The sequence below is a fragment of the Arthrobacter sp. GMC3 genome, assembly GCF_002929305.1.
In the GTDB taxonomy this organism is placed as follows: Bacteria; Actinomycetota; Actinomycetes; order Actinomycetales; family Micrococcaceae; genus Specibacter.
Genome location: NZ_PJIO01000006.1, coordinates 54,792 through 112,462, shown reverse-complemented (window position 1 = coordinate 112,462; position 57,671 = coordinate 54,792). Strand labels below are relative to the sequence as shown.

Below are 57,671 nucleotides of genomic sequence, written 5' to 3'. Positions count from 1 at the left end.
GGTTGAACTGGTGGGGGAGGCTCTGCAACTGCGGCCGCCTGGGCGTTTCGCCATCATGGCGGCAATCGCGGCCGTCCATGACGAGAGCCAGCAGTGGTCCGACACCGACTGGCAGGAAATACTTGGCCTCTACGAGTTACTCCTTGAGAAGTGGCCCTCTCCCATCGTGAAACTCAACTGGGCCATCGCCCTCGGGTTTGCCGTTGGCTACGTGGAGGGTCTGGCTGAATTGGACGCCCTTGGCGCCGAGCCACAACTGGCCCGCTACCCGTATCTTGCCGCAGCTCGTGCCGATTTTCTGGCCCACCTGGGCCGCCTCGACGAGGCCCGGCTTGCTTTCGAGGAGGCGCTCATCCTCACAGACAACCACACCGAACGCACCTTTCTTCGGAGGCGTTTGAGTGGGCTGCAGGCTTGATGATGAGCGCCCGACAGTCACGAACCCTATTTTCCTACGTGTGCAGCAGGACCTTGCGGAGAAGTGACTTGACCGTTTCTGCTTCCTCCGGGGTGAGTGCACCCAGCTGCGCGCGTTCCGTTTCGCCGACGGCAGCCCGCGCGTCCGAGTAGACCCGGCGCCCCTTGGCTGTTGCCAGGAGAATCCTTTGCCGCCGATCCATGATTCCTGGTTTCCGCTCCACGAGTTGAGCTGATTCGAGCTCATCGATTAGTGCCACGATCTGACTGGGGTCAAGAGTTAGTAGGGCCGCCATTTCCCGCTGCGTCGGGTGGCGATCCCAGCAGGCTAGGGCCAGCACGGAGAATGATCTCTCCTTGAGCCCAAACTCCGCCAGCGTCACATTGGTCAGTTGAGACCCTGTGGCGTGAAGTTTGGCCAGCAAGAAGCCCAGATCATTGCCGATCGGAAGTTCCGCCAAGTCCGACGAATCATCATCCACGGCAAGAACGGGAACCAACGTTTGCTCGTTCGTCACGGTTGCCTTCCTTGGTCAAAGTTCTGGTGCCCGCCGTCGTAGGCAGGGGGCTACAAATGTCGTTGAATATCACAATCATCGTATCCGACATCGGTTGATCCAAGTCAACATATTCAATGTAGAAAAATATCATTGACATTTTCAACTAATTAGACTTTTATGGAATCAATCACACTACAAGTCACAAGGGAGCATCATGGGTTTGCAGGGAAAAGTCGCAATCGTCACGGGCAGCGGAGCTGGACTGGGCCTGGCCTACGCCAAGGAGCTCGCCCGCCAGGGTGCCGCCGTCATCATCAATGACGTCAACGAAGCCGCAGCCAATGTTGCGGTTGCCCAGATCCAGGCCGAGGGTGGCAAGGCGGCCGCTGTGGTTGCCCCAGTCGGTTCCTCCGAGGCGGCCCGCGCCTTGGTGGCCGGCGCGGTGGAGAATTTTGGTGGACTGGACATCCTGGTGACCAACGCCGGAATCCTGCGCGATAAGAGCCTGCTGAAGATGACCGACGACGACTTTGATGCGGTCATCAATGTCCACCTGCGAGGAACTTTCACCTGTGTGCGGGAGGCCTTTGGCTACTTCAAGGAGCACGGCGTCGCCGGACGCATTATCGCCATTGGCTCACCCACCGGCCAGCGAGGCAATTTCGGCCAGACTAACTACGCCGCCGCGAAGGCAGGCATCGTGGGGATGGTGCGCACCTGGGCACTGGAAATGAAGCGCGCAGGGGTCACCGTCAACGCCGTCATCCCGGTCGCCGCCACGGCCATGACCAAAACCGTCCCCTATTTCGCCAAGGCCGTCGAGGCAGAGGAGCGCGGCGAGGCCATGCCCTCCTTCTTCCGCCACGACTTGGGCTTTGGCACGGCCGACGACGTTGCCCCCCTCATTGCCTACCTCGCCTCCGATGAGGCAGCAGACATCAACGGCCAGGCCATCGGCGCGGGTGGAGATCGCCTGCAGCTGTGGACGCACCCCGACGCCGCGGCCACCGAATACCGAGAGGGCGGCTGGAAGTACGCCGATCTGAGCGAAGGATTCCACCAGGCATTCGCAGGCAAGTTGCAGTCCGTGGGTGAAGAGTTCCCCGCGCTGCCGGCCGAGCTGGCGCCGGCAACGGCAGGGGAGTAGCAGCCATGCCTACCCCGTCCGCCGCCTACGAGCTGGGCGTCAAGGCAAGCGCTGTCGTCGCCGTCGACATGCATGTGCACATCGAAATCGACGACGACGGCCACCACTCCCTTCCCGAGGCGCTGACCGAGGCGTCCAAAAAGTACTTCAAGTCCGAGGATCGCAGCCCGACCATTGACGCCGTCGCCGAGCTCTACCGCGAACTGAAGATGGCAGCCGTCGTCTTCACCGTGGACGCACGCACGGCATTGGGACACGACCCCAACAACATCGAACAGTTGATCGCCGGCGCCGCCCGGAACAACGATGTGCTGATTCCCTTTGGCAGCGTGGATCCGCGCACCGGAGCCGAAGCTATCACGCGTGCCAAGTATCTGGCCGGGGACCTTGGGGCACGCGGATTCAAGTTCCACCCGTCCCTGCAGGGCTTTGACCCCTCGAGCGAGGCGTTTTACCCCCTTTGGGAAACCCTGCAGGACCTTGGGCTACCGGCGATCTTCCACACGGGACAGAACGGCATGGGGGCGGGCCTGCCGGGCGGCTTTGGCATCAAGCTCGGCTACTCCAATCCGATGCTGCTCGACGCAGTGGCCGCCGACTTCCCGGAACTGCAAATCATCATGGCCCACCCCTCCGTGCCCTGGCAGGATGAAGCGAACTCCATCGCCACACACAAGGCCAACGTGTTCATCGACCTCTCCGGCTGGTCCCCGAAGTACTTCCCGGAGTCCCTTGTCAAGGCCAGCAACTCCGTGTTGCAAGACAAGGTCCTGCTCGGCACCGACTATCCGCTGATCACTCCCGCCAAGTGGCTGGGTGCCTTTGCCGAGCTGCCGCTCAAGGATGAGGTCCGCCCGAAGATCCTCAAAGACAATGCCGTTCGCCTGCTTGGATTGGCGGGCTGATGTGACTGCGTCTGCATCGGAGCGACTCTATAGCGTCTGTGACTACTACGACGCCGAGTCCCTCCTCACCGCGGCCGAACGGGGTGTGCTCTCACGCCTGAGGTCGTTTTTGGACACCGAAGCGAAGCCGTTGCTTGCCGAGTACTGGGAGCGCGGTGCGTTCCCCGAACAGTTGACTCAGCCGCTGATCGAGCTGGACATCATGGAACCGGCGGAACTGTGCGCCGAGGGACCGGCACGAGGACTCTTCAACGGGTTCCGGATCTTTGAACTGGCCCGCACGGACGCCTCACTGGCTACCTTCTACACCGCCCAGGCCGGGTTGTTCCGCACAGCCATCAGGATCGGGGCCAGTGCCGAACAGCAGGCCCTGTGGATGCCCAAGGTGGTTGATTTCTCCCTCAAGGGTGTCTTCTCACTGACCGAGCCAGATCATGGTTCAGACATAGCCGGTGGCCTAGCTACGACCGCCGAAAGGGTGGGGGATCAGTGGATCCTCAACGGTGCCAAGCGATGGATCGGCGGGGCTGAGAGCGCGGATGTTCTGGCCGTTTTTGCCAGAGACATTGCCGACAACCAGGTCAAGGCTTTTCTGGTTGACCGGCAAGCGCCCGGCGTCACGCTGAGCAAGATTGGCGGCAAGACCTCACTGCGGATGATGCAAAACGCCGACATCGAGTTGAGGGAGGTACGCGTCCCGGAAGCGATGCGCCTGCATGGCGTCAACTCCTTTAAGGACGTGGCGACCATGCTTAAGGCCATGCGTTCGGATGTTGCCTGGATTGCCACAGGGGTCCAGGCCGGAGCATTCGAGGCCGCCCTTGCCTACGTCCGCGGCCGCGATCAGTTTGGCCGGTCCTTGGGATCGTTCCAACTGGTGCAGGAGAAACTGGCCCGCATGCTGGGCAACCTCACGGCGTCGTTGTCCTTGGTGATTCGGCTGACCGAGCAGCAGTCCAAAGGCGTCTACCGCGACGAGGACTCTGCCCTGGCCAAGATGTGGATCAGCTTGCACATGCGCGAAACCGTTGCCCTGGCCCGGGAAGTGGCCGGCGGCAACGGCATCACCCTGACCTGTGATGTGGGCCGTTTCCACGCCGACGCCGAGGCTATCTACTCCTACGAAGGCACCCACGAGATCAACGCCCTCATCGTGGGCCGCGCACTCACGGGTCGCAGCGCCTTCACACACTAATTTTTCCTTTTTTCCTACAACACCAACCACGGAGGCAACCATGCCCAATCTCGTCGTCGATTTCGATAAAGTACTGACCCTTGCCGGAACGGATCTTGGCTATTCCGAGTACCGCGAAATCACCCAGGAACAAGTGAACTTGTTCGCCGATGCCACCTCCGATCACCAGTGGATCCATGTTGACCCGGAACGCGCCAAAGACGGCCCCTTCGGTGCGCCCATCGCCCACGGCTTCCTCACCTTGTCCCTGCTCATCCCCTTGTGGAGCGAGCTGTTTGACGTCGAAGGCGCCTCCGCCAAGGTCAACTACGGCCTTGACCGTGTCCGCTTCACCTCCCCGGTCAAGGTCGGTTCCCGCGTGCGCCTGCAGGCAACCATCGCCGAAGTGAGCGAGGTCAAGGGCGGCGTGCAGATCAAGGTCGCCAACACCATCGAAATTGAAGGTCAGGAGCGGCCGGCCGTTGTTGCCGAGTTCCTGGCCCGCTTCTACAGCTAACAATCGGGGCCGGCAAAGACGCCGGCGTCTCCACAGAACTCACCACAGAGAACAAGGACGTTCCATGAGCACACCCGTCACCACGAACACTGGCGATCCAACAGCCCTCCGGCGAAAAGAGGCACGCACCGTCGTCGCCTCCAGCTATTTGGGCAGCACTATCGAGTACTACGATTTTCTGCTCTACGCCACGGCCGCAGCGGTGGTGTTCCCCAAGGTCTTCTTTACAGGCATGGACGACTGGGTGGGTGTGGTGGCCTCCTACGGCACCTTCGCTGCCGGTTACCTTGCCCGGCCGCTGGGCGGAATCATCTTTGGTCACTTCGGTGACAGGATTGGGCGCAAGAAAATGCTCATCGTCTCCATGATGATGATGGGAGTGGCTTCCACATTGATTGGCCTTGTGCCCGGCAGCTCCGTCATTGGGCCCTGGGGCGCGGTGCTTTTGATCCTTCTGCGTGTGGTGCAGGGTATCGCCGTTGGTGGCGAATGGGGCGGTGCTGCGCTGATGGCACTTGAACATTCCGACGCTAAGCGCCGCGGCTTTGCCGCCTCCTTCGTGAACGCCGGGGCACCCACCGGAGCAGTCTTGGGTACCTTGGCCATGGGTGTTGTCTCATCTCTGCCCAACGATCAGTTCCTTTCATGGGGCTGGAGGATCCCGTTCCTGATCTCCTTTGTGCTGCTGATTGTGGGCATGTTCGTGCGGCTGAAGGTTACCGAGAGTCCCATCTTCGCTGCCGCCGTGGCCCAAGAAGAAGCCGAAGGTAAGAAGCCGAGGATTCCGCTGATCCAGGTGCTGAAGAAGCCGCGCCCGCTGATTTTCATCATGCTGGCAGGTGCCGCCGGGTTCGCCCTTCAGGTAGTCATGGCGACCTTTGCCGTCACGTACGCGGTGTCACTGGGTGCGCCCCGGCAGGGTGTGCTTTATGCCTTTGCCGGCGCCTCTACTATCGGGATCGCCTTTGTCCTGATCGGTGGGCGTCTCTCGGACAAGCTGGGCCGCAAGCCTGTCATGGTTGCCGGTCTGGTGCTGTTCATCATCTACCTGGTACCGATGTTTGCCATGCTTTCCTCCAACAATGTGTGGCTCATCTTCGTGGCATTCACGGGCGGGCTCATCTTGCACTCGTTCTTGTTCGGCCCCATGGCGGCCTTCGTGACGGAGCAGTTTGGCACCACCTCGCGCTACACCGGCGCCTCTCTGGGCTACCAGCTGGCTACCCTCCTGGGCGCTGGCTTTACACCAACCATTGTGGCGGCATTGTTCAAGAGTTCCGGCCACGACATCGGGTCGGTCATCTGGTACCTTGGTGGCCTGTCGATCGTCTCCATTGTCTTCATCCTCTTGACCCGTGAACCCAAAAACAATGATTTGACTGCGCTCTAATAGAGCGAGGTTTTGGGGGTCGACCCCGGAAAGGTTTTGACTATGTTGAACAATGGAGTCGGGTCATGGCTGCAACGCCGCCGAATGAAATCGGGGACGTCCACGGCCGTCATTGCTGATACTCAGAGGCTTAGCTACGACGAGTTGGGGCAGGATTCCGATCGTCTGGCGAACGGACTGCGTGGACGTGGGATCGGCCAGGGCGACACCGTTGCCTATCTAGGGGAGAACGACCCGGCCTTTTTGAGTACGTTCTTTGCCTGCGGACTGCTCGGGGCCATCTTCGTCCCACTCAACACTCGCCTGGCGGCACCGGAAATTCGCTACCAGCTCCAAGACAGTGGGGCTAAGGTCCTCATCCATGCCGGGGCACTGAACTCGCTCGCCGTGGCTGCCGTGTCCGGGGCCACCGCCGTCGAACACCGGATTGTGGTCCAGGACGGTTCGCCCGCGGCGACGCCCGCAGGGTCGGAAACAGTGGAGTGCTTCGCCGACGTGCTCGCCGCGGCGTCGCCCGAGCACTCCGACGTTGCTGTTGGCTTGGAGGACGGTGCCATGATCCTGTACACCTCAGGCACCACGGGCCGGCCCAAAGGCGCCCTGCTCACGCACGGCAACCTGACCTGGAACGCCATCAACGTCATCACCGACACGGACCTGAACAGGCACGATGTAGCGCTGATCATTTCGCCCATGTTCCATGTTGCGTCACTGGACATGGGCGTGCTGCCCATGCTGCTCAAGGGAGCAACAGTGGTGTTGGAGCACCGCTTCGAGCCGGGACGGGCGCTGGGGCTCATCGAGGAACTGAAGGTGACATCCCTGAACGGCGTCCCCACCACGTTCCAGATGCTGTGCGAACACCCGAGCTGGGAATCGAGCGACATCTCCTCCCTCGACAAGCTGACCTGCGGTGGGTCGGCTGTGCCGATGCGCGTGTTGGAGGCCTATGAAAAGCGTGGCTTGAATTTCTCCAGCGGCTACGGCATGACCGAAACGGCGCCTGGTGCAACCATGCTGCCTTCGTGGCGGTCCCGCGACAAGGCCGGCTCATCCGGCGTCGCCCACTTCTTTACAAGCGTCCGGATAGCTTCACCCGAGGGGGAGCCGCTGCTGCCGGGCGAGGTGGGAGAAATTCAGGTGTCAGGGCCCAACGTGATTAGCCAGTATTGGAATCTGCCGGACGCCAGCGCAGCCGCGTTTGAGACCGGCGGCTGGTTCAAATCGGGGGACCTGGGGTCCTTAGATGAACAGGGCTTCCTGTTTGTCTCCGACCGCTTGAAGGACATGATCATTTCCGGCGGCGAGAACATCTACCCGGCGGAAGTGGAACAGCTGATAGCCGAACTGGAGCAGGTCGCCGGGGCGGCAGTCATTGGGGTCCCGGATGCGAAATGGGGTGAAGTTCCGCTGGCCATCGTGACCCTCCACCCCGGGGCTGAACTAACAGAAGCGCAGCTTCGGGAACACTTGGACGGCCGGCTGGCCCGGTACAAGATCCCCAAGCAGGTGGTTTTTGTTGGCGAGATGCCCCGTACGGCGAGCGGAAAAATTCGCAAGACTGACTTACGCTTGCAATTCCCGAACTAAGGGATCCGCCCGGCAAGGGGCCGCCGGTGCTTCGATTGAGCAATGGGAGAATTGCAACCATGGACAAGACACCAGTGACCCGATCCGTGACCGGACGTGCCTTCGCGGTGTTGGACACCTTCAGCACCAAGAACCGTCGCCAGTCGCTGTCCGCCATTGCGCGGCGGGCCGGGCTGCCCCTGACCACCACGCACCGGCTCGTCCGCGATTTGGAAGAGCAGTCCGCCCTGGTCAGGGGGCCGACGGCGACTACGAGATCGGGCGGAAGATCTGGGCACTGGGCATGCTCGCCTCCGTGCACGCCGAGCTGCGAGAAGTGGCACTGCCGTACATGGAGGACGTCTTCGGGCTCGGCAACGATGCCGTGCAGCTCGGTGTACTTGACGGGCTGCGTTGCCTCATTGTCGATCGCATCGCCGGCTCGCGAACGATTTCGGTGCTCAGCAAACCTGGCACCCGGCTGCCCCTGCATGCCACCGGCGTCGGCAAGGTGCTGCTGGCCTATGGCGGTGCGGAACTGCAGGAGGCGACGCTCACCACCTTGGATCGCTACACCGAACAGACCATCACCGACACGGCGACACTTGCCGAACAGCTCCGCAAGATTAAGTCGCACGGCTTTGCCATCACCTACGGGGAGTTGGTCGATGGATCGGTTTCCGTGGCCGTGCCCGTGCGTGGCAAGGCGGGACAGGTCATTGCCGCATTCGGGGTCGTCCTGACCAGTACCACGACCGAACCCCAGCGGATGGTCCCCGTGTTGCAGGTGACGGCCGCCGCACTCTCCAAGAAGCTGCTTGACTCAGGGCTTGGTGTGGCCTCGCGGCTGCACTGAACGCACGGCCGCCGCTTCCCGGCCGGTTTCAGGGTTGTCTTCCGGTATCCGGAAATGGCTTTGATGCGCCGGCGCCCGATGGAGTTCTCTTGAAGCAACGCGCACTGCGCGAGAATTCAAAGGAGAATCATGGCGCGAGTAGTAACAGGCACCCCCCGCACCGAGCTGGACATTGTCGACGGCTTGGCCGGCTTGGGTGTCGCCACAGTTCACGAGGCACAGGGCCGGATCGGCTTGCTTGATCGGCGCCTGCGCCCCATTTTCCCCGCGAAGATTGCCGGCAACGCCCTCACCTGCGAGGTCTCGCCCGGTGACAATTGGATGATCCACGTGGCAGTTGAACAAGCCAAGCCTGGGGACATCCTCGTTGTCACCCCGACGAGTCCCTGCGACGACGGCTTCCTCGGCGACCTGTTGGCCGAGAGCCTGATGGCCCACGGCGTGCGCGGCCTGGTGATCGATGCCGGGGTGCGCGACGTCGCGACCCTCACCGAAATGGGCTTCCCCGTCTGGTCGAAGAGCATCTTTGCCCAAGGCACGGTCAAGGGGACGCCCACCAACGTGCAGACCCCCATCGTGATCGCGAACCAGCATGTCCGGCCGGGCGACGTGGTGATTGCCGACGTCGACGGCGTGGTGGTGGTGCGCCGTGAAGACGCGGCCGCAGTCCTCGTCAAGGGCCTGGAACGCGAAGCCAACGAGACGGCGAAACGCGCGCGCCTGGCTGCCGGCGAGTTGGGCCTGGACATTTACAACATGCGAGAAGCCCTGGCTGCCAAGGGCTTGGTTTACGAGGAGTACAAGGAATGAGCAGCAGCCAGGCCTCCGTGCCGTGCACCGTGATGCGTGGCGGCACGTCCAAGGGGCTCTACTTCCTCGCGGATGAGCTGCCCGCCGAACGGGCGGTACGCGATAAGTTCCTGCTCGCGGCCATGGGTTCACCGGACCCGCGGGAGATCGACGGCATGGGCGGCGGGCACCCGCTGACCTCCAAGGTCGCCGTGGTCAGCGCCTCGCAGCGCCCCGGAATCGACGTCGACTACCTGTTCCTGCAGGTCTGGCCCGACCGTGCGGAGGTGAGCGATTCACAAAACTGTGGAAATATCCTCGCCGGTGTCGCCCCCTTCGCCATCGAGAAGGGCCTGGTGGCGGCGCACGACGGCGTCACGGCCGTGGCAATCTACATGGTCAACACCAACTCGAAGGCGACGGTCGAGGTCCTGACGCCCGGCGGCTTGGTCGAGTATGCCGGCGATGCCCGGATTGACGGCGTGCCAGGCACCCATGCCCCGATCATCATCAACTTTGAGGATGTTGCCGGCTCAAGCTGTGGGGCGTTGCTGCCCACGGGCAACGTCGTCGATGTCGTCAACGGGGTTCGCGTGACCTGCATCGACAACGGTATGCCCGTGGTGTGCCTGGATGCGGCCGACTTTGGCGTCACCGGCTACGAATCCCCAGCCGAGCTCGAGGCCAACACGGAGCTGAAGGCCCGCGTCGAGGAGATCCGCCTGCAAGCGGGCACCTTGATGAACTTGGGCGACGTCACCACTAAGACGGTCCCCAAGATGAGCCTGCTTGCCCCCGCCCGCAACGGTGGACTTCTCAGCACCCGCACCTTCATCCCGCACCGTGTCCATGAGTCGATTGGCGTTCTCGGTGCCGTCTCGGTGGCGACCGCCTGCACGCTCGAGGGCAGCGTGGCGGCCCAGATCGCCGGAGTCCACGGGGCAGGGGAGAACCTCGAAGTCGCGGTGGAACACCCCAGCGGCTTCTTCACCGTACAGATGGAAATGGACAACTCCTCCGGAGCGCCGGTGGTACTCAAATCCGCACTTCTTCGTACCGCTCGACTCTTGATGAGCGGCTCCGTCTACGTCCCCCGATCCGCTTGGGAGAGCAAATGATCATCGATTGCCATGGCCACTACACCACCGCCCCTGAGCTTCACAATCAGTGGCGCATCGACCAGCTGGCTGCGTTCAACGCAGGAGAGCCAACGCCCGCCTACCCGGAGATCACGGACTCGATCATCCGCCAAAGCATTGAGGCCAACCAGCTCAAGCTGATCACCGAACGCGGCACCGATCTGACCATCTTCTCGCCCCGCGCATCGGCCATGGGCCACCATGAAGGCGATCAGCGCATCAGCCTCGAGTGGAGCATCGCCTGCAACAACCTGATCAAACGTGTGGTTGAGCTGTTCCCGGAGACGTTCGTGGGAGTTTGCCAGCTACCCCAGTCGCCCGGCGCCGACCTGGGCGAATCCATCAAGGAACTTCAGCGGGCCGTCACCGAACTCGGATTCATTGGCGCCAACCTCAATCCCGACCCCAGCGGCGGCAAGTGGGAGACGGTTCCGCTCACGGACAAGTTCTGGTACCCGCTCTACGAGAAGCTCGTGGAACTGGACGTGCCCGCCATGGTCCACGTCTCGGCGTCGTGCAACCCGAACTTCCACGCCACCGGGGCGCACTACATGAACGCGGACACCACCGCGTTCATGCAGCTGCTCCAGGGCGACCTCTTCAAGGATTTCCCCACACTGCGCCTGATTATCCCGCATGGCGGTGGGGCGGTTCCGTACCATTGGGGCCGCTACCGTGGCTTGGCGGATATGCTCAAGCAGCCAAGCCTGGACACCCACCTGATGAACAATGTGTTCTTCGACAGCTGCGTCTATCACCAGCCCGGCATTGACTTGCTGGTGGACGTGATCGCGAACAAGAACATCCTGTTCGGTTCGGAGATGATCGGAGCCGTGCGCGGGATCGATCCGCAGACCGGGCAGTACTTCGATGACACGAAACGCTACATCGATGCCGCCGACGTAACGGCTGCGGAACGCGAAGGAATCTTCGCCGGGAACGCCCGCCGGGTTTTCCCGCGGCTCGATGAGAAACTACGGGAGCAAGGGCTATGACAGTTCAGAATTTCGTGAAGGATGCCGACTGGTTGGACTGGCGGGCAAACCCCACCAAGCCCGCCTTCAAGGTGCCGGCGGGCGCAGTCGACGCACACTGCCACGTATTCGGCCCCGGCGAGATCTTTCCGTTCGCGCCGGAACGCAAATACACCCCGTGCGATGCCAGCCGCGAGCAACTCTTCGCCCTCCGCGATTACCTGGGCATCGAAAAGAGCGTGGTGGTCCAGGCCACCTGCCACGGCGCCGACAATTCGGCCCTGCTCGACGTTTTGGCGCACTCGGGTGACACGGCCCGCGGCGTGGTGACGGTGAAGCCGGACGTCACCGAGTATGAGCTGGCCCGCATGCACGAGCTGGGCGTTCGCGGTGTGCGCTTCAACTACGTAAAACGCCTGGTGGACCCCCAACCCGACGACTACTATCGGGCCATCATCGAGAAAATCCGGCCGTTGGGCTGGCATGTGGTGCTCTACTTCGAGCCGGCCGACTTGCGGGAAAAGTGGGACTTCTTCACCTCATTGAGCATCCCCATCGCCATCGACCATATGGGTCGCCCCGACGTCGGCAAGCCGCTGGGCAACGCCGACTTTGCGCTATTGCAGCGTTTCATGCGGGAAAACCCCACCGTGTGGTGCAAGGTCAGCTGCCCTGACCGCCTGAGCATCAGCGGGGCACCCCTCTACGCCGACGTGGTCCCGTTCGCCCGGGCGATCGTTGAAGAGTTCTCCGACCGGGTGCTCTGGGGAACGGATTGGCCGCACCCCAACATGAAGAAGGAGATGCCCGATGACGGCGTCCTCGTGGACTACGTACCCTCCATTGCAACGAGCACAACCCTGCAACAGAAATTGCTTGTGAACAATCCCAACAACCTCTATTGGAGCTGATCATGAAACCGGACTTTGAACAGTTTGACGACATTCCAGGCACCACCATCTTCACCATCCAGCAGGCGCAAAAGGGTTTCGCGCTCAATCAGTTCTGCATGAGCCTGCGCACCGAAGCGAACCGCAAGCGCTTCCTCGGCGATGAGGCCGCGTACCTCGATGAATGGGACATGACACCGGAGCAGAAGCAGGCCGTGCTGACGCGCAATTTCCAGCAGATGCTGGACACCGGCGGCAACGTCTATTTCCTCTCCAAAATTTTTGCTTCCGACGGCCTGTCCTACGTGCAGGCCGTGAGCACCATGACCGACATGAACTTGGCCCAGTATCAGGAAATGATGCTGGCCGGTGGCCGCAACATTGAGGGCTGGCGCTCAAAGAAGGAACGAGGCGAAGCATAATGGCACGCATCAGCGCCGGAGTGGCAACATCCCACATACCCGCCGTGGGCGCGGCCATCGACATGGGCCGCACCAACGAAGACTATTGGAAACCCATGTTCGACGGGTATGAGTTCTCCAAGAACTGGATGAAAGAGAACGCCCCCGACGTGGCGATCATCGTCTACAACGACCACGCCTCCTACTTCGGCATGGAAATCATGCCGACGTTCGCCATGGGCGTGGCCGAGTCCTACGGGATCTGCGATGAGGGGTACGGGCCCCGTCCCATCCCCGATGTCCAGGGCTGCCCCGAGCTTGCCACCCATCTGGCCGCCTCACTCATCCTGGACGATTTCGACATGACTGTACTGAACGTCCTCGAGGTGGACCATGGCCTGACAGTCCCGCTCTCGCTCATGTATGGTTCCCCCGAGAAATGGCCCAGCAAGGTCATCCCCCTTGCCGTGAACGTGGTCATGTACCCGCAGCCCTCCGGTGAGCGCTGCCTCGCCATCGGCAAGGCCATCCGCCGCGCCGTCGAGGCCTTCGATGAGGACCTTGACGTGCAAGTCTGGGGGACAGGCGGCATGAGCCACCAGATCCAGGGCGCCCGCGCCGGCCTGATCAACCTACCGTGGGACAAGCAGTTCATGGATGACCTCATCAACGAACCCGAGGTCCTTCAGTACAAGCCCCACCTCGAGTACATGCGCGAGGCCGGCTCCGAAGGAGTGGAGCTGATCATGTGGCTGATCATGCGCGGCGCACTGGGGGATAAAGTCGACGAGGTTTACCGTTTCAACCATGTGCCGGCGTCGAACACGTCAGTAGGCCACCTCATCCTCACCCCCCCAGGAGACTTCATGACCGTCAATCTCGCCGTCGTCGGCCTCGGTGCCTTCGGCCACAAACACCTGGACGCCATCGCAGCGATTGCCGACGCGAAAATCCAGTACGTTGCCCACAGCCGCATGGAAGTGGCCCAGGAGGTTGCGGCCAAGTACGGTGCCAAGGCGGCATTCACCGACTACGCCGAACTTCTGGCCCAAGAAGACCTCGACGGCGTCATCCTCGCCACCCCGACCCACATGCATCACGCGCAAACCTTGCAGGCTCTACGCGCCGGCAAGCATGTCATGGTGGAGATCCCCATGGGGGACTCGCTGGCTGGTGTGCAGGAGATTGTCGATGTGCAGCAGGAGACGGGGCTGATCGCGATGGCCGGGCACACCCGCCGGTTCAACCCCTCACACCAGTACGTGCATGACAAGATCACGGCAGGCGAGTTCGCCATTTCGCAGATGGATGTGCAGACCTACTTCTTCCGCCGCACCAACACGAATGCGCTGGGTGCGCCCCGCTCCTGGACCGACCACCTGCTGTGGCACCACGCCGCCCACACGGTGGATTTGTTCCAGTACCAGACCGGGGAAAAGGTTGTGCAGGCCCATGCCATTCAGGGCCCTAAGCATCCCGAGCTTGGCATCGCGATGGACATGTCCATTCAGCTCAAGACCGAAAACGGCAAGATCTGCACGCTGTCACTGTCGTTCAACAACGATGGCCCGTTCGGCAGCTTCTTCCGCTATATCGGCGATACCGGCACCTACATTGCCCGCTACGACGACCTGTTCACCGGGGCTGAGGAGCAGATCGACGTCTCGCAGGTGGCCGTATCCATGAACGGGATCGAGCTTCAGGACCGTGAATTCATTGCCGCGATCAGAGAAGGACGTGAGCCGAACTCCAGCGTGGCCCAGGTCCTGCCGTGTTACATCGTGCTCGACGCACTGGCCAGCCAGCTGGACTACTAAGAACGCCGCCCCTGCGGGAGCTTGCTGAACGGGATCTTCTTCCCGTGCATCAGGCTCCCGTAGGTGAAATCGATGGGGGCGGTCATGGTGCTTTCATAGTCGGTGTCCCGCAGCGCCTCGGCAACTTCGAGCAATTCCATTTGACGACGCTTGAAGTTTTGGGCGGAATCAAGGAGAAGGCTCTTGGCTGTTTCGGCTGAACTGGCGTTGAACTGCTCCAGGACCTCGTCGAACGCCCAATCCTGCAAACCCAGGCTTTGCGCTGCCCACAGGCTGTCGATGATCGCGGCGGCCATCGACTTGTGCAAAAGGCTGCGCACGATTTCGCGGGCGGCGGCCTCACCTGGAACGTCGGAGACGTAGTCCAGGGCTAGTCCGGACGGCTCGAGGAGCCCCATCAGTTTGCCGGCTCCTGACCCGGAGGCGGCCAGGGAGAGCTCCTGCGCCGCCCCGGGTACGGGCGCCAGGACAGCCACATCGGCGAAGGCGCCCGGTGGAAAGAGTTCCGCGAGTCTTCTTTTCATGCCGGGTGTGCCGCTGTTTGCGTCGGCAAAAACAGCACCCTCCTTGAGCAGCGGCGCAATCTGCTCGGCGAGCCGCAAGGAGTGCGTGCGGGAATTCAGTGAAAGCACCACATCGGCACCTGCCACGGCCTCCGCCTGACCCTCACCCAGGGGTGCCGCATTGTTCTTGCTCGCCATCGGGTCAATGACCGTGACGTCGTAGCCGGCGGCCAGCAGGGCAGCGGTGATTCGTGTCCCCGCTTCGCCGTGGCAAATGGCGGCAATCGTGGTGTGCGTAGACATGTTGCTACTCTCCCGCTGGTGATGTGAGGGTGTTCTTGCGATCGAAGGATTTTGCCTGGGCGGCTGTGTGGTGGTCGCCCACCGGGGCGGGGAGGTTGTCCAGGGCCAGAAGCTGTTCCGGGGTGAGCATCACATTGACAGAGTCCAGGTCTTCTTCAAGGTGGGAGATGCGGATGGTGCCCGGAATGGGGGAGTAGTTCGGCCCCTTGGCCAGCAGCCAGGCTAGCGCTACCTGGGCCGGGGTTGCGCCTGCTTCCTCGGCGATGTTTTCCACTTCCGCCAGGCGCACAAGGTTTTGCCCCAGCGCGTCACCTGCGAAGCGGGGATTGGAGCGCCGCCAGTCGTCGGCGTCGAGCTGGTCAAGGGAACGCAGCGTGCCGGTGAGCAGTCCCCGGCCAAGAGGGGAGTAGGGCACAAAGCCGATCCCGAGTTCCTTGAGCAGATCAAGGGTGCCGTCGTCGCCGTCGCGCGTCCACAGGGAGTACTCCGACTGCAAGGCCGTGATGGGGTGTACGGCGTTGGCGCGGCGAATGGTGTCAGGTCCGGCCTCCGAGAGGCCTATGTGACGAATTTTGCCTTCGTCGATGAGTTCGCCCAGGGTCCCCATGACGTCCTCAATGGGGACTGCCGGATCCACCCGGTGCTGGTAGTAAAGGTCGATGTAGTCGGTGTCCAGGCGCGTCAGGGATCCCTCGACGGCGGCGCGGATGTTCGCCGCCGAGCTGTCCAACGGTCCAGGATTTCCCACGTGGGAGATCATGCCGAACTTGGACGTGAGCACCACGTCCTCGCGGCGTCCCTTGATGGCCTTGCCCAGCAGCACCTCATTCTTGAAGGGCCCATAAATTTCGGCACTGTCAAAGTGGGTGACACCCAGTTCCATGGCGCGATGGATGGTTCGAATCGAATCCTTTTCGCTCTGGTCGCGGCCGGTGTAGATGTGGGACATGCCCATGCATCCGAGCCCGATCACGGAGACTCTCAGGTCACGAAGATGAGTGTATTTCACGTCGGCCGCTTCCGGTTGAAGTCGTTGGGTGAGCTGGTCTGGAATGCAAACGAGCTCCCAATAATCCCTTCAGACTACCGGGAGCTGCCGCGCGCTGGAGTTAACCGTCAGGCTGACGGCCAGCCGGTGTACGCCTCGGCAAAGTACTGCTGGCCGAAGCGGGAGCTGACAATGTTGTTCAGTTCGCCCTGGATGCGCTTGCGCTCGAAGGTGCTTTGGTCTTGCCGACTGTGCAGCATGGTGGTGATCCAGTACGAGAAGTTCTGGGCTTTCCACACTCGGTCCAGGACCTTTTCGCTGTAGCCGTCCAGGAGTTCATCGGAGCCTGTGGCGTAGTGCGCTTCGATGGCGTCAAAAAGGACCTGCACGTCGGCGAAAGCCAGGTTCAGGCCCTTTGCGCCCGTGGGTGGGACGGTGTGGCCGGCATCCCCGGCCAGAAACATGTTGCCGTGGCGCATGGGCTCACACACGTAGGACCTGAAGGGCAGGACCATCTTTTCCGTGATGGGCCCGCGCTTGAGTGTTAGGCCGTCGGGTCCGTCCACGCGGCGCTGAAGTTCAGCCCAAATCTGGTCATCTGACCAGTCGTCGGGGTTCTCTTCGGGATCGCACTGGAAGTACATGCGCTGGAGATGCTCGTTGCGCTGGCTGATCAGGGCGAAACCGTGTTCGGACTGGGCGTAAATCAGTTCAGGTGCGCTGGCCGGGGCCTCGGTGAGAATGCCGAACCAGGCGAAGGGGTAGGCGATGAAGTTGTCGGTGCGTTTTTCCTTGGGGATGGCATGTTTGCAGATGCCCTTGGAACCGTCGGTGCCGGCAACGATGTCCGGACGAATTTCAAACCGTTGCCCATTGGCGTCCGTGAAACGGATCTTGGGAACATCGGTCTCTAGGTCGGCAACTTCGGTGTCCGTCACGGAGAAGCGCACATCGCCGCCATCGCGCTTGCGGGCTGCTGCCAGATCAACGAAGATTTCGGTTTGCCCGTACAGCCATACCGATTCGCCCACCAGATCTTGGAAGTCCAGGCGATGGCTGGTGCCGTTGAAGCGCAGGTCAACGCCGTCGTGCCTGTGTCCTTCGGTCAGGACACGGCCGTCAACGCCTGTTTCGGAGAGCATCCGCACCGTCCCGGCCTCCAAGATGCCAGCGCGGTGGGTGTTGCGAATAGTCTCGTGATCCCGGGTCTCGATCACAATGTTCTCAATACCTGCACGGGAGAGCAGATGGGAGAGCATGAGCCCGGCGGGGCCGCCGCCAACAATTCCCACTTGCGTGGTGATGATCCGTACCTCGGCGTTCATGACGGTGTCTCCTTTGACGAGTGTGATGCGAACTGCGCTCAACTCTGTCATCGCCTGCGGCCACACCACATAGGCGTTCTCATTCAATGAGAAAAGGTGGTGGATTTAGAGCGGTGTGCTCCCCATGGCGCGGGCAATTCCGCGCGCCCCGGTCATCAGGACTGGAAGAAATGTATGGACATTGCCGTCCTGCCGGGGAACCACGATGCCCAGGGCCGCAACGGCCGTGGCACCGCGCCCAAGAACGGGAACTGCTATGCCCGTTGTCTCCTCATCAATGAGGCCGTCCAAGGCCGTATAGCCCTGCGCTCTGGCCTGGGCCAGGACCTTTCTCAGCTCGCCTCCTCCGGTGCCGTCCGGCGGGAGCGTCTGTGGATGGTCGGCGAAGTATGCCTCCTGGACGTGGGGCGGGGAGAAGGCCAGGAGCACGACGCCGACTGAGGTCCGGTGAGCGGGGAGACGGCCGGCAATGCGCGCCTGATTGACCACTGACTCTCGGCTGGAGAGCCGTTCGATAAACAACACCTCGTCGTCCCGGAGCACCGCGAGCTGGGTGTGTTGGGCGACAACGGCCTGAATGTCCTCCATGAAAGGCTTCGCCGCCTCCCTCAGATCGGGTGCCGATGAGCTTCTGCTGGCGACTTCCCACAAGCCCAAGCCCAAGCGAACGTTTCCCGAGGGGTCTTTGCGCAGGAAATCGTGCCCAATCAGTTGGTTTACCAATCGGTAAGTGGTCGCCACGGGAAGCTGTGCCGCTGAGGCAAGCGCACCGACGCTCATGGACGGGGCGTGCGCATCAAAAGCGCTCAAGACGCGGACAAGTCTGTCCAGGGTCGAGTCTCCCGTGGTGGAATTAGCCATGCACTCATGCTCCCACGTCGGAAGAGGGGAAGTTTCCTCGGTGAATGCGCCAACGACATCACCGTAGTCAACATCGTTGACTTTTTTATGAATATGTAATTTCATGAGACGTGTAGTGATTCTCGCCGAATCACCCTCTTGACCTGGAACGGGCACCAGAATCCACTTGACGGGTATCTGGTGTCGGCCGAAGAACATCTTTATATGGAGAGATAAGATCATGCCCACAACGACGCCGACATTCTTTGAGAATGCCGAAAAGACCGTTGACCCGGCACTTTGTGCGCAATCGCTGCGCAACACCAAGCGCGCCGTCTACTGGCTGGATTCCCCCCTTCGTCCCGCACCCCTCCCACCGTTGCGTGGGGAGACCAGCACCGATCTTCTGGTGGTCGGTGGCGGTTACACCGGATTGTGGACCGCCCTGCAGGCAAAGGAACGGGATCCGGAGCGGGATGTGGTGCTGTTGGAGGCGGGGTGGATTGCCTCCGAAGCCTCGGGGCGTAATGGCGGATTCTGCGAGGCGAGCCTGGTTCATGGTGAGTCCAACGGCGAGCAACACCTACCCAAGGAAAACGCGCGCCTGACGGAACTGGGTCTTGAAAACCTGGCCGAGCTTGTTGAAACTATCAAGCGTTACGACATTGACTGCGATCTGCTCGAAGAGGGAACCCTAGCCGTCGCCACAGAAAGGCATCAGGATGCCTGGCTGCGTGAGGAGGGCACGGAGGAGAACAAGGAGTACTTTGACACAGAGCACCTAGATTCGATGATCAAGTCCGAGGCGTTCATTTCCGGTTTGTGGAGTAAGGAAGACACCGTTCTGGTCAACCCGGCCAAGCTGGCGTGGGGCCTGTTTGCTGCCTGCCTCAAGCTGGGGGTGCGCATCTTTGAGCAGTCCAAGGCGACAAGCCTGACCGAGGCCAACGGCAAAATGGTGGTTGAAACGCCCGAGGGCAAGGTCTTCGCCGCTAAGGTCGCCTTGGCGACCAACGTTTTCCCGTCGCTGCTCAAACGCCATGCGCTGATGACGGTTCCGGTCTATGACTACGTTTTGGTGACGGAGCCGCTCAGCGAGGAGCAGCGCGCCGCCATCGGTTGGGCCACCCCGCACGGTCTTACGGACCTCAACAACCGCTTCCACTACTCACGCCCCATCATTGACGAGAACGGTGGCTGGCGGATTCTTTACGGCGGCTACGACGCCGTCTACCACTTTGGTGGCAAGGTCAACCCGGACCACTACAACCGCGAGGGCACCTACACGAAGCTGGCTGCCCATTTCTTTGCCACCTTCCCGCAGTTGGAAGGGCTGGCCTTTTCCCATGCCTGGGGAGGGGCGATTGACACGTGCAGCCGCTTTTTCTCCTTTTTTGACCTGGCCTACGACGGCAAGGTTGCCTACTGTGCGGGGTTCACCGGCTTGGGGGTTGGCGCTTCACGCTTCGGCGGGCGCGTCATGTTGGACCTGCTGAGCGGGACCAAGAATGAAATTACCGAGCTTGAAATGGTACGCAAGAAGCCGCTGCCCTTCCCTCCGGAACCTGCGGCCTGGATCGGCGTTCAGCTCATGACCGCGGCACTGGCCCGGGCGGACCGGCGCGAGGGTGAGCGTGGCCTGTTCTTGAAGACCATGGACGCCGTCGGTATGGGCTTTGACTCGTGAGCGGCCTTCAGCCTCAGGAGTCGACGGTGGACACGCCGCGCACCGTCAACGCGCCCGCGGTGGAGTTGGAGCATGAATCCGTGACGGCCCATCAGGTTCTCGCCGGTGCCCCGACAACAGCGGCCACGACGCTGGGGCACATCTTTGGGGTCGAATACGGCTTGTGGGAAATGAGCGTCGGCTCCATGAGTGACGTTGAGGCTGAGGAGCTCTTCGTGGTCCTCAGCGGCTCTGCCACCGTGCAGATTCATGCCGCCAACGGCTTCCAGGCCGCTGTCCTGCGGCTAGAGCCGGGAACGGTGTGCCACCTCAGCGAGGGCATGAACACCAGCTGGGTCGTGGACGAACCACTTCGAAAGCTGTACCTGACGCCATAGTCGCTTGAGCCACAACAAGGAGGGAGGCGGTCACCAGCTCTATATGAGCCCGTGACCGCCTCCCTCTTTGTTATGGCGGCGGATGACGCCCTAGATGCTCGTTGCTGCCACGAGGTTCGGCCACCAGTTATCTGAGGTGGTGAGGGCCAGCGTTCGCTCAAGGGCAGCCCCGAGGGTGAACACGGTGGCGTCGTCGTAGCTTCGACCAACAATCTGGACCCCTGTCGGGACCCCGTTGGGAGCGATCCCGGACGGAACGGAGAGGACCGGAACCCGGCCCACCACGTTGAACGGGACTGTCAGGGCGGATTCGATCCAGTTGACCTGTTCGCTACCAACGTCGATGAGCCCGGCCGGGTCGGCGAAGTCGGCAGCCATCCCCTGGGTTGCCAGGGTGGGGCAGAGGAGGGCGTCGTACTTCTCCAAGAGCCTGCCCAGCGGTTCGTACAGGGCTGCCTCGTAGACCAGGCCCTCGGCGAAGGAATCGGCCTGCGCGGCACGTTTGGCAAAGTCCAGGGTGTAGGGCATCAGCAGATCGCTATTCGCGCCGGCGATCTCGGTAATGAAGGGCCCCATGATGCCACCAAAATGCGCCCAGGCGGCTTCAATAACCTGGTTGCGAGTCCAGGGCAGTGACACCTCATCGACGATCACTCCGGCGCTGCGCAGGGCATCCGCGGCTGCACGCGTGTTGGCCTCAATGGCCGGATCCACCGAGTAGTCGCCCAAGTTCACGCAGAGAGCCACGCTCATCCCCGCTGCCAACGCCCCATTAGGTGTGGGCAGCACGTAGGCGGGGCGCAGCGACGCCTGGTCCGTGGCGTGGGGGCCAGCGATCACGTTTTGCAAAAGTGCGACGTCGGCAACGCTGCGGCCCATGGGGCCGTCCGCGCAGTAGGTGTCCTGGTTGAAGGGCGCCATCCCCGGGACCCGTCCAAACGGGGGCTTGAAGCCGACGATGCCGCAGAAGGAGGAGGGGATGCGAATGGAGCCGCCAATGTCCGAGCCAGTGGCAAGGATGGATTCTCCGGCTGCCAGGGCCGCCCCGGAACCACCGGAGGAGCCGCCGGGGGTCAATTCAAGATTCCACGGGTTGCGCGTGACGCCCCACAATTTGCTGTGCGTGTAAGGTGCGCAGCAAAATTCCGGGGTAGTGGTTCGGCCGTGGACTACGGCGCCGGCGTTGTAAATCCGGTCGACGATCGGGTGGCTGGTTGTGGCAATGGTGCCGCGCTCGGTGAGCGAGCCCTCCTCGGAGGTGCGCCCGGCGATGGGTTGCTCCTCCTTGAGCAGCAGTGGAATCCCTTCGAGTGGGCCGTGGCCCTGATCGGACTTGGCAAAGCGTGCCTCGGAGAGTCTGGCGGCGCCGTAGGCCTCGTCGAGCATTTGTTCGGTCAGTGCGTTGATGGAAGGTTCCATCAGTTGAGTACGGGCGACAACGGCGTCGAGCAGTTCAACGGGGGACAGTTCACGCGAGACAAAGAGGTCGCGGGCAGCGGAAGCGGTGAGGTAATGCAGTTCCATGGGCGTGATCCAATCAAGATTTAGGCGCGAGGCATCGCATCGGCCGTGGCACGACGGTGCGGACACGAGGTGAACGGTAGATTTCGCTCACCATGAGACTAGGCTCACACGCGCATTAAGTCAACGGTGATGACATCACTGATGACTCGATGCGGATGCAAGCCGCGTTGGACTTCTACTTGGTGTAGCTGGTGTCGTTGACCTTGCCCACTGTCCAGGCGCCGTTTTTGAAGTTCAGGACGCTGACGGCGCCGTTTGAAATCCCGCCGGCGGGAAGCACCGCACCGAGGGAGTCCAGTAGGCAGGCGATGGATAGTGCGCTGCTGACGGCCAAAACCCTGGACTTGCCATCTTTGATGGCTGCGTTGGCCATCGCGTCCAGTGATTCGCGCATACGTGGCCCGGCGAGTGTGCAGCCTTCGGCGGGAAGCTCAGGGTTTGGATTTGCTGCGGCAATGGCGTCGGTCAATTCAGGCAACGTGAAGCGTTCGAATGCCTCCTCGATGGAGGCGACCTTGAGATGCCTCATCCCGGCGCCCCACATGGCCTGCCCGTCGCCGCCCTCAAATCCGCCGAAGGCTAGTTCGCGCAGGCGTTCGTCGCGTTGTACGGCGAGGTCCTGCCCCATGCCCTTGACTATCAGCGATGCGGTTTCGTAGTGCCGGAGCATATCGGCTGAATAGACGGCGTCGACAGTGCCGATGTCCCTGGCCAAGCCCGCGCCGACTGCCGAGGCGATCTTGCGCCCACCCTCCGTGAGTGGGGAGTCGCTCCAGCCCTGTGCACGCTTGAGCGCGTTCAGGAGTGTTTCGCCGTGCCGCGTCAGGTAGACCGAGACTGTTGTGTCCGTTTGTTCACCAGTTGATACCGACGTGGACGTCGGTGATGAGGCGGCAGTGTGGGTCAGCATGCCCGTTGACTGTACGGCAAATTGGGGGCGGTGGGTGCGAAAAGCGTTCATGTCATCTCCCGAGCGAGGCGACCGGCGGCCGCGTAGGGGTTCCGTTTAGCCCCCATTGTTCGATTGCCCTAGCGGCCGCGCTCTTCGGATAGCAGTCGTGAGGAGCGCAGAGGCGGTGTCCACTACTTCACCGATCGGATGGGAATGATGACAAACGCTGCCAGTACCACCGCGACCATGCCGAAGATGAACAGTGCCGGGTAGCCTCCCGCCATGGCGATGATGACACCGGCAATGGCAGGGCTCAAGGCCTGAGGAATGTTCGTTGCAACGTTCAAGATTCCCAGGTCCTTGCCCGCGGCGACGCCGCCGCCCGGCAAGACCTCCGTCATCAGGGCAGTGTCACAGGCCATGTAAAAGCCGAAGCCAATCCCGTCGATAACGGCGGAAATTAGCAGGCCCTCAAACGTCGGGCTGATCAGCGGGATGGCCAGGGAAATCACCATGATCGCGGAGGCAAGGTAAATGAATACCTTGCGTCGACCGATCCGGTCACTCCACCACCCGGCCAATACGATAGCTGCCATCGTGGGCAGCAGGGACGCGAGGGCGATGGTGCCGATGGCCCCTTGGGCTTCCTCCAAAGACATCCCAATGTAGTCGGTGATGATGTACAGCTGGTAGGTGCTCACTACGAAGTAGCCCAAAATGAAGAGGAAGCGTGCCGTGAAAGCCCAGGCGAAGTCGGGGTTTTTCCGGGGGTTGATCCAAAAACCCTGCAGGAAATCGCGCCAATTCCACGCAGGGATTTCTGACTTGGCGGAAGACCAGTCACGGTTGACGACCACGAAGAGGACCGTGGTCAAAATGATGGCGATGCCGAAGACAGAATAGGCAAACCCGAGGTGTCCGGCAAGGGCACCGGCCGCCAGCACGCCGAGAGTTCCGCCGATCTGCATGCCAATTCCGGCCATGGCGCTGGCGGTACCGCGCTTATTACGGGGGAAACGGTCGGAGGTAATGGCGCTCAGGGGGCCTTGGAGTGCGTTGAGGCCGATCTGAATGAGCACCCACAGGACCGTGATCCACAGCAGAGAGGTGAATGAACCAAGGCCCAGGAGCAGCACGCCGCCGATCAGTGCCCCGAAGATCATCCACGGCGCACGGCGCCCCAGTTTTGATCGCGTGCGGTCGCTGATGGCGCCAACAATGGGCTGGGCGAACAGCGTGAAAATGAAGGAAATGGTGGTGACGATCGCGAAGTTGCTGATCTTGTTTTCGTCATCGAGAAGGGCGATCTGGCTGGGCAACAACACGCCAAGGAGTGCCGCATAGCTTGCGTAGAGCGTTAATGTTGCCACGAGGATGCCTGGCAAGAGCGCACGGGTTGGTGGGGGGCTCTGCGGGGGAGTCCCGGGTTCCGGGGCTGCAATGTTGATGCGAGCCGTGGGGGTCAGCTCGAGTGATGGATCTGGCGCGTGAGGCTGCGGATTCAAGGGTGTGTCCTGAGTTATTTGAGGATGAATTTACGCCTCCACGATGAATACCGAGCGACGTTCGGTATTCAGTGTGCCTCCGATCACAGGCGCCGTCAAGAGTGTCACGCGTCACGTCGGGAGTTCTTGGGCAGCACAACGACTCACCGCTTGATTGAGGAAACGGTGCCGCTTCGGATCGTTATTTTGCGGAGCTAGTGTCGGCCTGTCAGGGCTTGGGGTCTGATCGCCACGACTCGATGGCCGCCTCGATATGGGCCGCCATGTCCAGGGTGGGGGTCAGTAGCCATTGGGTTTGCAAGCCGTCGGCCAGGGCGAGCAATGAATTCGCGGCAAGTTCGGGATTGAGCCGGGTATTGAACTCGCCGCTTCGCTGGCCTTCCTGAATTTCCGCCACAAGTTCTTCACGGAAACCCTCGAAGCGTTCGGTGAAGAACTTGTGCGCGGGGTGCTCTGGGTCCGGAGCCTCCGTCGCGAGGCTGACGTACAGCTGGACCAGACCGGGCACTTTGGAGTTGTGGCGAATGATCATCGGGAAAGTGTCGATGAATCTGGCTTCGGGGTCGGTACTTGCGTTGACGGCATCGACTTCGTCGCGGCGGCGCAAGATTTCCGTAAAGAGTTCATTTTTGGAGGCGAAATGGTGCAATAGCCCCGTCTGACTGAGGTTGGCGGCGGTGGCGATCTCACGGACAGAAGTTTTCCGAAAACCCTCGCGCGCAATGACCTCCAGTGCTGCGTCTAGAATTTCTTCGCGTTTTGCGACACCCTTTGCGTACGATCCTCGTCGAGCCATGAGGCAATTCTAGCCGGGAACGTGGCCACTCCAAGGAGCAGGCAACCCTGACTACGGGTCGAGACCTTTTGAACTCCGCCGGCATTGAAAGTGCCGGGGTGCCTTCTGTTGGTTTCGCGGACGTTCCCCTTACCCACGAACGGCTTGCCCCGTTGATTGAGGGGCTTGCCGCCTCCGAATTGGCCAAGCGCTGACGCTGGCCGTCCCCGGATCTTGAAAAAGAGTGCCCTGGAGAACGCTGCCATGGAAGGTACGTGCCGCCACCACAACCCATGCGGCCAAGAGCAGGGCGTATCCGGCGACGGCCATGGCGGCAAAAACGGCCAAGTGGGTGTGGGCGGCGAGCCCGGAGACACCTGTCACGCAGGTTCCGATGGGGAAAGTAAATGACCACCATGTCAGGGAGAAGGGCAGCCCCTGCCGGGCGGTACGGATGGTTATGGCGGTTGCGATCGCTGCCCAGAGGAGTACGAAGCCCAGAACGGGCACCCCGTAGAGGATGCCAAAGGCTGCCATGGCTCGGGTCAGGGTTCCGGAACTTGCTGTCCCGGAGTCGGCCAGGTGGGCGTTGCCTCCCAAGAGATTGGCAGCGGTAATGGACTGTCCCAATGGACCCAGCACGATCCACAGCGTCGGCACTGCGGCGGCCGCCCCGATCTTATGCTGGGTGAGCCGGTGCCAGATCAAGGTGATGATGATGACCGAGGCAAAAAGGCTTAGCCCAAACATCGCGTAGCAGGCGAGCAGCAGGGTCATCCGCGCCTCCCCGGCCGGAATGTATGGCAGCAGCAGGGCTCCGGTGGACGCCGACACCATCGGGGGGACCACCGGCATTAACCAGCCGCCGAACGCGCTGTCTTCTTGCGTCTGAAATCGGGTGAACTGCCAGTAGGGCACGGCGACGGCGGTGACCAGGCCCAGCAGGGTGCCGGTGCCCCAAAGGGCCACGTCGATCCCTAGCGCGAGGTGTTCACCCAGAACGTCCTTGCCTATAAGAAGGGTGCCTGCACCCACCGTCATCAGGGCCATGGGTGGAGCCCCGTAGAAGTGTGCCATGACCGGATTCCTGTGGTGACTCACGGCAGCTTCTTTGTGCCGGAGCCAATGCACGCCTGTTGCACAGACCAGCAGGACCAAGAGCAGGGACGCAATTCCCCAAATGACGGTAGCTCCTGTGCGCAGGCCCGGAAATTGCAGGGGCAAGGTGGCTGCGGCCGTGGCGAGGATTCCGGTACCCATAATGGAGGCGAACCAATTGGGGGTCAGATGGGCAAATAGCTCCGCGGGTTTGTCCAGTCGGCGCAGAAGTCCACGATCCCCGCCTGGCTCACGGTGAGGTGCTTGCTTTTGTTCGCGTAGCGCGGTGGATGAATTGTCAGTTGTCAGCAGTGAGGTGCCCATGGCTTCCATGCTGCTGGTATCCACGTGGAAGCAGTAGTAGGCATAGACTTGGCAGGGCACAAGCCAGTCTTGTGACCTGCCAGATTTCTCTCAAGGAGACGCCGATGCTTAGCCCCAGAATGCCGGAGCTCGCGGCCCTGGAAATGCTGGCCACTGTCCACGATCTTGGCTCGCTGTCCGCCGCCGGGAAACGTCTTGGACTCTCCCAACAGGCTGTGTCGTCCCGGATGCGTTCGCTTGAGGCACGGATCGGTTCCGTCCTGTTGACCCGGACGCCACGTGGTTCGGCGCTGACCGAAACCGGTGCGCTGCTTGCCGGGTGGGCGGCGGATGTCCTCAGTGCGGCGGAGCGGCTCGACGCCGGGATTGCCGTGCTTCGAGGAGAAGGTGCACGGCGGCTGAAAGTCGCCGCGAGCCAGACCGTTGCCGAACACCTCCTGCCGCAGTGGTTGGTTGCCTTACGCCGCCAGCAAGAGGAGCTTGGTGTTGCCCCCACCGTGGTTGAACTGGTGGTCTCCAATAGTATGGACACGGCCGAATTGGTGCGTTCGGGGCAGGCAGTCATCGGCTTCATCGAGAGTCCGCACCTGCCCCCAGACCTGAGTTCTGCCTCGGTCAGGGAGGATGAGATGCTCCTCGTCGTCGCCCCGGCCCACCCGTGGGCGCGGCGGAGGTCACCTGTAACCGTTGGCGAACTGGCCGCTACCGCTCTGGTCACGCGGGAACGGGGCAGCGGAACCCGGGACGCCCTGGAATACTTGCTGGACGCGAGGGGCACCAACCCGGTTGCGGATCCGTTGCTGGAACTAACTACGACGGCGTCCGTACGGTCCGGGATAGCCGCCGGGACGGCACCCGGGGTGCTCAGCGCGTTGGCGGTCAAAGACGATCTGATCCTGCACCGACTTGTTTCCGTACCGGTGGATGGACTGCCCCTGCGCCGCAAGCTGAGCGTCCTTTGGCAAACCGGAAGCACTCCGCCATCCGGTCCAGCCAGGGACCTGGCTGCCATAGCGGCCAGACCCGCTAACGGAACGGACGCTCGGTAGATGAGGCCAGCGACGTCGGCCCCGCCGTGTTGCCGATGGTCTCGGGCTAGGCTCCGCGGGTGGTCTCCCAGGCGATGACCGCAGCTTGGAGCCCGGCGATGACCTCGCCGTCGGCCAAGTCAACTCCCAAAAGTCCCTCAATAGTGTCAAGGCGCTGATAGAAGACCGACCGGGACAGGTGGCTGTTGGCCGCAGCCTTCGTGCGGTTTCCTGGATGGGCCAAATACGCCCGCAGTACCTCCAGTAGATCGCTGCCGTGCCGCGCATCTTGATGCAATACGGCACCCAAGTTGCGCTCTACATAACTTTGCACCCTGGGATCGGTGCGCAACGCGCCGATCAGCCCGCGCAGGGAACGTTCGGCAGCGCGGTGCAGAACCGGCTCCGGGTCGACGGCGGTCAACCGGGGGGTCGCGTTCAAGACCTCCAGGGCTTCCTGGAGTGACGCCGCGAGAGCGCCGACCTGCTCCACGACGGCCCCGGCCGCCACCACCGCCCGGCCGTGTGTTGATGACTGGGAACGAACAAGCTCCTGCAACTTCGCGGCAAACGCGTCGATGGCAGCCCGGGGAGCCACTCTTCCTGGCCCCGGGCCCGGCACGGAAAGCGCCATGAGAAGAGTTTCGCCGTCGGCGGGTGCGCTCCAGCTTGCCACAGCGTTAAGGCCCATGGAACGGGCCAGGCGGCTCACCTCGGCGGTGCTTGGAAAAGCAGTCTCGCGATTGCCGGTCCCGCGCGCGGGACCGGCGTCGCGCCTGGATAACCCGTGGTCAATGCGCAAGGCCAGGCCGCAGAGGCGGCGCTGGGTCACCGGCAGACCCATCGCCTCGAAGCGGGCACGCAAGGCAATCTCGCTCCGGTACCGTCCCTGAAGCAAGGACGCCAGCAGCCAGTGTTGGCTGGCTGGGGTCCAATGATCGCCCGTTCCGTCGGCCAGTCTGCTCAGGGAAAGGGCCACGGCGGCCTGCTCCAGGACCAGGGCACGGCCGGCCGGGTGAGGTGCCCCCTCCAGGGCGATCAGGTAGCCCCAGCGGGTGCCGCGCGCCTGCACGGGAGTAACCAGCCAGCCCTCGAGCCCCAGAACAGCGGTCCGCGTTTCCTCGCCCGTGTCTTGGGCTCGGGCACGGTGCGCGGAGCGTGATCGGGACTCCCACGAAGCAAGCAAGAGTTCCTCGGGAAGCCCCGGGGACTCGAAGGCGACAACCTGGTGGGCCATATCCTCCAGCACCACCGGTGACCCCAGGACGGCTCCCAATTGGGCCACAATGTAGTCCGCCGGTGAGCCGCGCAGGCTCAATTCGGAGAACAGTGCGTGGACCTCATCGCGTGCCTTCAAAGCCCCCATTTGTTCGGCGATGATGCGGCCATGGACCGCCTCGGTGACGGAGACAAACTTGACTCGGCGCTCCAGTACCACCAGCGGCAGGCCCTGGCTCAGGCAGCATTCCACAAGGCGCACAGGTGCCTGCTGATAGCGGGTTCCAAGCTCCAGCACCAGCCCGGCGACCCTAGCCGCTGCCAGTTCGGCGATGTAACCGGGGATCCAGCCGTCGCCGTCGGGCCAGCCCACGCCGGTGGCCAGCAATAGTTCATGCCCGTCCAGCAACTCCGTGACATCCTGCGCCTCAACCACATGGACCCAACGGACGGCGTTGCCCAAGCTAGCGGCCCCCGCCAGAACGCGGGCACCGCCGTCGGCGAAAACGGGGAGGGCCAGCACTTCGGCCACCGTGGGCAGGGTCTCCGGACGATCTGTCCGGACAGAGGTGAAATTCCGTTGATATGTCAGGGTCCTGCTCCATGTCTTCCGTGTGAGGATCGTTACTGAGAGCATACAACGGGCGTCGAACGGACTGTCCGGACTCATTGAAACCGAAGGAAAAAACACATGCAGCTGATTCCCCACTTCATTGCCGGCCACGAGGACAGCACCTCCGAGCGCCGCGGGGCCGTCTACAACCCGGCAACGGGCGAACAGCAAAAGGAAGTGGCCTTCGCCACCACAGAGTTCGCGAACCACGCCATCGCCACCGCCGCCGCAGCGCTTCCGGCCTGGCGCGCCACCTCGCTGACCAAGCGCACGGACATCTTCTTCAAGCTGCGCACCCTGCTGCAGGAGCGTAAGTCCGAGCTGGCCGCGATCGTCACCAGCGAGCACGGTAAAGTGCTTGACGACGCCGCCGGGGAAATCGCCCGCGGCAGCGAAAACGTTGAATTTGCCGCCGGGCTGATCAACCTGCTCAAGGGCGAGCACAGCGAACAGGTCTCCACTGGCATTGATGTCCACAGCATCAAGCAGCCCGTGGGCGTAGTCGGTTGCATTACCCCGTTCAACTTCCCCGTCATGGTGCCGCTGTGGATGATCGCCAGCGCCATCGCCTGCGGCAACACGGTGGTTCTCAAGCCCAGCGAAAAGGATCCCTCCGCGGCCCTCTTCCTGGCCAAGCTGTTCCAAGAGGCCGGTCTGCCCGACGGCGTGCTCAACGTGCTCCAGGGTGACAAGGAAGCCGTGGATGCCATTCTGGACAGCCCCACCGTGAAGGCCGTCAGCTTTGTTGGCTCCACACCTATTGCCCGTTCCATCTACCAGCGCGCTGCCGCTAACGGCAAGCGCGTACAGGCCCTGGGCGGCGCCAAGAACCACATGATGGTGCTCCCCGACGCCGACATCGACGGTGCCGCAGACGCCGCAGTGTCCGCAGCCTACGGCTCCGCCGGGGAGCGGTGCATGGCCGTCAGCGTAGTGGTCACCGTTGGCGACATCGCCGATGAGCTGGTCGGAGCCATCAAGGACCGACTGAGCGGCTTGAATATTGGTGCCGGTACCGAATCAGACACCGACATGGGTCCGCTGATCACCGGCGAACACCGCGACAAGGTGGCCTCCTATGTTGCGGGCGCCGCTGCCGAAGGCGCCACCGTCATTGCCGATGGCCGCGAAACCCTCTTCGACAACGACGGCTTCTTCATTGGCGTCACCTTGCTCGATCACGTCAAGCCTGCCATGAAGGTCTACACCGATGAGATCTTCGGCCCCGTACTCTGCGTGGTTCGCACCGAGAGCTACGACGAGGCACTGGAACTGATCAACAGCAACCAGTTCGGTAACGGCACAGCAATTTTCACTCGCGACGGCGGCGCCGCCCGCTCCTTCCAGTTCGACGTCGAAGCCGGCATGGTGGGCGTTAACGTCCCCGTTCCCGTTCCCGTGGGATCCTTCTCCTTCGGTGGCTGGAAGGACTCCCTGTTTGGTGACGCCCACATCTACGGCCCGGAAAGCGTGCACTTCTACACCCGCTCCAAGGTTGTCACCACCCGTTGGGGCCAGCCCTCCGAGTCCCAGTTGAACCTGGGCTTCCCGAGCAACTCCTAATTTCGGCACACCAAGAGAGACGGACACGTCCATGACTGACATCCTGACCACCGATACCCAGACGCCTAACAGCGCGGGCGCCGACGTCGTGAGCACCATCCGCCACAACGACCGCACCCACGTACTGCACTCCTGGTCCGCACAGGCAAAGATTGACCCGCTGCCCGTAGAAGGCGGCAAGGGCTCCACGTTCTGGGATTACCAGGGCAACAGCTACCTTGACTTCGGCGCGCAGCTGGTGAACCTGAACCTGGGCCACCAGCATCCGGACCTCGTCAAATCCATCCAGGACCAGGCCGGCAAGATGGCCACCATCCAGCCAGCCTTCGCCAACGATGTTCGCGGTGAGCTCGCTGCTCTGATCGCTTCCAAGGCTCCCGGCAACCTGAACAAGGTGTTCTTCACCAACGGCGGCGCCGAGGCCAACGAAAACGCCGTGCGCATGGCCCGAGCATTCACGGGCAAGTCCAAGATCCTGGCCCAGTACCGCTCCTACCACGGGGCCACGTCCACGGCCATGCAGCTCACCGGCGACCCCCGCCGCTGGGCCAATGAGCCAGGTGCCGCCTCAGTGGCGCACTTCTTTGGCCCGTATGCCTACCGTTCCCCGTTCCACTCCAGCACGCCCGAGGAGGAAAGTGCCCGCGCATTGGAGCACCTGGAAAGCGTGATCGTCCTTGAGGGTGCCTCCACCATTGGTGGCATCATCATCGAAACAGTGGTGGGCACCAACGGAATTTTGGTCCCGCCGCCGGGCTACCTGCCCGGCGTTCGCGCCCTGTGCGATAAGTACGGGATTGTCTACATCGCCGATGAGGTCATGGCTGGCTTCGGTCGCATTGGCGAGTGGTTCGCGGTGGACGCGTTCGACGTCGTCCCGGACCTGATCTCCTTCGCCAAGGGCGTGAACTCCGGTTACGTGCCCCTGGGTGGAGTGGTCATGAGCGAGGAGATCGCGGCCATCTTCGACGAGAAGGCCTACCCGGGTGGTCTGACCTACTCCGGTCACCCCTTGGCGTGCGCGCCTGGTGTGGCCACGTTCAAGGTCTTCGCGCGTGACGGCATCCTGGCCCACGTCCGCGACCTGGGCAACCGGGTGGTCCGCCCGATCCTTGAGTCCTGGCTTGAAAAGCACCCCAGCGTGGGTGAAGTTCGCGGGCAGGGCTTGTTCTGGGCGGTGGAGCTCGTGACCGACAAGGAGACCCGTGAGCCGTTGGTGCCGTTTAACGCCGCCGGTGAAGCAGCAAGGCCGATGGCCGAAGTTGTGGCCGCATGCAAGGCGCGTGGCGTCTGGCCCATGACCAACAACAACCGCATCCACATCTGCCCCCCGCTTGTCATCACCGAAGAGGAGCTGCGGGCCGGACTGGATGCAATTGACGAGGCATTGACCGTGGCCGACGGGTTCGTAGCTTAGAACCCTTTACAACGACCATATTCGTTGTAAACTCGGTAGCATACTTCGTTTTTCGTGGCGGGCGTTCTGAATTCCACGGATTCAGAACGCCCGCCTTCTATTTTTCGATGACTTTCGAGCGTTTCTTCTCGACAAAGAACCAAACAATTTGAGGCAAGCAATGACGATTACCATGTATGAGAACCCGGGACTGTTCATCAACGGCGAGTTTGCACCCGCCGGCAGTGGACGCTCATCGGCTGTGATCAACCCTTCCACCGGCAAGGAGATCGCGCAGGTGGCCATCGCCGACGCCGACGACGTCGACCGCGCTTACGCTGCGGCGCGAGCAGCAGCGCCCGGGTGGGGGAGGAGCACCCCCTCGGAACGACAGGATGCGCTCCTGAAACTTGCCGACCTTTTGCAAGAGCATGCCGACGAGTTCACCGAACTCGAAAGCGCCCAGACCGGCCAGCCACTGGCCATGGTGGCGCAGGAGCAGATTCCTCCATGCGTTGATCAGCTGCGCTTCTTTGCCGGCGCCGCACGCACCATGGATGCCTCGGCCGCGGGCGAGTACGTGCCCAATAGAACCTCATTCATTCGCCGCGAACCCATCGGGGTGGTGGGCCAGGTGACCCCGTGGAACTACCCGCTGATGATGGCGATCTGGAAGATTGGCCCCGCCCTCGCTGGCGGCAACACGATCGTGCTCAAGCCCTCGGACACCACACCGCTGACCACCTTGCGGCTAGCCGAACTTGCCGCGCAGGTATTGCCGGCAGGCGTGTTCAACGTTGTTACAGGTGATCGTGACACCGGCCGCGCCGTGGTTGAACATGCCACACCGGAGCTCGTCTCCATCACCGGCAGTGTGCGGGCCGGCATGGAGGTCGCCAAGTCGGCCGCCCTTGACCTCAAGCGCACCCACCTGGAACTTGGCGGCAAGGCTCCCGTGCTGGTTTTTGCCGACGCTGACCTTGCCAAGGCCGCCAAGATCATTGCCATGGCGGGACTTTACAATGCGGGCCAGGACTGCACCGCAGCCACCCGGGTTTTGGTTGAGAAGTCCGTGCATGACGTGTTCGCTGCGGCTTTGGCGGCGGAAGTGGCCAGCTACACGGTGGGTGGGCCGGAGGACAACGCGGCCATGGGCCCGTTGAACAATGCAGGGCAGCTGGCACGCGTGGCTGCCTTCGTTGACAGCCTCCCCGCCCACGCCAAGGTACTCACCGGTGGTCACACCATTGATCGTGACGGCTTCTTCTACGAGCCCACAGTGGTGGCCGGTTTGGCGCAGAGCGATGCGGCTGTCCAGGAGGAGATTTTTGGTCCCGTCATCACCGTCCAGTCCTTCGACTCCGAGGAACAGGCTGTCGAATGGGCCAACGATGTACCGTTTGGGCTCTCCTCCAGTGTTTGGACCCGCGACGTTGCCCGTGCCATGGACCTGAGCCGTCAATTGGACTTCGGCGCAGTGTGGATCAACGACCACCTGACCATCAGCGCCGAGCTGCCCCACGGTGGATTCAAGCACTCCGGCCACGGCAAGGACCTCTCCATGTATGCGTTGGAGGAGTACACCCGCGTCAAGCACGTCATGGTGAACCTTGAGCGCTGAGGCGACAATGATCAACGGCCAGGTGTCGTTTTGGTACGCCGGAACCGTGGTTCCACAACCGGTTGACGCCCTCCAGGGTGACGCCGGCGCCGACGTTTGTATCGTGGGCGCCGGCTACACCGGGCTTTGGACTGCCTACTATCTGGCCAAGGCGGATCCCAGTCTGCGGATTGTCATCTGTGAGGCGAAATTCGCCGGATATGGGGCCTCCGGACGCAACGGTGGCTGGCTGACCAACACCATCACCGGAGGGCGCGATGGATATGTGCGTTCCCATGGGCGGGAGGCGGTGGTACGTTTCCAGGACGCCATGAACCGCACCGTGCAAGAGGTGATAGATGTTGCCGCGGCCGAGGGAATCGACGCCGACATCGTCAAGGGCGGGGAACTGAACGTCGCCACCGGTGCCGCCCAACTTCAACGACTCAACGCAATGGCGGCGTCGGAGGCCCAATGGCCCAACGCGGACACCGAGCTCCTCGATGTTGCCCAGACGGCCGAGCGGATCAAAATCGCCGGTGCCATGGGCGCCATCTGGCACCCGCACTGTGCCCGCATCCAGCCCGCCAAACTGGCGCGCGGACTGGCCGCAACAGTGCGGGCGCTGGGCGTCACCATCCACGAAAACACCCCGGCCGTGGAGATCTCTCCGGGCGCCGTGCGCACGACTCGTGGAACAGTGAAAGCGCGCTACGTTATCCGGGCTACGGAAGGTTTCACCGCCGGTTTGGCTGGCCAGAGACGAACCTGGCTCCCGCTGAACTCGTCCATGATCGCCACAGCACCTTTGACGCCGGAGCAGTGGGCGGAAATCGGGTGGCAGGGCTCTGAAACTCTGGCGGATATGGCCCACGCATACATTTACGCCCAACGCACCGCGGACGGCCGGATCGCCATTGGCGGCCGAGGCGAGCCGTACAAGTTTGGTTCCCGCACCGACGTCGACGGTCATACGCCGGAGAAGACTGTCCGCCAACTGCGCGAAACTCTCACCAAGCTCCTACCTGCCGTGGAAGGCATCGGCATCGACCACACCTGGTCGGGCGTACTTGGGGTACCCCGCGACTGGCACGCAACCGTTGGGTTGAGTGACGACGGCGTGGGCTGGGCGGGCGGTTATGTTGGCACCGGCGTGGCCACCACAAATCTGGCCGGCCGCACCCTGGCCGATCTCATCCTGGGCCGCTCCACCGAACTCACCGCCTTGCCTTGGGTGGGCCGGCACGTACGACCCTGGGAGGTGGAGCCGCTGCGTTGGCTCGCCGTGAAGGGCCTATATGCCACCTACAACGCCGCCGACCGTGCCGAATCCGGCCACAGAACCACCACCCACCCCATAGCTCATGCCGCGGATTGGATCAGCGGCAAGGCATAGGGAGTCTCAAAACGGTGCACCCGTCGCGGGAACACCGCGGTGGGGCGGTAGGGTGGATTTGCCCGAACAACAGCATTTTCAGACGCAGGAGGAGTATCCCAGTGAGCGCGCACCCGGAACAGAATCAGGCCGAACTGGATGACATCTCCAAACGGATCATTGAGCAGCTCCAAGAGGATGGGCGCCGTTCCTATGCGGCCATTGCCGAATCGGTGGGCCTCTCCGACGCTGCCGTTCGCCAGCGCATGAAACGACTGATCGACAGCAAATTGCTGGAGATTGTTGCCGTCACGGACCCGCTTCGGCTGGGGTTTACCCGCCAGGCAATGATCGGTGTCAAGGTTCAGGGCCAGCTTGAGACGGTTGCACAAGCGCTTGAGTCCTACCCGGAGGTCAGCTACATTGTGCTCACGGCCGGCCAGCACGACCTCCTGGTGGAGGTGGTGTGCGAAGACGATGCCCACCTATTGAAGCTGCTGGGCCGGATGCGGGAGCTGCCCGCTGTTGCCTCCACCGAGACGTTTATGTACCTGAAGCTTCACAAGCAGCGCTACGACTGGGGTACCCGCTAGAGACACAAAAACCGGCGGCCCCCACCTTTTCATCAAAGGTGGGGGCCGCCGTCGTGCTGGGGCTTTGTGGGCTACGCCCCAGCGATGGTCTTGGCGATGTCTGTAGAACTCTCACCCATGCGGCGCAGGACTAGTGCCACCACGGCCAGGGCCACCAGTGTCAGTAGCAGCATGATCGCGGAGACGGCGGCAATTTCCGGTCGCAGTGAGACTTTCAAGGCGCTAAAGATATAGACCGGCCAGGGCGTGTTGCCCGGAACCTGCACAAAGCTGGAAACAATGGTGTTGTCCAAGCTCAGCGTGAAGGACATGAGAGCGCCAGCCAAGATGCCGGGGGCCGCGATGGGAAGGGTGATCTGGAAAAACCTGTTCCACGGGCTCGCGTACAGATCCGCGGCAGCTTCCTCCAGCGCCATATCGGTGCCCTGCATGCGGGCCCTCACAATGAACGTGACGACGGCGATCGACATGACAGTGTGGGCAACCACCAACCGGACCATGCCGTTATTGATCGGTGTGATACCAAAATCGGTACCCAGGCTGACAAACCAGGGAAGGATGGAGATAGCATCGACAATTTCCGGGGTCACAAGCGTCAGGGCCAGTAATCCGGTAAGAATGGTGGCCCATTTTGCCTTGTGCTTGGCCCGTGCCAGCGCAAGTCCGCCCAAAGTGCCCAAAATGGTGGATAGTATGGCCGTTCCGAACGCCGCCTGAAGCGAGGTAAGAACCGAGCCGCGGATCACCTGGTTGCCCGCCGCATTGATGTAAGCGTTGAAGCCGAAGCCTTCCCAGGCGGCCAGGAGGCGTCCGGTATTGAAGGAATAAATGAAGATCACCAGAATGGGCAGGAACAGGAAACAAAACACCAGGATCCCAAACACGGTCATGGCCGCGGACACAGGATCCCGACGCTTTTTGTGCCTGATGGAGGCAACTCTTGCCGGTGTGGCGGTTTCCTCTTCGGCTGGGTCGCTCAGGACGGTAGTGCTCATGATGCGGGCTCCTCGATGAGCACCCTGCGGTTGAAGCGCAAGATGGCACGGATGATCAGGTAGATGGCGCCAACAATGACCACAGTGAGCAAGATGAAAACCATCAGCATCACCGCCATGGCGGACCCCAACGCCCAGTTCTGGGCTGAGTTGAACTGGTTGGCAACAAGCTGGCCCACCATGTTGCCTTGGGCGCCGCCCAGCACTGACGCCGTAATGTAGTCACCCATCAAGGGGATGAACACCAGCAAGGCGCCGGAGATGATGCCGGGAGCGGCCAGTGGAAGGGTCACCTCAAACATGGTCCGCCAGCGGTTGGCCCCCAGATCGCGGCTGGCCTCGCGTAGGCTGACCCCGGCCCGATCCAGTGAGACAAACAAGGGCAGAATCATCAGGGGCAGGTAGTTGTAGACCACGCCCAATTGAACGGCCGCCCGGGTGTAAAGAATTTCAATGGGCCCATTCAAGATGCCCAAATTTTGCAGGGCATCGGAGACGAATCCTTCGGGGGCCAGGACAATCTGCCAGCCTAAGGTGCGTACCAGGAAGTTGGTCCAAAAGGGGACAAGGACCAGGGCTACCAGCAGGCCGCGCCATTTGGAGGGAACCTTCACCGCCATCCAGTAGGCGAACGGAATGCCTACTAGCAGGCAGATCAGCGTCCCCAACCCGGCAATCTGCAAGGTGTTAATAAACGTGGACAAGAAGGTGGGGTCCATGGCCTCAACGTACCTGTCAAAAGAGAGGGTGCTGTTGGAATGGGCCGTGAACAAATCAGGTTTGTAGCCAAAGCTGTACCAGAGCACCAGGCCTACCGGGATGATGAAGAAGAACACCAGATACGCCCACGTGGGAAATGACAGTGCGGCGACGCTGGCGCCCCGTCGTGAAAATTTCCTCATGCCCCTGCCTTCGCTTGCATGCGGTTCAGAATCTCAACCCGGCGTTCCTGCCCATCATTGAGCACAGCTGTTTTTAGTCGGTCCAGGACCTCTTGGGACGGGAAGACGAGGTCGGGCAGCTCCATGTCATCAGCCAACGCCGCCTCCTTCAAGTCCTTGATGCCGGTGTGGTAGCCGATGTACTCCACCTCGCGAAGTGCGGCTTCCGGGGTCATCATGTGATTGATGAACGCGTAGGCGGCGTCCGGGTGTTGGGCGCCCGTGGCCAGTGACCAGTTATCCATCCACAAATTTGCGGTAGGAGTGGGGAAGACGAACTTCCACCGTTCCGGATCCGAGGCCGCCAGCATGCCCTGGCGGGCATCGCCATTGAACGACTGCATCAGGGCAAAGGTGCCCTGCGGGATGCCAGAGGTGACCACATTTGAATTGAACGCCCGAATGCTTTTCGCAAGAGTGCCCACCAGGTACTCCTCGGCGGCATCCAGGGCAGTGGCGTCCATGGAGTTCATGTCAATGTTGTGTGCGGCCAAGTAGATGGCGACAACTTCCCACGCGTCTTCCAGTACCGCTGTCTTGCCGCTGGCGGTGGTTTCGGCGGCTGTCAGGAAGTCTTGCCACGAGGAAAGCTCATCCTTGATGACCGTGGTGTCGTAGACGTACCCCGTGGTGCCCCACGCCTTCGGGATTGAGTGTTGGTTGCCCGGGTCCCAGACTTGGTTCGTGTAGGTGGGATCGAGGTTGGCCATGTTGGGGATTCGGCTGTGGTCTAGTGGTTGCAGCAGCCCGTTGGCTACCATTTGGGGTATGTACAGCCCGGTTGGCACCACCACGTCGTAGCCGCTGGTGCCACGGGTTGCAGCCAGCTTGGCGATGAGTTCTTCATTGGAGCCGAAGCTGTCCAGCTGTACGCGAACATCGCTGGAGTCCTGGAAATCGGAAATGTTCGCGGGATCCTCATAGTCACCCCACGAGTACACGTTCAGCTGGCGCCCCAGTTCGCCGTTGGGCAAGGCGGAGGCTGCAAAGCCTTTCTGGTTGGAGCAACCACTCAAGGCCAAGGATGCGCCAATGACGGCGAAGCCGACCAACATGGCTCGGCGGCTGATCTTGGGGATGGCCGCCTGAGGTGCCAAAACTTTCATGGTTGACTGCTCGCCCATATCAAGCCCCCGTGCGGGGAGCAGGATTCGGGAAGATTTGCGCGTGCTCGGGAGCCCAACTGAGCCAGACCTTTTCGCCGGCGGCAGGCAAAACGCCATGAGTTGGCGTCATCCGGGCAAGCAATTCTTGGCCGGATCCGGTGGTGATTTGGTATTGGATGACATCGCCCAGGAAGGACACCACACCCATGGTTCCAGCCACTACGTTTGGCTCAATGGTGGGTTCTTGGGTGTGAACGTGGATGGACTCGGCCCGGATAGCGGCCAAGACGGGTGCCCCCGCCGCAGCCTCACTCTTGCCAGCGCAGACAAATGTGCCATCTTGGGTTTCCACCCTGCCATTGGCGCCAAGGGTTCCGGAAATAAAGTTCTGTTTGCCGATGAACCCGGCTACGAAGGATGTAGCCGGGTTGGTGTAGATTTCCTCCGCCGTGCCAACCTGCTGGATCTTCCCATCCAGCATCACCACTATCCGGTCACTCATGGACATGGCCTCGGCCTGGTCATGGGTGACGAAGATGAACGTGATCCCGAGTTGCCGCTGGAGTACTTTGAGTTCAAGCTGCATTTCCTCGCGAAGCTTTCTGTCCAAGGCAGACATGGGCTCATCGAGTAGAAGTACTTTGGGACGGTTGATGATGGCCCGGGCCAACGCCACCCGCTGCTGCTGGCCACCGGAAAGCATGCGCGGGTTCCGGGTGGCAAATGATGACATTTGCACTAGTTCCAGTGCCTCCGAGACCCGGGCGGCGATCTCCGCCTTAGGCGTGCGCTTTTGCCGCAAACCGTAGGCAACATTTTCAGCAACGGTCATGTGCGGGAATAGGGCATAGGCCTGAAACACCGTGTTGACGGGGCGTTTGTTCGGTGCAACGCCCACCACGGAGGAACCGGCCAGAAGAATGTCGCCCTCGTCGGGTTCCTCGAAACCGGCAATCATGCGCAGTAGCGTTGTTTTGCCACAACCCGACGGGCCCAGCAGGGAAAGAAACTCGCCGGAGCGAACTTGAAGATCTATGCCCGCCACAGCGGGCGATGTTCCGTACCGTTTTACAACCCCGCGGATCTGTACAGATCCGCTGTCGTGGCTGAGACTGTCGTTGCCCACTATGGGGCTAAGAGTCGAATTCTGGGTCACTGTACTTCCCTCTACTTGCTGTGGGTGGATTGAATCGCTGGTGACGCAATGGTTCGGGCACGACTCGCAACGGTGCGTGAGACCTGCCTAGAGCAGTTCCTGTGCCTGGGTCAGGGTGGTGCGGAGGATGGATTCAATCTCGTCAAATTCTGGCTGGCCGATGATCAGTGGCGGGGAGAGCTGAATGACGGGGTCGCCGCGGTCATCGGCCCGGCAGTACAGGCCATTGTTGAACAGTTCCTTGGACAGGAAGCCCTTCAGTACCCGTTGGCATTCTTCTTCGCTGAAGGTCTCCTTGGTGGCCTTGTCTTTGACAAGTTCTAGCCCGTAGAAGTAACCGGCTCCGCGGACGTCGCCCACAATGGGCAGATCTTTCAGCTTGGAAAGCGTTGCCAGGAAGGCGGCCTCGTTGGCTTGGACGTGGCCGTTGAGGTTCTCGCGCTCAAAGATGTCAAGGTTGGCGAGGGCGACGGCGGCTGAGACCGGGTGACCGCCGAACGTGTAGCCGTGGCCAAAGACGTTGCTACCGTCGGCGAAGGGTTCGTAGAGTTTGTCCGAGGCGATCAGGGCGCCCATGGGGGAGTAGCCGCTGGTCAGGCCCTTGGCGCAGGTGATCATGTCGGGGACGTAGTCGTAGCGTTCGGCACCAAAGTAGGTGCCGAGCCGGCCGAACGCGCAGATGACCTCGTCGCTCACCAGCAGAACGTCGTACTCGTCGCAGATTTCACGCACCCTCTGGAAGTACCCGGGGGGCGGCGGAATGCAGCCGCCGGCATTTTGAACGGGTTCCAGGAACACCGCAGCAACAGTGTCCGGTCCTTCCTCCAAGATGACCCGTTCGATCTGATTGGCGGCCCAGAGCCCAAAGGCGACAGGATCCTCGCCGTGCTGTTCGGCCCGGTAGATGTTGGTGTTGGGAACCCTGAACGTGGAGGGAACAAGTGGTTCAAAATCTTGCTTGAGCTCTGGGATGCCCGTGATAGACAGAGCGCCGTGGGTGGTGCCGTGGTAGGCGGTGGTACGGGAAATCGCCTTGTGCTTGCCCGGTTTGCCCTTGATCTTGAAGTATTGCTTGGCCAGCTTCCAAGCGGACTCAACGGCTTCGCTGCCGCTGTTGGTGAAGAAGACGCGGTTCAGGTCACCGGGGGCAAGGCTGGCCAGGCGTCCGGCTAGCTCGGCAGCGGGCTCGTTGGCGTAGGACCACAGGGGAAAGTAGGAAAGCTGTTCTGACTGGCGTGCGGCAGCCTCGGCAAGGTCCTTCCGGCCATGGCCCACCTGAACGGTGAATAGTCCGGCCAGGCCGTCGAGGTAACGCTTTCCAGTGTCATCAAAAACGTAGGCACCTTCCCCCCGCACTATCATTGGCAGATCTGCCGAATCCTGAGGTTGCGGGGAAAAGTGCAGCCACAAGTTCTCGTGGGCGGCCTGGCGGATCAACGGTCGGGTCTGCATTGCAGACAACAACTCGGACATGATGTTCTCCTTGACGACTGGCGCCACTGTCATCCTCGATGCGGCGTGCTGTCCAGTCTGCCCGTCCATACGGGCATTGACAAGGGATTTAGAGGAAAATTATCGGAGAAACATCTGAATTCGTTAGCGTGTGCCGTGATTTGCTTTGAAATTCGTCGTCGTATCGCTTGCTGTGAATTAGGCGCTCTGTGTGAGGCTGACAGTTCGTTCGGCCGATTGGATGACTGCCGCGACTCCGAGTAGAAACAGGTCTTCATCTTCCAATTCGGTGATCTGGGTGCTGACGGAGGCGATCAGCGGATATTGTCGCGGGTCGGCGTGCAGCGGGCCCTCGAACCAAGGGCTCATCTGATCGGCCTGGGTTCCGCGCTGGTTTCTTTCACGGGCGATGCCTGCCGCGCTGGAGAGCACATGGGAGGCAAGGAGGGCGTAATGGCGAACCAGGTCATCGCCGGCGAGCCCGGCTCGAGAGAATGCGTCGAGCATGAACTCGACAGCGTCCAGTTCCCCGGGTCCGTGGGTCGTCAGCACGATTGCTTCGACGCCGATTGCGGGGTAGCGGGAAAAGAGATCCAATGTTGCACTTGCCAGTTGGGTGAGGCGCTCACGCCAGTCTTGGGGATCCGCCGTCACTGCCGCGACACTTCGGCCAATAAGCTCATCAAGGAGTTCGCGCATGAGGTGCTCTTTGTTGCGGAAGTGCCTGTAGATTGCCGTCGGATCGGCGTCGAGCAGGGCCCCAAGTTCCCGCACGGAGATCGAGGAGGAACCCGGGTTGCTGGCAAGTTTAAGACCCGCAGCGATGATGGTGCCCCGGTCAAGGCGGCCGCGTCCCGAGGTGGGTTGTGCGGGGCTTCTGCGCGCAGAGGTTAGTGGCTTCATAGTTGTATTCTCCACACTTATCGGTTTTATTTCGAATCCAAAAATTTATTAGACAACACTGTTGACAATGCTGTTGCGCGCTGAATAGCCTTACCCTATTCACGCCGTTCAACCATCAAGTAAGGATGCCCGTTGCCCTTTGCAGACGTATTATTTACCGGTGGTGCCGTGTTTACCGGCACCGGCAAGCCGATCCATGATCATGCAGTAGCAGTCATTGGTGATCGCATTGCCGGGATTGTTCCCGAAGGTGCCGTGGAAACCTGGATTGGTGAGCACACCCGCGTGGTCCAACTCGACGGCGCCCTCCTCAGCCCCGGATTCCAAGATGGACATATCCACCCCGTCAGCGGTGGAACCGAATTGCTGATGTGCAATCTCACTGAGGCACAGGACGCCACAGACGCGATCGCCACCATCAAGGCGTACGCCGAAGCAAACCCTGATGAACCGTGGATTCTAGGCGGCGGATGGTCCATGGACCACTTCCCCGGCGGATCCCCGGTGCGCACACTTTTGGATGCGGTGGTTGCAGATCGTCCCGTGTTGTTGCTCAGCCGTGATCACCACAGCACGTGGGTCAACACGGCGGCAATCAAGCTGGCCGGCCTAAACGCCGACACTGAAGACCCGGCCGACGGACGGATTGAGCGTGAGTCCGACGGCACGCCGGCAGGAACTTTCCATGAAGGCGCCGGCGAGCTATTTGGCGATGTGCGCCCGGCCACAGACCCCGATTTTGCCTACCAGGGATTGCTCCGCGCACAGCAGGAAATGCTGGCCCTGGGTATCACCGGATGGCAGGACGCCATGGTCGGGGGCACCCTGGATGGCAACGGTGATGTCGGTTCGCTCTATGAGCGTGCCATCGCCGAGGACACGCTTCGTGTCCACGTTGTTGGAGCCCAGTGGTGGGAGCGGGCCGGTGGGATGGAACAAGTCCAGCGCATGGCAGAACGCCGTGATGCGTTGGCTGCTCGCACCAACTCCAACCGCTTCTCCCTCGGCACAACAAAGATCATGGTCGACGGCGTAGCCGAGAACCATACGGCCTCAATGCTCACGCCTTACCGTGACGAGCATGGCAAAGACACCTGCAACCACGGAATCTCGTTCATCGACAACGCCCAACTCAACGAGTTCGTCGTCGCCCTTGATGCCGCAGGCCAGCAAGTTCATTTCCATGCGCTGGGAGATCGTGCTGTCAGGGACGCCTTGAACGCCATCGAGGCAGCCCGCGAAGCCAACGGTGACAGGGACGGGCGGCACCAGCTGGCGCATCTTCAAATTGTTGAGGAAGCCGACACCGCACGGTTCGCCGGACTTGGTGCCGTGGCAAACCTGCAATGCCTCTGGGCCTGCCACGAAGATCAGTTGGATGAGCTGACTCTGCCCTTCCTTCAAGAGGGTGCAGAAGCTCGTCAGTATCCGTTTGGCGATTTGGCCAAGCACGGTGCACGTCTGGCCGCGGGCAGCGACTGGCCAGTATCCAGCGCCGATCCGATGGAGGCCATCAATATTGCAGTGAACCGGGTGTCACCGGGCAGCACTGCCGCTCCTCTTGGTGGTGCACATCAGCGCCTTGATCTGGCGACGGCCATGGCCGCCTACACCTCAGGTACTGCCTATGCCAACCACCGAGACCACGACACTGGCTCCGTTCGCGAGGGCTTCCTGGCCAATCTCGTTGTCCTGGCGCCGAACCCGTTCTTGCTATCCCCGGAAGACATCCACCGTTCCACAGTTGTATCTACATGGATCGACGGAAACGTCGTCTACGCCCGCCCCACCAACGATGATGAGGAACTATGACCAGGCCCATTCCCACCAGAACACGCAGGCGCACGCGTGCCACAGCTGTCGCTGCCGCCACGTTGTGCGTTGCACTTCTTGCCACCGGATGCACCGGTGGCTCCGGCGGTCAAGCGACCGGCTCCAAGCCGGAATGGAAGCTTACCAGCCAGACGGAGAAGCCCTCCGGCGATATCGACTCATACTCGTGGGTTAGCTATGCCGAACCGTCCTCACTCGACTACGCACACGCCTTCGACTACTCCGATAATCAGGTCCTGGCCAATGTGTGTGAGTCCCTGCTCCGATTGAACCCGGACTACACGCTCACCCCCGGCCTTGCCGCGTCGTTTACACATCCGACACCGACCAGTTGGGTTTATGAAATTCGTTCCGGTGTGAGCTTCCATGACGGAACCCCCATGACCGCCAACGATGTTGTGGTCTCCATGCGACGCCACCTCGACCCCGCCGTGGGATCGTCCTGGTTCTCCGTCTACCAAAACGTTGCCTCCATTGATCAGACAGGAGACCACGAGGTCACCGTCACCATGACCAAACCGGATACACAGTTCAACCTTTCCATGGGTGGTTCCGCCGGCGTCGTCGAATCAGCGGCCACGCTTGAAAAGTCCGGTTCGAATTACGGAAACTCATCCGGTGGGGTCAACTGCACCGGACCGTTCAGCATGACCGAGTGGAAGTCCGGGGAGAGCATTACGCTCAAGCGCTTCGCCAATTACTGGGATCCGGCACTGAAAGCCAAATCCGGTGAAGTGAAGTTCTTGTTCATGAACGACACCAACGCACGCCTGAACGCGTTGAAGTCAGGTCAGGTTGACGGCGGATGGATGGTGCCTGCCGAAGGAATTTCACAATTGAATTCCTCCGGTGCCGGGCAAGTCTACTTCGGTATGAACACCGCAGTCGGCGACCTCGTTGTCAGCAATTTGAAGGGCCCGCTCGGTGATCTCCGGGTTCGCAAGGCACTGCTGATGGCCCTTGACCGGCAGGGCATCATCAATGCAGCTGCTGGGGGATACGGCGAAGTGACCAATGCGCTCACAACCCCTTCGGTCTGGGTGGGTGCAAGCAAATCGGCACTCTCTACGGCCTTCGACAATCTTCAGGGCTACCCGCAGGACCTCGCTGCCGCGAAGAAGCTCGTCGAAGATGCCGGGGCAACCGGTAAAGAAATTACCTACGTTACCGCCCCCATCGGCAACGACTTCAGTGTCATCTCTCAGGCGACAGCCGCTGCGGCCGAGTCCATCGGCCTGAAGGCCACCATTAAAACCATCACACCCAACGCCTACTCGGCACTATTCTCCGATCCGACCGCCCGTGAAGGTGCGGACCTGTTCTACACCTCCTGGTACCTTTCCAGCCCCGATCCTCTGGAAATGTACGCTGTTTTGCGCACCGGAGAGTTCAGTAACTACGGCAACTGGTCCAACCCGGAGTTTGACAGCATCGTCAATGAAGCCATTACGATCGATGACCCGGCAAAGCGTTCCGAGAAGACTGCAGAGGCCCAGAAGATCGCCAACGATCAGCTGCCGTGGCTCCCCCTTTCAACGGGACCCATGACGGTGTTCCAAGGCAAGCGCATTTCAGGTGTCTCACCCTCGATCGCTTTCCTCTACTACCCTTGGGCGGCAACCATTGGCGCTCGTTAGTATTCGAAGGACCGTATGGTCCACCGGCGGGACGGCAGTCGCCGTCCGCCGGGTTGTGGGCAAGCTGGGAAGCCTCTTGCTGACGTTGTTCCTGGCTTCGCTGCTCGTCTTCTTTTCACGGTTCCTTGTTCCTGGGGATCCGGTGAGCTTCCTCCTGAAAGGGCGCAAGCCAAGTCCGGAGGCTGTCGCCGACATAACGGCCGAATTCGGTCTGAATCTTCCGCCGTGGCAGCAGTACTTCAACTGGATTATCGGAGTGCTGCATGGTGACTTCGGGCGGTCCTTGCAGTTCCGGCAAGACGTTTCAACGGTGATTGGGGACCGCCTTCCGGTCACCTTTGGCCTGGTCATTATGGCTGGCATCATGATTGCCGTCATCGGGCTTATCTCAGGCGTCGCAGCGTCGCTGAACCGAAACCGGTTTTGGGACAAGGCCATCCTGACCGGGCTGACAGTGTTCGGTGCAATCCCGTCCTTTGTCGGATCCATTGTGCTCATTGCGGTCTTCGCCGTGCAGCTGCACTGGTTCCCGTCCTTTGGCTCGGGCGAGGGATTCTTTGACACCATCTACCATCTGGTCTTGCCGTCACTTGCGCTCACCATCGTGTTCGTCGTTCTCGTAGGTAAAGTCACCAGGTCCTCGATGGTGGAACAGCTTGACCGTGAGCACGTTGAGGTGGCCACCAGCCGCGGTTTGAGCCGCGGCTCGGTGGTCCGCCGGCACGTTTTCCGCAACGCGATTGGTCCGATTCTTACCGTCAGCGGGCCACTCGTTGCCGGACTGCTGGTGGCCAGTTCGATCGTTGAGGCCGCGTTTGGCATCGCCGGTATCGGCTCCTTGCTGGTGCAGTCGGTTGACCGTCTGGATTTCCCCGTCGTACAGGCCGTCGTTTTGCTCGTCGTGACAACCTTTGTTGCGGTGAACGCGATCATTGACATCCTCGAACCCTGGATCGATCCCCGATCCGCAGCAGGAGCTGGTGCCCGATGACTACCGCGACAATTGAACTCAAGACGCGTCGCGTTCCCGGAGTAGCCGGTTTCGACACCAGTTTCATGGTGAGCGCGATCGTCTTGCTGCTGATGACGGGCATGGCGATCTTCGCACCGATCATTGCACCTTACGACCCGAACCAAGTGAATTTCATGAGCGTGTATCAGGGCCCGAGCATCTCGCATTGGCTCGGCACTGATTCCCTGGGCCGAGACATCCTGAGCCGAATGATGTTCGGTGCCCGAACAGCCCTTCTTGGGCCTTTGCTCGTCGTCGTCTCCTCGACGGTGCTAGGCATCTTGCTAGGCGTGTTGGCTGGTTGGCGTGGGGGCTGGGTGGACGCCGTGCTTGCACGCTTGTTCGACGTCGTCTTCTCCTTCCCATCCTTGCTGATCGCCATTATGGCGGTTGCCTTGTTCGGCAAGGGCCTGGTTGCCCCGGTGATTGCCATGAGCATCGCTTATGCACCCTACGTGGCCCGTTTGACCCGGTCACTCGTGGCATCCGAACGTCACCGCCCGTATGTTGCTGCTTATCGTGTTCAGGGCTTCAGCGGAGCGTGGATTGCCCTTCGCAGGGTGCTGCCCAATGTTGCCCCGATCGTGGGGGCTCAGTCCACCCTGAACTTCGGCTATGTCCTGGCAGAACTTGCCGGGTTGTCGTTCCTTGGCCTGGGTGTGCAGGCTCCCGCCGCCGACTGGGGTGCCATGATCAACGAGGCGCAGTCCGGCCTTGTTGGGGGACATTTCCTGCCCGCGCTGGTGCCGGCCATTGCCGTTGTGATTGTGGTTGTGGCTGTAAACATTATTGGCGAAGAACTCTCTGACCGTATTGGAGGCGAGATCCCCTCATGAATCTTCTCGAAATTACTGAGCTGACACTCGACCTCCCCAACGGGGTGCGCCTCCTTGACGGAATCTCACTGACAGTTGCCGCTGGAGAGACAGTAGGGCTGGTTGGAGAATCCGGGTCCGGAAAGTCCCTGACGGCACGCTCCGTGTTGGGGCTGCTGCCGGAGCGATCGACCGCGGGCGGAAAGGTGCTCCTGGACGGTACCGACGTGATCACCACCTCGCCCAGTGAATTGCTGGCACTTCGGCGTCATAGCGCCTCAATGGTGTTTCAGGATCCGCGGGCCGGGATCAACCCCATGCGTACCATCGGGGACCACCTGACCGAAACGCTGCGACTCTGCGAGCACCTGCCGGCGGATCAGGCCAAGGAACGTGCCATCGAAATGATGGCATCGGTGCGTCTGCCGAGGCCCGAAGCGCATCTACGCCAGTACCCGCATGAATTCTCCGGCGGGATGCTGCAACGTGTGATGATCGCTGGAGCGCTCAGCAGCTCACCCAAGCTTCTGATCTGTGACGAGCCCACCACAGCCCTGGATGTGACCACGCAGGCGGAGATCATTTCCGTGCTCACAGAGCAGCGCAAGAGCCGGGGGATGGGCATGCTGTTCATCACGCACGACCTCAACCTTGCGGCGTCGCTCTGTGATCGGGTTTACGTGATGAGTGCCGGGCGCGTCGTGGAGCAAGGCAGTGCACGGGAAGTTTTCAGCGATCCGCAAGCGGACTACACCAAGAAGTTGGTCGCGGCGACTCCCACGATTCTTGTCGGTGACGCGGAGGCAGCTGTTCCCGCGGAGCTGGTTCCCTTGGCTCCTGCCGAGCCCGAGGACGCATCTGGTGCTCTTGTGGTCCGGTCGCTGTCAAAGTCCTATGCGATTCGCGGAAAGACCCCGGTACGGGCTGTTTCGGAGGTTTCCTTGGAGATTCCTCGTGGTGGTGCGCTAGGAATTGTGGGGGAGTCGGGGTCTGGAAAGTCGACGCTTGCCCGGCTCATCGTTGGCCTGGAATCGGCCGACGCCGGGGAGATCGTGATTGCGGGCAAGGAACGTACTGCGCCACCGCGCAAACGCCAGGAACGGCTTGCGCACGCGCGTTCGGTACAGATGGTGTTCCAGGACCCCTACCTTTCCTTGGACCCTCGCATCACCGCGGGCAAGTCCATTGAAGATGCCTTGCGCCTGCATAGCAAGCTGACATCCACAGCTTCTCGGGCGAAAGTTATTGAACTGCTCGATCAGGTTGGCTTGACGGAAAAGCACGCGGACGCACGGCCTCGCAAGCTCTCTGGTGGGCAACGCCAGCGCGTCGCAATCGCGCGTGCGCTGGCCATTGAACCTGACCTTCTGGTCATGGACGAGGCAACCAGCGCCCTGGACGTATCGGTCCAGGCGCAGGTACTGGAAGTCGTGGCGGATATTCGCCGGGAGCGTGGGCTGACCGTGCTCTTTATTACCCACGACCTTGCCGTGGTGCGCAGAGTGTGTGAAGAGACTGTGGTGATGAAGCAGGGGGAAATTGTCGAACACGGCAAGACACTTGAGCTTCTGACGCAGCCTCGCCACGACTACACGCGGCATTTGATTGAATCTGTTCCACGCCCGGCCTGGGACTTGGACGAAGCAATCGAAGAGGCTTCCTAAGCTAGGCAGTAGATGCAAGGCGGGTGACCCTGGGGAGGGTCACCCTGGAAACCTCCTGGCGACAGGAGGTTTCCACATCTAAGGACTGACAGAGTTCACTCCGCGAGGTGCCTCAAGTCCCTGGATTTCCGTATTGTGTGGGGTGGTGCAGACGATCCGTTGTGCATAGCTCACATAGTCCTCTGCAATAGCGGAGGCGGAGAGCAGTCCGTTGGCATCAAACCACTGGGAGATCCCGGTGTTCATGGTGATGAGAGCGCGAGCTACTTGCCGGGGGTCGCCCGTGTGAAAATATCTCTGCGCATCGCCGTCGCGCAGAATTTCCACGAGCAGGCCCTCTTGGCGGTCACGGGCCGCGATATGCCTGGCGCGTGGCACAGCGTCGAGGCTGCGGAGCTCGGTTGCGGCTAGAAATGCGAGGTCTTTCCGATGGGCGTGGAACAGGGCCAGGCATTCGATGTGCAGATCAAGCTGCTGCCCCACGTCGTTCCCCGCCTCTGCCTGTGCACGGAGGCTGCGGCGCCAGAGGTCATCCATCGCGTAGTCCATGATGGCGACGATGATGGCCTGTTTCGACGGGAAATGATGGTAAAGACCTGGCACTGAAATGCCGGCAGCCGCCGCCAAAGTGCGCGTAGTGGTGCCATGGTATCCGTGCGTCACGAAAGTTTCCACGGCTGACCGGAGCAGTGGCGGCAGCGCCTCGTCGTCGAAGTCACGCCAGTTGGGCGGTGCGGGGAGCTCGACACCCATTGCTAGTCCTCCGTGCCTGTTGAATCGAATAATGTACGCAAAAATTCCCTTGACACCTTGAGTATGCCACTACAGACTAGCTTGTACCGAGCGCTCGCTCGGTTTGATGATTCTGGATGCCTATGAACAACGACAACGCCGTCAACGCTCACCGCCTGGCCGGCAAGACCGCCCTGATTACCGGTGCCAGCCGTGGCATCGGCCTCGCCATCGCCCAACGGCTCGTCGCCGAAGGCGCGCGGGTCTGCATCACCGCCCGCAAGCCTGCCGGGCTCGCCGACGCCATGGCGTCGCTCCCACAGGGGAGCGCCATCAGCGTTGCGGGCAAAAGCGATGACCCCGAGCACCGTGCCGAGGTCATGGACACCATCGCCGGCGAGTATGGCAGTCTGGACATTCAGGTCAACAACGCCGGGATCAACCCGGTCTACGGGCCCTTGATCGACCTTGACCTCACAGGTGCCCGCAAACTCGTCGAAGTGAACCTGCTCGGCACGCTCGCCTGGACCCAAGCAGCGTACCGGCATGAAGCTCTCGGGTTCGCTGCACGGCATGGTTCGGTCATCAACGTGGCCTCGGTGACGGGAATAGTCCCCGCCGAAGGCATCGGAATGTATGGCATCACGAAGGCCGCCATCATCCACCTCACCCGCACACTGGCCGTCGAACTCGGCCCTGACATTCGGGTCAACGCCGTCGCACCGGCTGTGGTGAAGACGCAGTTCGCCCGAGCACTCTACGAAGGGAAGGAAGCCGAAGTGGTGGCTACCTATCCGCTTGCGAGACTCGGCACCCCGGAGGATGTTGCCGGGGCCGTCGCCTATTTGGCTTGCGATGACTCGTCCTGGGTTACCGGACAAACCTTGACTCTCGATGGCGGACTGCTGTCGGCAGGAGGAACGGCATGAGCACTTTAACCCCAGAACTTGAAGCCCTTCGCGTCCGCACTCGCGAATTCATCCGCACCGTGGTGGTCCCGGCCGAGCCCGGCCCCAACGTGCGTCTGAGCGAAGAACTGCGGGCCACCCTGATGGCCGCGGCCAAAGAGGCAGGCGTGTTCGCCCCCCATGCCCCTCGTGAATACGGTGGCCAGGGTGTGCCGATCGAGCACTGGTCCGCCATCTTCCAGGAAGCCGGCTATTCGCCGATCGGGCCCAGTGTGCTCAACTGCATGGCACCCGATGAAGGAAATATGCACATGCTTGGCATCATCGCCACGGATGCACAGAAACAGCGCTACCTTGCACCGCTTGCGGCGGGCGGGATCAGATCGTGCTTCGCGATGACTGAGCCGCACCCTGGTGCGGGATCCGACCCCGATGCGCTTCGAACAGAGGCAGCGCGTGTGGTTGGCGGCTGGCGGATCAACGGACACAAGCGGTTCATCAGTGGCGCGGAGCTGGCGGATTTCGCGATCGTGATGGCACGCAATGAAGCCAGCGACGGCGTGCCGGCCGGGGCAACCATGTTGCTGGTGGACATGGAAAACCCCGGGGTGCGAATCGGCGAACAGATTCACGCGATCGACCGTGCCATCGCTGGCGGGCACCCGCATGTGCACTTCGAGAACTGCTTTGTCCCCGACGACGCTGTATTGGGGGCGCCGGGGGAGGGCTTCCGGTATGCACAAGTACGGCTGGGCCCTGCCCGGCTCACACACTGCATGCGCTGGCTCGGGCTGGCCCGCCGCGCCCAAGACATCGTCCTTGACCGCACCAACGAGCGTGAAATCTTTGGACACCACATTAGTGAACTCGGTATCGCCCAGGAGATGCTCGCGCAGTCTGTCATCGACATTGAGACATCCGATGCGATCATCACCAAGACGGCGGCCCTGCTGGAAACAGATCCGAAGGCCGGATCCGCACTGTCCTCCATAGCGAAGGTGCACTGCTCCGAGGCGATCTTCCGTGTGATCGACCGCGCCATCCAGCTCTGCGGCGGTGACGGGGTCACAGACAACCTCCCGCTTGCCTCGTTCATGAACGAGGTGCGGCCTTTTCGTATCTACGACGGCTCGAACGAGACACACAAGTGGGCGATCTCCCGCCGCGCCTCCTCCCAGCGACGACGTGAGGTAGCCGCCAGCACTGGGCAGGCGGACGGTGTCAAAGGCACCGAGCAGTGATCTCGACGCCGGACGGGGTAGAGGTGGTCGGCACGCGGGCGGATGCGGCGGCGCTGGTGCGGCCCCCGCTACTGGTACTTGATGCGCTCACCGAGTTTCTGGATTCCGAGGGGCTCGGCACCGGCCGGATTTCGTGGCAGCGAATCGGCGAGGGCCACTCAAACCTGACCTTTCTATTGCGCCGGGGAGAGCGCTCACTTGTGCTCCGTCGTGGCCCCCGCCCCCCGCTACCGAAGTCCACGCATGACATGGTGCGTGAATCACGCATCCAGCTCTTGGTCAAAGCCGCTGGAATCGCGGTGCCCAACATTGTGGCGGTATGCGCGGATTCGTCGGTGCTCGGCGTGCCCTTCTACGTCATGGACTATCTCGACGGTGCCGTCATCACCGATCAAGAGCTTCCCGGCCTTGATACTCCAGAGCAGCGCAGGGCCACCGCGTTCGCGGCCGTCGACGCCCTCGTCACGCTGCACGGTGTGAATGTCACTGCCGGCGGGCTTGAAACAGTCGGCCGTCCAGACGGCTACCTTGAGCGCCAGGTGGCGCTGTTCTCCTCGCTCTGGGACGTGTCAACCCGGCGTTCTGTTCCGGAAATCAAGTCGGTCGCCACCTGGCTCGCGGCGAACACCCCGAAAAGCCAGCGCGCCGCCGTCGTGCACGGCGATTACCGCCTGGGAAATCTCATGTTCGAGAACTCTGGTCCGCCACGCGTACTGGCGATTTTGGACTGGGAGATGGCGACGGTGGGGGACCCACTCGCGGACCTTGGCTACTTCCTGGCAACCTACGCGGAGGCCAGCGCATCGACGACGCCGCTCGAGCTCACCCCTATCACCCGATACCCGGGTTATCCCACACGACAGGAACTTGCCGACCGCTATGGCACGGCAACTGGACTTGAGCTCTCGCAGCTGCGCTGGTATCAGGCCTTCGCACTATGGAAGGCCGCCGTGTTCTGTGAAGCGATCTACACCCGGTGGTTGAACGGTGAACGCCCGGGCGACCAGTTCGCGCCGACCCTCCTTGAGGGTGTGCCCGCTCTCGTCAAAGAATCGGCGTCACTGATCGGGGGCTGATCCCGCCCCGACCAGGGGTGGGAAGCGGCTAGTCCCGCCCCACCACAAAGCTCGCCACCGTAGCAACGCTCCCGCCGAAGTTCAAGGTGGCCACATTCTGGGCCCCCTCAACTTGCATCGCGCCCGCCTGGCCGTTCACCTGCCGACGGGCGTCATTGAGCATTCGCACCCCTGTGGCTCCCACCGGGTGCCCGCCCGAGAGCAGACCGCCTGAGGGGTTCACCGGGATCGATCCACCCATCTCCATGCGGCCGTCCTCGATCGCCTGCCAGGCCTTGCCCGGCTCGGTGATGCCGAGATGATCGATAGCCATGTACGAGCTAACCGAGAAGCAGTCGTGGAGCTCGATGGCGTCCAGGCCATCGGGGCCCGCAATCCCGGCCCTCGCATAGCTGTCGGTAACGGCGGCCCGAAGATGTGGAAACAGGTACTCGTTCGTTGCGGAGGCGCGTAGCTTTTCCTCTAGTGCCATGGACGAGGTTTTATGCCCCCAACCCTTGATCCGCGGCGGCAGTTCGGCCAAGCCATGCTGCGTGCGCCAGCGCTCGGCGTACTCGCGGCTGGCCAGCACCACGGCACTGGATCCGTCGCTGATACGGCCGCAATCGCTCTTGCGCAAGGAACCCGCGACGAAAGGATTACTCTCATCATTTTCGGCGAAGGAGGACGCATCCTCGATCCAATCGCGGGTCTGCGCCAGCGGGTTCCGGCGCGCGTTCGCGCGACTATTTTGCACCAGCTGACCCAGGTGCTCGGAGGTCATCGCGCCGTAGCGCTGGTGGATCTCCTCCGCGACCCGGTCGAATGCGGTGGGCCAGGCCAGCTCACCGAGATCCTCCCGGGCACGCCAGCTGGCACACCCGAGGTAATTCGCGGCCACCGTGCCCGGCACGTTGCGCATCTGCTCGACACCGAGCACCAGGACGACGTCGTACAACCCCGCCTCGATGTCGGCCATGGCCCCCAGTGCGGCCATGCTGCCCGACGCGCAGGCGGCTTCGTGGCGCGAGGATGGCAGCTCACGCCACTGGTCCATGACTGCAGGGAGCATGGCGCCCAAGTGTGACTGCCCGGTAAAGATTTCACTGGAATGGTTGCCAACATGCCCGCGCTGAACATCGGCGGGGTTGATACGTGCATCCTCAACGGCCCCGAGTGCGGCTTCTTGAATCAAGGAGAAGATCCCATCGTCCACTCCCTCTGCGGCGAGGTTTCGCTTGAAATCTGTCTGGGAACCACCCAGTAGGTAGACGCCTCGGGTGCTGTTCATTTCCGGCTCCTCATACGCTTTTGATTCTCGGTCGGCTGGCGCTGGCCAGATGTGGTGCTACGCGAATGCTTCGATGACCACGGCGGTGGCCAGGCCCAAGGCGGCCGGGATGGTCACCAGCCCATAACCGCCGCCACGGCGGCGCAACTGGTCCAGGGCGTTCGCGATCAGGATGCCTCCGCTGGCGCCCAACGGGTGCCCCACAGCAATGGCGCCACCGTTTGGATTGACAATGTGTTCGGGCAGGCCCAATTCGCGTGCCAGTAGCAGCGGAGTCACCGCGAAGGACTCATTCACCTCGGCGATCGACACATCGCTGGCCTGTAGTCCCGCACGTGCAAGTGCCTTTAGGCTGGCAGGAATGGTAGCTTCCAGCCCGGGGGAGCGAACGGCGGCCTGGGCCCAGCCAAGAATTTGACCGCGCGGCTTCTGTTCGTGCTCGTTCGCCCACGCCTCCGAGGAGAGCACGATCGCCGCTGCGGCATCTGCGAACTGGGGCGCCGTGGCAACTGTGTGCCTGCCGCGATCCTCGCCAGCTGACACATCAAGCCACCGCTGAACACGTTCCCACAGCGGGTCCTCGGCAAACAACGGCGCAAGCTCGGAGATCGACGCCAAGGTGGTGTCGGCCCGTGCGCCCTCATCATGGGACAGCACCGCGCCCGATGGTGTTGTTACCGGCACGATTGACTCCCAGGCCGGGGCGTTGCTCGCACGGTGCTGTGAGCGCACCCCGTAGGCGTCGAGTTCGGCGCGGGATATTCCGGCCCGGATTGCCGTCGCATCGGCAGAGACGCCGATCGAGACGAACCCGGTTGCCTCGCCCACGGACGGGTCCGTCGCGAAGGCCGGTTTATCCGCCAACATGGGGACGCGAGACATTGACTCCACCCCGGCGGCGACGATCAGATCGGCGCCGCCGGAGACAATCTGTGCCGCGCCTGAGCTGATGGCATCAAGGCCCGAACAGCACAGCCGTGACGTGACGCCGGCCGGAACCGTATCCGACCAACCAGCCAGCATCGCCGCGACGCGCCCGACATTTCCGCCCTGTTCCCCGACGGTGGTGCTGACCCCCACGATGAGGTCCTCGACCCGCTCGTCCTTAAGCCCGCGTGTGGAGAGTTCGCGAAGAACCACTGCCAAAAGTTCAGCGGGTGGGATGTCGGCGAGGGTGCCGCCTCCGCGCCGGACCCGGGCGCGCGGGGTACGTGCGGCGTCCAGGATCAGGGCTTTGCTCACGCCTGTGCCTCGGCCAGTACCTTGCGCAGCTGGTGCTTGATGACCTTGCCGACGGGGTTCCGGGGCAGTACGTCCAGTACGCGCAGGTTCTCGGGCAGCTTGTAGGAGGCGATGTGCTGTTCGCGCAGGAAGGCCACGAGTTCGGGCAGGTCCAGGGTGGTCCCAGGGTGCAGCGAGACAAACGCGGCGACCTTCTCGCCGAGTGTGTCATCGAGGTCTCCGACGACGGCGACATCCGCCACCGAGGGGTGGCGCATGATCAGTGCCTCCAATTCCACCGGGGCGATGTTCATGCCGCCGCGGATGATGATGTCCTTCGAACGGTCAACGTAGCGGACAAACTGGCCCTGGTCTCCGGCGATTTCAAAGATGTCACCGGTTTTCAGATACCCCTGCTCATCGAAGGGGTTGGCGAGGGTCTCCGGGTTGAGGTAGCGGGCGAACAACTGTGGACCGCTGATATGCAGCTCGCCGGGGATTCCTGGTTCGGTGATCTCCTCGCCGGTGACCAGGTCGTAGATCTTCACGTCCGCCCATTCCGAGAGGCCGATCGACCACTTGGTGTCCTTGGCGCCGTAGCGCGGGAAGTACCGTGCCCTGTCGTCGGGGCTGGGCAGGTCGACGTGGCTGGAGAGCAGGCCCACACCCTCGTTGGAGCCGAAGAAGTTGATGATCGGAATGTTGAACCTGTCCTGCCAGCCGTGCACCATGGCCGGGTTGAGCGGGGCGGAGCCCGATCCGATCCGGGTCAGGCTGCTCAGATCGATCTTGCTGAGCAGGTCCTCGTTGTGCAGCAGCATCGTCAGAAGTGCAGGCGGGGCCAGCGTATACGTCACGCGCTCAAGTGCGATCTGGGCGAAGAAGGTGGGTGCGTCGAAGGGGTGGTGCTGGACCAGGACACAACCGGTGCGAACCCAGGGCAACAGCATGGCGCAGATGCCGGCCATGTTGATCATGGGGAATGCGTTGAGGATCACGTCCTCGGTGGTGGTTGCCGAAGCGTCCTGGCAAACCATACTGAACACGAGCCAGTCGTAGTGCGCCCGCATGACGCCCTTGGGGACGCCCTCGGTACCCGAGGTCCAGCAGATGGACACGCAGTCATTGGGATCATTCGGGTTCTCGGCCCGGTACGCGGCAACAAAGTCCGCGTCGGCGTCCGTGGCCGGGGTGGGGAAGAGGTTGGTGACTCCCGTGCTGTTCTCGGCAAGGGCGTCCTCGGCCAAGCCATAGCTGAACACCTCGCGGACGGTGGGGATTTGCTCACGCAGGTGAGCGAAGTCGTCGGCCGGATGCCTGTCGCCGAAGGCGCGGGCGGCGATCACCCAATCGAATTCGGCGGCATTGCCCATCGTGACGGCTTCGTGGTCGCGGTACTGCATGGCAAGCGGGGACACTGTCGCCCCGAGTGTCCATGCCGCAATGAGCGTTTCTGTGAGCTCCACCCCGTTGGCCAGCTGAACGCCGATTGTGTCGCCCCGACGAACGCCAGCCTCTGCGAGCCGTGCAGCCAGGGCTGTCACCTCGCTGGCCACCTCGCGCCAGCTCAGGCGCCGCGCCGTGCCGCCGGCAAGTGCCGCACGGTTGCCTGGATCGAGAAGTGCAAGCGCATCGCCGCGCCTTTCGGCTGTGGCGCGGAACATCGCGTCGATCGTTTCGCTTGTCCACTGACCACC

51 protein-coding genes and 1 pseudogene (2 of these 52 cut by a window edge) are annotated in these 57,671 nt (G+C 61.9%); 31 read left to right on the top strand and 21 right to left on the bottom strand.

Annotated features, from left to right (window positions below):
* Positions 1–418, top strand: partial view of an RNA polymerase sigma factor gene (locus CXQ94_RS11715; protein ID WP_104090241.1) — the end only. 833 nt of this gene lie to the left of the window's left edge; 418 of the gene's 1,251 nt are visible here — the last part of the coding sequence; the start codon falls outside the window, past its left edge; its stop codon occupies positions 416–418.
* A 34-nt stretch (positions 419–452) separates the two neighbouring features.
* Here the strand turns inward: CXQ94_RS11715 and CXQ94_RS11710 are convergent, their stop codons facing one another.
* Positions 453–935, bottom strand: coding sequence for a MarR family winged helix-turn-helix transcriptional regulator (locus tag CXQ94_RS11710; RefSeq protein ID WP_258067045.1), 483 nt, complete (start codon positions 933–935; stop codon positions 453–455).
* A 196-nt stretch (positions 936–1,131) separates the two neighbouring features.
* Between CXQ94_RS11710 and CXQ94_RS11705 the strand changes: the two genes are divergently transcribed.
* From CXQ94_RS11705 to CXQ94_RS23045, 14 genes and pseudogenes are all read left to right on the top strand, one after another.
* Complete coding sequence (locus CXQ94_RS11705) at positions 1,132–2,064, top strand: SDR family NAD(P)-dependent oxidoreductase (RefSeq protein ID WP_104090238.1); 933 nt, start codon at positions 1,132–1,134, stop codon at positions 2,062–2,064.
* A gap of 5 nt (positions 2,065–2,069) precedes the next feature.
* Positions 2,070–2,969 (top strand): amidohydrolase family protein, encoded by a 900-nt coding sequence (locus CXQ94_RS11700; protein WP_104090236.1) that lies wholly within the window; start codon positions 2,070–2,072, stop codon positions 2,967–2,969.
* A 1-nt stretch (position 2,970) separates the two neighbouring features.
* A complete protein-coding gene (locus tag CXQ94_RS11695) occupies positions 2,971–4,164 on the top strand; it encodes an acyl-CoA dehydrogenase family protein (protein ID WP_258067043.1) in 1,194 nt (397 codons plus the stop codon).
* Between the two features lie 40 nt (positions 4,165–4,204).
* Positions 4,205–4,660, top strand: coding sequence for a MaoC family dehydratase (locus CXQ94_RS11690; protein WP_104090231.1), 456 nt, complete (start codon positions 4,205–4,207; stop codon positions 4,658–4,660).
* Positions 4,661–4,724: 64 nt separating this feature from the next.
* Positions 4,725–6,050 carry an MFS transporter gene (locus CXQ94_RS11685; RefSeq protein ID WP_104090229.1) on the top strand — a complete coding sequence of 442 codons (1,326 nt, stop codon included), beginning with the start codon at positions 4,725–4,727 and terminating at the stop codon, positions 6,048–6,050.
* 42 nt (positions 6,051–6,092) lie between these two features.
* Positions 6,093–7,640: a long-chain fatty acid--CoA ligase gene (locus CXQ94_RS11680; RefSeq protein WP_104090227.1), complete on the top strand. Its 1,548-nt coding sequence runs from the start codon at positions 6,093–6,095 to the stop codon at positions 7,638–7,640.
* Between the two features lie 59 nt (positions 7,641–7,699).
* A pseudogene (locus CXQ94_RS23310) lies at positions 7,700–7,864 on the top strand (helix-turn-helix domain-containing protein); the annotation flags it as partial.
* Positions 7,865–7,923: 59 nt separating this feature from the next.
* Positions 7,924–8,475, top strand: a complete 552-nt coding sequence (locus CXQ94_RS11670) for an IclR family transcriptional regulator (RefSeq protein WP_104090225.1) — start codon at positions 7,924–7,926, stop codon at positions 8,473–8,475.
* Between the two features lie 129 nt (positions 8,476–8,604).
* Positions 8,605–9,285: a 4-carboxy-4-hydroxy-2-oxoadipate aldolase/oxaloacetate decarboxylase gene (locus CXQ94_RS11665; RefSeq protein WP_104090223.1), complete on the top strand. Its 681-nt coding sequence runs from the start codon at positions 8,605–8,607 to the stop codon at positions 9,283–9,285.
* Positions 9,282–10,382 (top strand): 4-oxalomesaconate tautomerase, encoded by a 1,101-nt coding sequence (locus tag CXQ94_RS11660; protein WP_104090220.1) that lies wholly within the window; start codon positions 9,282–9,284, stop codon positions 10,380–10,382. Before CXQ94_RS11665 ends, CXQ94_RS11660 begins: the two co-directional genes overlap by 4 nt.
* Positions 10,379–11,398: an amidohydrolase family protein gene (locus CXQ94_RS11655; protein WP_104090217.1), complete on the top strand. Its 1,020-nt coding sequence runs from the start codon at positions 10,379–10,381 to the stop codon at positions 11,396–11,398. Before CXQ94_RS11660 ends, CXQ94_RS11655 begins: the two co-directional genes overlap by 4 nt.
* Positions 11,395–12,288 carry an amidohydrolase family protein gene (locus CXQ94_RS11650; protein ID WP_104090214.1) on the top strand — a complete coding sequence of 298 codons (894 nt, stop codon included), beginning with the start codon at positions 11,395–11,397 and terminating at the stop codon, positions 12,286–12,288. Before CXQ94_RS11655 ends, CXQ94_RS11650 begins: the two co-directional genes overlap by 4 nt.
* 2 nt (positions 12,289–12,290) lie before the next feature.
* Positions 12,291–12,689 carry a protocatechuate 4,5-dioxygenase subunit alpha gene (gene ligA / locus CXQ94_RS11645; RefSeq protein WP_104090212.1) on the top strand — a complete coding sequence of 133 codons (399 nt, stop codon included), beginning with the start codon at positions 12,291–12,293 and terminating at the stop codon, positions 12,687–12,689.
* Entirely contained in the window at positions 12,689–14,485 is a 1,797-nt protein-coding gene (locus tag CXQ94_RS23045) for a class III extradiol dioxygenase subunit beta (protein ID WP_104090209.1), read from the top strand. The genes ligA and CXQ94_RS23045 overlap by 1 nt, the downstream gene beginning before the upstream one ends.
* Here the strand turns inward: CXQ94_RS23045 and CXQ94_RS11635 are convergent.
* The 4 genes from CXQ94_RS11635 to CXQ94_RS11620 all read right to left on the bottom strand — a co-directional run bounded on the left by CXQ94_RS11635 (position 14,482) and on the right by CXQ94_RS11620 (position 18,465).
* Positions 14,482–15,291: an NAD(P)-dependent oxidoreductase gene (locus CXQ94_RS11635; protein ID WP_104090207.1), complete on the bottom strand. Its 810-nt coding sequence runs from the start codon at positions 15,289–15,291 to the stop codon at positions 14,482–14,484. The genes CXQ94_RS23045 and CXQ94_RS11635 overlap by 4 nt on opposite strands.
* Positions 15,292–15,295: 4 nt before the next feature.
* Positions 15,296–16,300 carry an aldo/keto reductase gene (locus CXQ94_RS11630; protein ID WP_104090205.1) on the bottom strand — a complete coding sequence of 335 codons (1,005 nt, stop codon included), beginning with the start codon at positions 16,298–16,300 and terminating at the stop codon, positions 15,296–15,298.
* 107 nt (positions 16,301–16,407) lie between these two features.
* The gene (locus tag CXQ94_RS11625; RefSeq protein WP_104090596.1) at positions 16,408–17,604 is read right to left on the bottom strand and encodes a 4-hydroxybenzoate 3-monooxygenase; all 1,197 of its coding nucleotides are present in this window, start codon (positions 17,602–17,604) and stop codon (positions 16,408–16,410) included.
* A 105-nt stretch (positions 17,605–17,709) separates the two neighbouring features.
* Entirely contained in the window at positions 17,710–18,465 is a 756-nt protein-coding gene (locus CXQ94_RS11620; protein ID WP_104090593.1) for an IclR family transcriptional regulator, read from the bottom strand.
* Between the two features lie 220 nt (positions 18,466–18,685).
* On the opposite strand from CXQ94_RS11620, the gene CXQ94_RS11615 reads away from it, so the two are divergent.
* Both CXQ94_RS11615 and CXQ94_RS11610 read left to right on the top strand, forming a co-directional pair.
* A complete protein-coding gene (locus CXQ94_RS11615; protein WP_104090202.1) occupies positions 18,686–20,131 on the top strand; it encodes an FAD-binding oxidoreductase in 1,446 nt (481 codons plus the stop codon).
* Positions 20,128–20,508 carry a cupin domain-containing protein gene (locus CXQ94_RS11610; protein WP_219817033.1) on the top strand — a complete coding sequence of 127 codons (381 nt, stop codon included), beginning with the start codon at positions 20,128–20,130 and terminating at the stop codon, positions 20,506–20,508. Before CXQ94_RS11615 ends, CXQ94_RS11610 begins: the two co-directional genes overlap by 4 nt.
* Before the next feature lie 90 nt (positions 20,509–20,598).
* Here the strand turns inward: CXQ94_RS11610 and CXQ94_RS11605 are convergent, their stop codons facing one another.
* From CXQ94_RS11605 to CXQ94_RS11585, 5 genes are all read right to left on the bottom strand, one after another.
* On the bottom strand, positions 20,599–22,032 hold the full coding sequence (locus CXQ94_RS11605) for an amidase (RefSeq protein ID WP_104090199.1): 1,434 nt from the start codon (positions 22,030–22,032) through the stop codon (positions 20,599–20,601).
* A gap of 175 nt (positions 22,033–22,207) precedes the next feature.
* Positions 22,208–22,993, bottom strand: coding sequence for a histidine phosphatase family protein (locus CXQ94_RS11600; protein ID WP_104090197.1), 786 nt, complete (start codon positions 22,991–22,993; stop codon positions 22,208–22,210).
* Between the two features lie 122 nt (positions 22,994–23,115).
* The gene (locus CXQ94_RS11595; protein WP_258067038.1) at positions 23,116–24,294 is read right to left on the bottom strand and encodes an MFS transporter; all 1,179 of its coding nucleotides are present in this window, start codon (positions 24,292–24,294) and stop codon (positions 23,116–23,118) included.
* Positions 24,295–24,637: 343 nt separating this feature from the next.
* Entirely contained in the window at positions 24,638–25,225 is a 588-nt protein-coding gene (locus tag CXQ94_RS11590; protein ID WP_104090192.1) for a TetR/AcrR family transcriptional regulator, read from the bottom strand.
* 129 nt (positions 25,226–25,354) lie between these two features.
* A complete protein-coding gene (locus CXQ94_RS11585) occupies positions 25,355–26,650 on the bottom strand; it encodes a TDT family transporter (RefSeq protein WP_258067037.1) in 1,296 nt (431 codons plus the stop codon).
* An 80-nt stretch (positions 26,651–26,730) separates the two neighbouring features.
* On the opposite strand from CXQ94_RS11585, the gene CXQ94_RS11580 reads away from it, so the two are divergent.
* The gene (locus CXQ94_RS11580; protein WP_104090187.1) at positions 26,731–27,675 is read left to right on the top strand and encodes a LysR family transcriptional regulator; all 945 of its coding nucleotides are present in this window, start codon (positions 26,731–26,733) and stop codon (positions 27,673–27,675) included.
* Between the two features lie 46 nt (positions 27,676–27,721).
* Here the strand turns inward: CXQ94_RS11580 and CXQ94_RS11575 are convergent, their stop codons facing one another.
* Positions 27,722–29,509 (bottom strand): PucR family transcriptional regulator, encoded by a 1,788-nt coding sequence (locus CXQ94_RS11575; RefSeq protein ID WP_181034181.1) that lies wholly within the window; start codon positions 29,507–29,509, stop codon positions 27,722–27,724.
* Between the two features lie 54 nt (positions 29,510–29,563).
* Here CXQ94_RS11575 and CXQ94_RS11570 point away from each other — a divergent pair, with 54 nt between their 5' ends.
* The 5 genes from CXQ94_RS11570 (at position 29,564) to CXQ94_RS11550 (ending at position 36,012) form a co-directional block, all read left to right on the top strand.
* A complete protein-coding gene (locus CXQ94_RS11570; protein WP_104090181.1) occupies positions 29,564–31,048 on the top strand; it encodes a CoA-acylating methylmalonate-semialdehyde dehydrogenase in 1,485 nt (494 codons plus the stop codon).
* Between the two features lie 31 nt (positions 31,049–31,079).
* Entirely contained in the window at positions 31,080–32,465 is a 1,386-nt protein-coding gene (locus CXQ94_RS11565; RefSeq protein ID WP_104090178.1) for an aspartate aminotransferase family protein, read from the top strand.
* 160 nt (positions 32,466–32,625) lie between these two features.
* Complete coding sequence (locus CXQ94_RS11560) at positions 32,626–34,065, top strand: aminobutyraldehyde dehydrogenase (RefSeq protein ID WP_258067035.1); 1,440 nt, start codon at positions 32,626–32,628, stop codon at positions 34,063–34,065.
* Positions 34,066–34,072: 7 nt separating this feature from the next.
* A complete protein-coding gene (locus CXQ94_RS11555; protein WP_104090175.1) occupies positions 34,073–35,440 on the top strand; it encodes an FAD-binding oxidoreductase in 1,368 nt (455 codons plus the stop codon).
* A gap of 95 nt (positions 35,441–35,535) precedes the next feature.
* Complete coding sequence (locus CXQ94_RS11550; RefSeq protein WP_104090588.1) at positions 35,536–36,012, top strand: Lrp/AsnC family transcriptional regulator; 477 nt, start codon at positions 35,536–35,538, stop codon at positions 36,010–36,012.
* Between the two features lie 71 nt (positions 36,013–36,083).
* Here CXQ94_RS11550 and CXQ94_RS11545 read toward each other — a convergent pair whose 3' ends face one another.
* The 6 genes from CXQ94_RS11545 to CXQ94_RS11520 form a co-directional block, all read right to left on the bottom strand.
* On the bottom strand, positions 36,084–37,007 hold the full coding sequence (locus CXQ94_RS11545) for an ABC transporter permease (RefSeq protein WP_258067034.1): 924 nt from the start codon (positions 37,005–37,007) through the stop codon (positions 36,084–36,086).
* Positions 37,004–37,909: an ABC transporter permease gene (locus tag CXQ94_RS11540; protein ID WP_104090173.1), complete on the bottom strand. Its 906-nt coding sequence runs from the start codon at positions 37,907–37,909 to the stop codon at positions 37,004–37,006. The genes CXQ94_RS11545 and CXQ94_RS11540 overlap by 4 nt, the downstream gene beginning before the upstream one ends.
* The gene (locus CXQ94_RS11535; RefSeq protein WP_104090170.1) at positions 37,906–39,072 is read right to left on the bottom strand and encodes a spermidine/putrescine ABC transporter substrate-binding protein; all 1,167 of its coding nucleotides are present in this window, start codon (positions 39,070–39,072) and stop codon (positions 37,906–37,908) included. Before CXQ94_RS11535 ends, CXQ94_RS11540 begins: the two co-directional genes overlap by 4 nt.
* Before the next feature lies 1 nt (position 39,073).
* Entirely contained in the window at positions 39,074–40,210 is a 1,137-nt protein-coding gene (locus CXQ94_RS11530; RefSeq protein ID WP_306418899.1) for an ABC transporter ATP-binding protein, read from the bottom strand.
* Positions 40,211–40,297: 87 nt separating this feature from the next.
* Positions 40,298–41,683 carry an aspartate aminotransferase family protein gene (locus CXQ94_RS11525; protein WP_104090580.1) on the bottom strand — a complete coding sequence of 462 codons (1,386 nt, stop codon included), beginning with the start codon at positions 41,681–41,683 and terminating at the stop codon, positions 40,298–40,300.
* 177 nt (positions 41,684–41,860) lie between these two features.
* On the bottom strand, positions 41,861–42,565 hold the full coding sequence (locus CXQ94_RS11520; protein ID WP_104090168.1) for a TetR/AcrR family transcriptional regulator: 705 nt from the start codon (positions 42,563–42,565) through the stop codon (positions 41,861–41,863).
* 132 nt (positions 42,566–42,697) lie between these two features.
* Here CXQ94_RS11520 and CXQ94_RS11515 point away from each other — a divergent pair, with 132 nt between their 5' ends.
* The 5 genes from CXQ94_RS11515 to CXQ94_RS11495 are packed head-to-tail and all read left to right on the top strand — an operon-like array spanning position 42,698 to position 49,526.
* On the top strand, positions 42,698–44,377 hold the full coding sequence (locus CXQ94_RS11515; RefSeq protein WP_104090165.1) for an amidohydrolase: 1,680 nt from the start codon (positions 42,698–42,700) through the stop codon (positions 44,375–44,377).
* Entirely contained in the window at positions 44,374–46,035 is a 1,662-nt protein-coding gene (locus CXQ94_RS11510; protein ID WP_104090161.1) for an ABC transporter substrate-binding protein, read from the top strand. Before CXQ94_RS11515 ends, CXQ94_RS11510 begins: the two co-directional genes overlap by 4 nt.
* Positions 46,022–47,026 (top strand): ABC transporter permease, encoded by a 1,005-nt coding sequence (locus CXQ94_RS11505; RefSeq protein ID WP_104090158.1) that lies wholly within the window; start codon positions 46,022–46,024, stop codon positions 47,024–47,026. The genes CXQ94_RS11510 and CXQ94_RS11505 overlap by 14 nt, the downstream gene beginning before the upstream one ends.
* Complete coding sequence (locus CXQ94_RS11500) at positions 47,023–47,883, top strand: ABC transporter permease (RefSeq protein WP_104090156.1); 861 nt, start codon at positions 47,023–47,025, stop codon at positions 47,881–47,883. The genes CXQ94_RS11505 and CXQ94_RS11500 overlap by 4 nt, the downstream gene beginning before the upstream one ends.
* Positions 47,880–49,526, top strand: a complete 1,647-nt coding sequence (locus tag CXQ94_RS11495) for an ABC transporter ATP-binding protein (protein WP_104090154.1) — start codon at positions 47,880–47,882, stop codon at positions 49,524–49,526. Before CXQ94_RS11500 ends, CXQ94_RS11495 begins: the two co-directional genes overlap by 4 nt.
* 78 nt (positions 49,527–49,604) lie before the next feature.
* On the opposite strand, the gene CXQ94_RS11490 is transcribed toward CXQ94_RS11495, so the two are convergent.
* Positions 49,605–50,279, bottom strand: coding sequence for a TetR/AcrR family transcriptional regulator (locus tag CXQ94_RS11490; protein WP_104090151.1), 675 nt, complete (start codon positions 50,277–50,279; stop codon positions 49,605–49,607).
* Between the two features lie 122 nt (positions 50,280–50,401).
* Here CXQ94_RS11490 and CXQ94_RS11485 point away from each other — a divergent pair, with 122 nt between their 5' ends.
* The 3 genes from CXQ94_RS11485 to CXQ94_RS11475 are packed head-to-tail and all read left to right on the top strand — an operon-like array spanning position 50,402 to position 53,483.
* The gene (locus CXQ94_RS11485) at positions 50,402–51,187 is read left to right on the top strand and encodes an SDR family oxidoreductase (protein WP_104090148.1); all 786 of its coding nucleotides are present in this window, start codon (positions 50,402–50,404) and stop codon (positions 51,185–51,187) included.
* Positions 51,184–52,407 (top strand): acyl-CoA dehydrogenase family protein, encoded by a 1,224-nt coding sequence (locus tag CXQ94_RS11480; protein WP_104090145.1) that lies wholly within the window; start codon positions 51,184–51,186, stop codon positions 52,405–52,407. The genes CXQ94_RS11485 and CXQ94_RS11480 overlap by 4 nt, the downstream gene beginning before the upstream one ends.
* On the top strand, positions 52,404–53,483 hold the full coding sequence (locus CXQ94_RS11475) for a phosphotransferase family protein (RefSeq protein WP_104090143.1): 1,080 nt from the start codon (positions 52,404–52,406) through the stop codon (positions 53,481–53,483). The genes CXQ94_RS11480 and CXQ94_RS11475 overlap by 4 nt, the downstream gene beginning before the upstream one ends.
* A gap of 28 nt (positions 53,484–53,511) precedes the next feature.
* On the opposite strand, the gene CXQ94_RS11470 is transcribed toward CXQ94_RS11475, so the two are convergent.
* The 3 genes in view from CXQ94_RS11470 to CXQ94_RS11460 are tightly spaced (at most 57 nt apart) and all read right to left on the bottom strand, a layout consistent with a single transcriptional unit that may run on beyond the window.
* Complete coding sequence (locus CXQ94_RS11470; RefSeq protein ID WP_104090140.1) at positions 53,512–54,753, bottom strand: acetyl-CoA acetyltransferase; 1,242 nt, start codon at positions 54,751–54,753, stop codon at positions 53,512–53,514.
* 57 nt (positions 54,754–54,810) lie between these two features.
* Positions 54,811–55,995 carry a thiolase family protein gene (locus CXQ94_RS11465; RefSeq protein WP_104090138.1) on the bottom strand — a complete coding sequence of 395 codons (1,185 nt, stop codon included), beginning with the start codon at positions 55,993–55,995 and terminating at the stop codon, positions 54,811–54,813.
* Positions 55,992–57,671 carry the 3' portion of a class I adenylate-forming enzyme family protein gene (locus CXQ94_RS11460; protein ID WP_104090135.1) on the bottom strand. The gene runs 57 nt beyond the window's last position, so only the last 1,680 of its 1,737 coding nucleotides appear in the window; the start codon falls outside the window, past its right edge; it ends in the stop codon at positions 55,992–55,994. The genes CXQ94_RS11465 and CXQ94_RS11460 overlap by 4 nt, the downstream gene beginning before the upstream one ends.

What these genes read in the sequence shown, in the direction of transcription:
- CXQ94_RS11605 (WP_104090199.1), bottom strand. Translation starts at nt 22,032, where the DNA reads ATGGAACTGCATTACCTCACCGCTTCCGCTGCCCGCGACCTCTTTGTC.
- CXQ94_RS11535 (WP_104090170.1), bottom strand. Translation starts at nt 39,072, where the DNA reads ATGGGCGAGCAGTCAACCATGAAAGTTTTGGCACCTCAGGCGGCCATC.
- CXQ94_RS11575 (WP_181034181.1), bottom strand. Translation starts at nt 29,509, where the DNA reads ATGCTCTCAGTAACGATCCTCACACGGAAGACATGGAGCAGGACCCTG.
- CXQ94_RS11670 (WP_104090225.1), top strand. Translation starts at nt 7,924, where the DNA reads ATGCTCGCCTCCGTGCACGCCGAGCTGCGAGAAGTGGCACTGCCGTAC.
- CXQ94_RS11685 (WP_104090229.1), top strand. Translation starts at nt 4,725, where the DNA reads ATGAGCACACCCGTCACCACGAACACTGGCGATCCAACAGCCCTCCGG.
- CXQ94_RS11700 (WP_104090236.1), top strand. Translation starts at nt 2,070, where the DNA reads ATGCCTACCCCGTCCGCCGCCTACGAGCTGGGCGTCAAGGCAAGCGCT.
- CXQ94_RS11470 (WP_104090140.1), bottom strand. Translation starts at nt 54,753, where the DNA reads ATGAACAGCACCCGAGGCGTCTACCTACTGGGTGGTTCCCAGACAGAT.
- CXQ94_RS11485 (WP_104090148.1), top strand. Translation starts at nt 50,402, where the DNA reads ATGAACAACGACAACGCCGTCAACGCTCACCGCCTGGCCGGCAAGACC.
- CXQ94_RS11495 (WP_104090154.1), top strand. Translation starts at nt 47,880, where the DNA reads ATGAATCTTCTCGAAATTACTGAGCTGACACTCGACCTCCCCAACGGG.
- CXQ94_RS11525 (WP_104090580.1), bottom strand. Translation starts at nt 41,683, where the DNA reads ATGTCCGAGTTGTTGTCTGCAATGCAGACCCGACCGTTGATCCGCCAG.
- CXQ94_RS11540 (WP_104090173.1), bottom strand. Translation starts at nt 37,909, where the DNA reads ATGAGGAAATTTTCACGACGGGGCGCCAGCGTCGCCGCACTGTCATTT.
- ligA (WP_104090212.1), top strand. Translation starts at nt 12,291, where the DNA reads ATGAAACCGGACTTTGAACAGTTTGACGACATTCCAGGCACCACCATC.
- CXQ94_RS11480 (WP_104090145.1), top strand. Translation starts at nt 51,184, where the DNA reads ATGAGCACTTTAACCCCAGAACTTGAAGCCCTTCGCGTCCGCACTCGC.
- CXQ94_RS11555 (WP_104090175.1), top strand. Translation starts at nt 34,073, where the DNA reads ATGATCAACGGCCAGGTGTCGTTTTGGTACGCCGGAACCGTGGTTCCA.
- CXQ94_RS11565 (WP_104090178.1), top strand. Translation starts at nt 31,080, where the DNA reads ATGACTGACATCCTGACCACCGATACCCAGACGCCTAACAGCGCGGGC.
- CXQ94_RS11660 (WP_104090220.1), top strand. Translation starts at nt 9,282, where the DNA reads ATGAGCAGCAGCCAGGCCTCCGTGCCGTGCACCGTGATGCGTGGCGGC.
- CXQ94_RS11580 (WP_104090187.1), top strand. Translation starts at nt 26,731, where the DNA reads ATGCTTAGCCCCAGAATGCCGGAGCTCGCGGCCCTGGAAATGCTGGCC.
- CXQ94_RS11490 (WP_104090151.1), bottom strand. Translation starts at nt 50,279, where the DNA reads ATGGGTGTCGAGCTCCCCGCACCGCCCAACTGGCGTGACTTCGACGAC.
- CXQ94_RS11635 (WP_104090207.1), bottom strand. Translation starts at nt 15,291, where the DNA reads ATGTCTACGCACACCACGATTGCCGCCATTTGCCACGGCGAAGCGGGG.
- CXQ94_RS23045 (WP_104090209.1), top strand. Translation starts at nt 12,689, where the DNA reads ATGGCACGCATCAGCGCCGGAGTGGCAACATCCCACATACCCGCCGTG.
- CXQ94_RS11560 (WP_258067035.1), top strand. Translation starts at nt 32,626, where the DNA reads ATGACGATTACCATGTATGAGAACCCGGGACTGTTCATCAACGGCGAG.
- CXQ94_RS11625 (WP_104090596.1), bottom strand. Translation starts at nt 17,604, where the DNA reads ATGAACGCCGAGGTACGGATCATCACCACGCAAGTGGGAATTGTTGGC.
- CXQ94_RS11705 (WP_104090238.1), top strand. Translation starts at nt 1,132, where the DNA reads ATGGGTTTGCAGGGAAAAGTCGCAATCGTCACGGGCAGCGGAGCTGGA.
- CXQ94_RS11520 (WP_104090168.1), bottom strand. Translation starts at nt 42,565, where the DNA reads ATGAAGCCACTAACCTCTGCGCGCAGAAGCCCCGCACAACCCACCTCG.
- CXQ94_RS11665 (WP_104090223.1), top strand. Translation starts at nt 8,605, where the DNA reads ATGGCGCGAGTAGTAACAGGCACCCCCCGCACCGAGCTGGACATTGTC.
- CXQ94_RS11570 (WP_104090181.1), top strand. Translation starts at nt 29,564, where the DNA reads ATGCAGCTGATTCCCCACTTCATTGCCGGCCACGAGGACAGCACCTCC.
- CXQ94_RS11590 (WP_104090192.1), bottom strand. Translation starts at nt 25,225, where the DNA reads ATGGCTCGACGAGGATCGTACGCAAAGGGTGTCGCAAAACGCGAAGAA.
- CXQ94_RS11500 (WP_104090156.1), top strand. Translation starts at nt 47,023, where the DNA reads ATGACTACCGCGACAATTGAACTCAAGACGCGTCGCGTTCCCGGAGTA.
- CXQ94_RS11650 (WP_104090214.1), top strand. Translation starts at nt 11,395, where the DNA reads ATGACAGTTCAGAATTTCGTGAAGGATGCCGACTGGTTGGACTGGCGG.
- CXQ94_RS11690 (WP_104090231.1), top strand. Translation starts at nt 4,205, where the DNA reads ATGCCCAATCTCGTCGTCGATTTCGATAAAGTACTGACCCTTGCCGGA.
- CXQ94_RS11620 (WP_104090593.1), bottom strand. Translation starts at nt 18,465, where the DNA reads ATGGCTAATTCCACCACGGGAGACTCGACCCTGGACAGACTTGTCCGC.
- CXQ94_RS11680 (WP_104090227.1), top strand. Translation starts at nt 6,093, where the DNA reads ATGTTGAACAATGGAGTCGGGTCATGGCTGCAACGCCGCCGAATGAAA.
- CXQ94_RS11545 (WP_258067034.1), bottom strand. Translation starts at nt 37,007, where the DNA reads ATGAGCACTACCGTCCTGAGCGACCCAGCCGAAGAGGAAACCGCCACA.
- CXQ94_RS11600 (WP_104090197.1), bottom strand. Translation starts at nt 22,993, where the DNA reads ATGAACGCTTTTCGCACCCACCGCCCCCAATTTGCCGTACAGTCAACG.
- CXQ94_RS11615 (WP_104090202.1), top strand. Translation starts at nt 18,686, where the DNA reads ATGCCCACAACGACGCCGACATTCTTTGAGAATGCCGAAAAGACCGTT.
- CXQ94_RS11655 (WP_104090217.1), top strand. Translation starts at nt 10,379, where the DNA reads ATGATCATCGATTGCCATGGCCACTACACCACCGCCCCTGAGCTTCAC.
- CXQ94_RS11510 (WP_104090161.1), top strand. Translation starts at nt 44,374, where the DNA reads ATGACCAGGCCCATTCCCACCAGAACACGCAGGCGCACGCGTGCCACA.